Origin of the sequence: Nonomuraea sp. NPDC005650 (genome assembly GCF_040605375.1) — a bacterium.
GTDB lineage: Bacteria > Actinomycetota > Actinomycetes > Streptosporangiales > Streptosporangiaceae > Nonomuraea.
Genome location: NZ_JBEXCR010000052.1, coordinates 1 through 56358 on the forward strand (window position 1 = coordinate 1; position 56358 = coordinate 56358).

Below are 56358 nucleotides of genomic sequence, written 5' to 3' on the forward strand. Positions count from 1 at the left end.
CCGCTTGGGGTTGAAATAGAGGTTCTCCAGCAGGGTCTGCGCCGACTCCTTGGTCGGCGGCTCACCCGGCCGCAGCTTGCGGTAGATGTCCAGCAACGCGTCGTCCTGGCCGGCCGTGTGGTCCTTCTCCAGGGTCGCCCGCATCGACTCGTACTGGCCGAAGCGCTCCAGGATCCGCTCGCTGGTCCAGCCCAGCGCCTTGAGCAGCACCGTGACGGCCTGCTTGCGCTTGCGGTCGATGCGCACGGCCACGCTGTCGCGCTTGTCGATCTCGAACTCCAGCCAGGCGCCCCGCGACGGGATGACCCTGGCGTCGAACAGATCCTTGTCAGAGGTCTTGTCGACATTTCGCGCAAAATACACGCCCGGCGACCGGACCAACTGGGAGGTGACCACCCGCTCGGTGCCGTTGATGACGAACGTGCCCTTCGGCGTCATGAGCGGGAAATCCCCCATGAACACCGTCTGGCTCTTGATCTCACCGGTGGTGTTGTTCATGAACTCCGCCGTCACGAACATCGGGGCGGAGTAGGTCATGTCCTTGTCCTTGCACTCCTCCACGGAGTACTTCGGCAGCTCGAACCGGTGGTCGCGGAACGACAAGGACATGGTCCCCGAGAAGTCCTCGATCGGACTGATCTCTTCGAAGATCTCTTCGAGGCCCGACTGGGCCGGGACGTCCTTGCGCCCGGCCTGGCGAGCCGCCTCCACCCGGGCCTTCCACCTCTCGTTGCCGAGCAGCCAGTCGAACGGCTCGGTCTGGGGGGCGAGCAGGTCGGGAACTTCGAGGGGCTCCTGGATGCGCGAGAATGACACGCGATGGGGACCAGCGGGTACTGCGGAGGCGTTGCGCGAGGCTGCCAACAGATGTCCTTCCGGGAGCTAGCGGCGACTAACGCGCACATGCCAAACGCCCCGGAAGTCACCGGGACATGAGGCGCCAAAAGGCAGCGCGGAATGGCAGCATAGACGAAGAAGGAAACGGATGACAACACTTATTTAGGCTGTCAACCCTCGCTCCCGCTTCAGGATGCCATAGGCCCGTGCGCATCGTCAACTTCCGCGCGCCGCCGCCCGATCCGCCGTCATGACACGACGGGCTCGGGCACGTACGCGACCATCATGACGCCTGCGACCACGTTCACGCACCTCGGACCGTGCCGGCGGCCGGCGGCAGGGTCACAGGCATCGCGCCGGCCTGCGGCAGGAACTCCGCGGAGTTGACGTGGGTCTCGGCCACCTTCACCCTGGCCACGGCGGCGCCGGCGGCCTGCTGCAGGCCGCCGGCAGGCCCTGCGCGGCCCTGGCGAGCATCACCGCCACCGCCTCGACCGTGGGATAGGGCAGGTCCTTGGCGTACGGGTGCTCCCCGCACTGCAGCGGGCCGTCGAGGTAGCAGGTCCAGCTCTTGTCCATCGGCGCGCCCAGGCGCAGGCCGTAGGAGACGACGTCCTCCTTGAGCATGCCGAGGAAGGCGTGGCTGCGCCGGCGGGCACGAGGGTCGGCACGTCCTGCGCCCGGTCGGTGATCAGGGGTGCCGACGGTCCGCGGCGGGCTTCGCGGCGTGCTCGGAGGCTGCCAGGTCGAGCAGGACCATCGCGTCGTACTCGGGCGTGCCGGGTTCGGCGTAGTAGGCGACCAGGCGGTGGCCGGGGGTGCCCTCCAGTTGCATGGACTGGTAACCGAGGGTGAGATCGCCGACGTCCGGGTGGTGGAAGGTCTTGCGACCCTGGGGGTGCGCCCGCACGTCGTAGCGCTCCCACAGCCGGGCGAACTCCGGGCTCTTGGCCAGCAGTTCGTCCACGAGCTCGGCCAGGTCGGGGGCGTCCGGATCGGTGCCGGCCAGGGCGCGCAGGCGGCCGACGCAGGCCCTGATCTGCTCGTCCCAGTCGTCGAACAGGTCCGGGGCGTCGGGGTGCAGGAAGACGTAGCGGACCACGTTCCGCTGCTCGACCGGCCACTTGTCCATCCCGGCGAACAGCCGCAGCCCGCCCGGGTTGCAGGCGAGCACGTCCGTGGTGCGGCTGACCACGTGCGCGGGGTTGGGCCGCAGGCTCTCCAGCAGCAGCCTGATCCCGGGCGGCACCGACCGGCTGGGCGCGGGCGACGGCTCGGGCGCGGGACGGGCGGCGCGCACGGCGAGGTCGCGCAGGTGCTCGTGCTCGCGCTCGTCCAGCAGGAGGGCGCGGGCGAGCGCGTCGACGACGGACGGGGGCTGGGGCGGGTCTCCTTGCCGCGCTCCAGGCGCGTGTAGTAGTCGATGCTGACCCCGGCGAGGGTGGCCAGCTCCTCGCGGCGCAGCCCGGGCGTGCGCCGCAGGCCGGGACCGGCCGTGAGACCGGCCTCGGCGGGGGTCACTCGCGCGCGATGGGCCCGCAGGAAACGCCCCAGCTCACTGCCAGTTTTGGTCCCATATAAGCCAGTCTGGCAGGCCCGCCGCGGCATTTCGGACACCGCCTCAGACCGGCAGGTCCGGCAGGCCCAGGTCGAGGTTGGGCCGGTCGATCCCGCCGTCCACCTCGATCACCTTGCCCGTCACGTACGCGGCGGCCGGGGAGACCAGGAAGAGCACGGCCGCCGCAACGTCCTCCGGCTCGCCGATCCGCCCCAGCGGCGTGGCCTGCTCCATCCGGGTGCGCAGACCCTCGTCGTTCATGACGATGTCGAGCGCGGAGGTGGCGACGGCGCCGACGGCGACCGCGTTGACCCGGACCGCGGGGGCCAGGTCGAGCGCGGCCAGCCGGGTGTAGTGCGCCAGGGCCGCCTTGGCGGTGCCGTAGGCCAGGTAGCCGCGGCCCGCCACGCGGCCCACGGCGGAGGAGACGTTCACGACCGCGCCGCCACCCGCCTTCAGCAGGTGCGGGACGGCGGCCCTGGTCAGCTCGTGCGCCACTCCGACGTTGAACTGGAACGCGTTCTCAAGATGCCTCCGTTTCGTGTCGAGGAAGGCACGGGGCATGGCGCCGCCCACGTTGTTGACGACCACGTCCAGGCGGCCGAAGGCGGCCGCGGCCCGCTCGGCGAGGTCCTCGGCGGCGCCCGGGAGGGTCAGGTCGGCGGACACGGCCAGCACCCGCCCGCCGGCCCGCTCCACCTGCTCGGCGACGGCGAGGAGCTGGTCCTCCGTACGGGCGCAGATCGCGACGTCCGCGCCGGCCTGGGCGAGGGCGACGGCGGTGGCCGCGCCGATGCCCCGGCCCGCGCCGGTGACCACGGCGGCGGCGCCGCCGATCCGGAATCGGTCCAGGATCATGACCCCCACCCTAGAAACAAACTGCAACCTGTTTCAATACCGGCGGGTGGCCCGCGGCCGGGCAGGAGGCGGGCCGTCCCGGGGTCCCGATCAGACCTCCAGCTTCTCCTCGATGCCCCGGAGCTGGTGCCGGGACATGGCCAGGTTGGCGCGCGCACGGTCGAGCGCGAGGTAGAGGAACAGCCCCTTCCCCCCGCGCCCCGTGATCGGCCGGATGATGTGGTACTGGCCGCTCAGCGTGATGAGGATGTCCTCGATGTTCTCCTTGAGACCGAGCGAGTCCATCGTGCGGAGCTTGGCCTTGACCACCTCCGTGTTGCCCGCGGCGGCGACCTGGAGGTCCAGGTCTTTGGAGCCGCCGAGGGTGCCGAGGGCCATGCCGCTGCCGTAGTCGACGATCGCCGCTCCGAGCGCGCCGTCGATCGTCATCATCTCCTTGAGAGAGACGTCCATGCTTGCCATTGCGCCCTTCCTTTCCTTCGAGGACGGTTCAGTGCTTGCGTGCTGCGACGGCGGCCACTCCGGCGGCCGTCTTCCTGCCCTCCAGCCGCAGCAGCCCGACGTTCGCGCCGGGCCTGGCCAGGACTGTGAGGACGATGGTGGGGCCGGCGGCGTAGAAGGCCACGAAGCCGGCGGTGCCCGAGATGAGCGTCTCCTCCAGCGCGCCCTGGCCGGCCATGGTCAGCATCCGCCTGCTCATCGCGAGCAGCGCCGCCGACAGCGCCGCGGTCTGCTCGCCGCGGTCTCCTTCGAGGTCACAGGCGATCTGTATGCCGTCCACGGTGCAGGCGACGCTTCCGCTCACGTCCGGCGTGCGCTCGCGCAGGAGCGTCATCTCCTCCAGAACCTCTCTTCGCAGCTCCACCGGTGGCCTCCTCCTGAGTACGGGGAACCTCACGCCAGCTCCTCGAGCGCCTTCTTCAACCGCATCAGCAGTGCCAGATCGGTCGGATCCCCCGTGGTGGGCGGGCCGATCGGCTGAGCCACCGCCCCGGGGTCGTGGGGCGGGGCCCCGTAGGGGTGCCGCGCCCGCTTCGGCAGCCCGGCGCCCTCCTCGGAGGGTCCGGCGGCCTTCTGCCGCTTGTCCCCCGGGGCGGTACGAGCGGAGCCGGGCAGGGCGGCGCGGGCCGGACCCGGCGAGGTGGCACGGGCCGCCTCCGGCGGGGCGACCGGGACCGGGTCGGGCGGGACGAGCAGGCCCGCGGCGGCCAGCCTCCTGACCGCGAGCAGCACCGCGTACCCCGACCGGCCGAGCTGCCTGGCCAGCTCCAGCGGCGTGGCCTTGTGGTCGGCCCCGACGATCACCTCCCACTGGACCCGGCTCAGCGTCACCGCCTGCCCCGGCAGCCACGCCACCGGACGCACCGGCAGCGTGTCGACGTCCGCGTACGGCCAGATCTCGGCGAGGTGTGCCCGCCGCCGCGCGCACTCCCGCACCAGCCCCGCCACGTCGAAGAACCACTGCCCGCCCAGCCAGTGCCGCTCCCCCGGCCGGAACTTCGGCCGCGCCCCGCTGATCGGCAGCAGGAAGAAGGCCGCGTCCAGGACCACGCCCAGCACCGCGAACTGCAGCTCGCCGGGCGTGAGCGGCCCCTCCTCCAGCAGCCGCGCGCAGCCGCCGTCCGCCTGGAGCCCGCGCAGCGCCGCCTCCGTCATCCGGCCCCGCACCGTGAGCATTCGCTCGACGCCCGGGGTCTGGGCGCACTCCATGTACGTCACGCGCCCGTCATGGAGGAAGATCGTGCCGTTCCTGCCGAGCCGGAGCGCGCCTGTGGAGCGCTCGTGCGCCAGCCCCGCCAGGAGTGCGTCGAGCCTGGTCATGGCTCACGTCGTCAGCTGGCTGGAGACCGACCGCAGGCGGTGGCGGGCGAGGGCCAAATTGGATCGTTCCAGGTCAAGGCGTACGTAGATGACCAGCGGCCCCTCGAAGACCGTCTCAAGTGGCCTGAGCAGATGATGACCTTTGTCCGTGGTGACGAGCATGTCGTCGATGCGTACGACCTCGCCCGGGCAGACGCGGGTGAGGCCGTCGGTCGTGGCCCGCAGCGCCTCCGTCAGGGCGGCGGCCGACCGGTCGGCGTCCACGCCCGAGGCACTGCTGAAGGCCACCGCCATGCCGCTGGTGTGGTCGAGCAGCATGGCGTCCAGCGCCCCCGGTATGGACATGACCTCCGCCAGGCAGGTGTCGATTCCGAGCACGAGATCCCCCTCGCCGTAAGTGGAACGGGGGACAGCGTAGGGGGGTTATGAATCACGTTGAAGTGCCGCAAAATCCTGCGGTTACGCTTTTATGTGGCCAAGGCGCAGAAAACCAATACCCATGCGCACAGTTCTGATCTTTATGAATATTTCTCGCTCCGGTGGCCCCGGGCCGTGACCGACAGCGCGGCGAACCTCGCCCGGCCGGTGCCCGTGCTGGTCTGCAGGCCGACGAAGCTGGAGTCGGGGATCAGGGTGGGATCGACGACGGACAGGACAAGCCGGTCGTCGTCGTACAGGTCCAGTCGCGAGCCCTCAAGGGCGAACCGGAGGCGGTGCGGCTCGCCGGGCTTGATGTCGGCGGCGGACCCGACGCCGGCGAGCTTGGTGTTGGCGCCCTTGACCATCACGCCGATGGCGTACTTCTGCCCCCACGACGCGATGCCGGCGTAGTAGTAGCTGTCGCGGCCGGTGGCGCGGGCGAGCAGGACGTTGTCGCGGTCCGCGACCCGTTCGCTGATCGGCGTGATCGAGGCGGAGACCGCGTAGTCCAGGGCGTCGATCCGCACGTTGCCCTGCAGCGTCTGCGCGTGGCCCTCCGGGGCGTCGCCCCGCGACATCGCGTACCCGTCGCCGGCCTCGAACGACGCCCCGCCGGGCACGAACCAGGCCTGCGTCATGCACCACTTGGCCGGGTCGACGGCCCGTAGGCGCTCGTTCCAGACGGCGAGGTTGATGGTCTCGTTCCAGCCGGGGCGGTTGTTCTTGGCGTTGTAGTAGACGTACTCCCTGCCCTCGTGCTCGACGACGAACTGGCGGTAGATCATCCCGTCCTCGGGGCCTCCGGCGGGGCCGAGGTCGAGCTGCATGGCGTCGCGGCCGAGCCGCCAGGTGACGCCGTCCCGCGAGGTCAGGCGGCCGCCTCTGGACGGATAGTCCGCCTGCCAGCCGACGATGCGCGTCTCGTAGCCGCCGTCGCGGAGCTTGCGGACGTTCGGGCCGCCCACGCCCAGCGACGCCCAGCCGCCGTCGTCCATGGGGCGGATGACGGGGTTTCCCGGGTGCTTGGTCCAGGGGCCGGCCGGGGTGCGCGCGGTCGCGTAGCAGATGTACTCGGGTTCGCCGCCCGCGGAGGCGATCTTCCCGGCCGTGTACCACATCTTCCACAGGCGCGCGGTCCGGTCGTACAGGAGGGAGGAGTTGTAGATCCAGCGGTCCTCCCACGGCATGGTCGAGGTCAGCACGACGCCGTGCTTCTCCCAGGGGCCGGCCGGGTCCTTCGCCGTGGCGTAGTGGATCTGGCCGTTCCCGTCGCCGGACACGCCGAAGTACGTCATGTGCCAGCCGCCGTCCTTGAGGACGACGCTGGGCTGGTTGAGCGCGTTGCTCTCGGACGGAAGGGTCGGCGTCAGCACGGGCTCGTCGGCCTTGGTCCATCGACGGCCGTCCTCGCTGGTCGCGTATCCCACGGCGTGCAGCGAGCCGTACCACATCTTGAACAGCGGCCCGCCGCCCTCGCCGTAGACCAGGCACGGGTCCTGCAGGAGCGTGCTCTCCCACGGCAGCGACCGGCTCATGATCACGCCCAGCCGTTCCCATCCGGCGATCTCCCCGAAGTCGTCACGCAGCACGGCTCTCTCCTTCGGCTCCTGCGCGGGCGGGGGCCCGGCCTCCGGCTCCTGCGCGGGCGGGGACCCGGCCTCCGCTCCGAGCGCGGCGCCCGTGAGGGCTCCGGCGCCGCGGACGAGGAGGGCGCGCCTGTTCAGTCCGGTCATTCCGGCCTCCTGACATCGTCACTGCTCGCCGACGGGGATGACGGCGCCCTGCGCGTCCAGCGAGGCGGCGGCCGCCATGACCACTTCGAGGTCCTTCAGCCCTTCGCGTCCGGGCACGCGGGGCTCGGCGCCGGCGCGGACGGCGTCGAGCCAGTCGTCCACGATCGACCTGTGGCTGTCGTAGTAGTTCTCGCCGGTCTGCCGTCGCGGGCCGTCGGGCGTCCAGGTCACGCATCCGCCGCCGTGCCCCTCGTAGTCGACCACCACGTCGAGCCGGCCGCCCGTGCCGACGACGCTCGCCTCGGCCTGGTCCCAGGGGCCGGGGCTGTGCCAGGTGAGCAGGGACTGCGCGACGACGCCGCTCTCCAGCCGGAGGGTGAGCGTGACGGTGTCGCGGAAGCGGGCGGCGGACACGGCCGCCACCGGGCCCCCGAGCTGCCGGATCAGGCTCGCCTGGTGGGTGCCCTGGTCGAGCAGGATCCCGTCGCTCTCCCGCCAGCCGCGCGCCCACACCCCGTCCAGCCGGTACGCGCGGATGGCGCGGACGGCGAGCGTGCGGCCGATCCGGCCCTCGGCCAGCAGGCGGCGCGCGTCGAGCACGGCGCGCAGGTGGGGGTAGTTCTCCGCGACGGCCAGGACGACGCCCGCCGCCTCGGCCGCGGCCACGATCTCGCGGGCGTCGCCGAGCGAGGTGGCGAGCGGCTTCTCGACCAGCACGTGCCGCCCGTGCCCGACGGCTTCGAGGGCGACCCGGGCGTGCAGGCGGTGGGGCACGCGGATGTCCACGGCGTCGATCCGCTCCCCCGCCAGCGCCTCGGCGAGCGTCCCGTACGCGTGGGCGCCGGTGTGGCGGGCCACGCTCGCGGCGCGGTCGGCGTCGGGGTCGACCACGGCGGCGAGCGTCGCGTCAACGGCCGGGTAGACGTCGCGCGCGACGATCTCCCCCATCGCGCCGCAGCCGATCAACGCGACCCTGATCATGTGCGGGCTCCCGGCCGGTCCCGATGCCGGGCCGTCCGGTGACCAGGACCCCGACCAGGGCGGCTGCTCAGCATGCTCACGATCTCCTCGGTGTCATGTGCCGGGTGTCGTCCACGGGGCATTCCCACCAAAGCCGTTATATGATGTGTTTAATCATACTTTTGAGGGGTTGTCGATGAGTCCCCGAAGGAGTTTCGGATGACGAGCCTCGGAGCACCGGGCGCGCGGCCGGGGGGCCTGCACGCGCAGCTCGTGGACGCGCTCGGGCGCCGGATCGCGCACGGCGACCTCCCCGTGGGCAGCCTCGTCTCCCCCGAACGGGTCGAGTCCGAGTACGAGGTGTCCCGGACGGTCGTGCGCGAGGCGCTGCGCTCGCTGGAGGTGCTCGGCATGGTCCGCCCGCGCCACAAGGTCGGCACCACCGTCCAGCCCCAGGAGAGCTGGGCGCTGCTCAACCCGCAGGTCATCGCCTGGCGGGCGGACGGCCCCGACGCCGACACCCAGCTCGGCGAGCTGCTGACGCTGCGCGAGGCCCTGGAGCCCGCCGCCGCCGGGATCGCGGCGCTGGGCGGCCGGGAGGCCATCGTGGGCACGCTCCGCGAGCACCTGCGGGGCATGCGCGACGCCTACGAACGCCGCAGCCGCTCCGCGTTCGTGTCGGCCGACACCGGCTTCCACCGGACGGTCCTGCGGGGCGCGGGCAACGCGGTCCTGAGCCAGCTCGGGCAGACCCTCATCGCCACCCTGCATGCCCGCTACTCCGACCGCCACCAGTTCTTCACCGCCGACACCGCCGCCTCGCTGGACCGGCACGAGCGGGTCGTCGAGGCCATCGCGGCCATGGACCCGGCGGCGGCGCAGGCCGCGGCCGCCTCGCTCGTCCGCGCCTCACGCGTCGAGGTTCTCGGATCCGCACCAGCACGGGAGGGATGACGTGCCCGTCCAGACCGCTCCAGGCGTTCCGTCGTTCGACCTGACCGGCAGGCTCGCCCTGGTCACCGGCTCGGGTCGCGGCATCGGGCATGCCATCGCGCGGGGCTACGCGCTGTCGGGGGCCCGCGTCGTGCTGAACGGCCGCGACGCGGCACGCCTCGACGCGGCGGCCGCGGCCCTGCGCGAGGAGCTCGCCCCCGGTCGTCCGCCCGGCGACGTCCAGGTCAGCGTGTTCGACGTCGCCGACCCGGCGGAGGTGGAGCGGGCCTGCGAGGCCGTCGTCGCCGCGTACGGCTGTCCGGACATCCTCGTCAACAACGCCGGCGTGCAGCTCCGCGGCCCCCTGACCGAGATCCCGGTCGACGACTGGAAACGCGTGGTCGACGTCAACCTCACCAGCGGCTTCCTCGTCGGCCGCGCCTTCGCGCGCCACATGCTCCCCCGGGGCAGCGGCAAGATCATCAATGTCTGCTCGGTCCAGAACCACCTGGTGCGCGCCACCACCGCTCCCTACGCGGCCGCGAAGAGCGGGCTCGGCGGGCTCACGCGGGCGATGTGCGCCGAGTGGGCGTCCGCCGGCATCCAGGTCAACGGCCTGGCCCCCGGCTACATCGACACCGACCTGAACGCGTCCCTGGTCGCCGACCCCGACTTCAGCGGCTGGATCACGCGGCGCACGCCCGCGGCGCGCTGGGGCCGCGTCGAGGACGTCGTCGGCCCCGCCGTCTGGCTCGCCTCGCCGGCGTCCGACTTCGTCAACGGCCAGGTCATCTACGTCGACGGCGGCATGACGGCGGTGATCTGAATGAAGGTGAAGGCCCTCGTCGTCACCGGCCCCGGGCACCTGACGATCGAAACCCGGACCATCCCGGCGCCGCGACCGCACGAAGCCGTCGTCACGGTCGTCCATGGTGGGATCTGCGGCTCCGACCTCCACTACTACCGGAGCGGCCAGGTGGGCGAGGCCGTCCTCCGCGCCCCCATGGTCCTGGGGCACGAGGTGGTCGGCGTCGTCGCCGAGCCCGCCGCCGACGGCTCGGGGCCGCCGGCGGGCGGCCGCGTCGCCGTGCACCCCGCCCAGGTGTGCGGCCGGTGCGGCTACTGCCTGCGCGGCGAGCAGAACCTCTGCGAGGAGTTGCGCTATCTCGGCAGCGCCGCGCGGGTGCCGCACACGGACGGCGGCTTCGCCGAGCGTCTCGTCGTGCCCGCGAGCCGCCTCGTGCCGATCCCCGACGGGCTCGACCTGCGGACGGCGGCGCTCGCCGAGCCCGCCTCGGTGGCGCTCCACGGCCTGCGTCGGCCGGGCTCCGGAGTCGAGGGCCGCGACGTCCTGGTGATCGGCGCGGGGCCCATCGGCCTGCTCTCCGCCGCCCTGGCCGCCTGCGCGGGCGCGGCCTCGGTCACGGCGACCGACGTCTTCGACGAGCCCCTCCGGCTGGCGCTCCAGGTGGGGGCGACCCGTGTCGTCCGGGTGGGCGGGGGCGAGCCGATCCCCGCCACCGACGTCGCGATCGAGTCCTCCGGCTCCCAGGCCGGGCTCGTCTCGGCCATCGAGGCGCTGCGCCCGGGCGGGACCCTCGTCAACGTGGGCCACCTGCCCCCGGGCGGGGTCACCGCGCCGCTGCACCTCGCCGTCACCCGCGAGCTGACCCTGATGGGGTCGAGCCGCTTCTACCACGAGATGCCGGCCGCGCTGTCGATCATGAGCCGGGACGCCGAGCGGTTCGCGCCCATCGTCACGTCCGTCTTCGGGCTCGACGCGGCGGTGGCGGCGTTCGAGGAGGCGGCCGACGCCGGGCGGTCGAGCAAGGTCCTGCTCGCGTTCACCTGAACCACGGTGCCGCCCCGGCCGTACCTCCTGTCGACTGTCTGGTCGGGATGGGCGGGCGATGGCGTACGGCACCAAGCACGGCGTGGCGGTGGACAGGCGGACCGACGACCCCCGGCGGATCGGCGGCCACCGCGTCCTGCGCCGGCTCGGATCGGGCGGGATGGGCATCGTCTACCTCGCGAAGAGCCGGTCGCGGCAGCTGGTCGCGATCAAGGTCATCCACCGGCACCTCGCCGGCGACCCGGAGTTCCGGCGGCGCTTCCGCCGCGAGGTCGCGACCATGCAGCGGGTCGCCCCCTTCTCGACGGCCTCCGTGCTCACGGCCGACGTGGACGGTGAGACGGCGTACGTCGTCACCGAGTACGTGCCGGGGCCGACGCTGTTCCGCGCGGTCGTGGAGCAGGGCCCGATGTCGGGCTCGGAGCTCGAAGGGCTGGCCATGAGCACGGCGGTGGCACTGTGGGCCATCCACGCGGCCGGCGTCGTCCACCGCGACCTCAAGCCGTCGAACGTGCTGCTGTCCCCCGTGGGCCCGAAGGTCATCGACTTCGGCCTGGCATTCGTGGCCGACTCCACGACCCTGTCCGTCACCAGGATGGGCACGCCGGCGTACATGTCGCCCGAGCAGGTGCGCGGGCAGGCGTCGCCGGCCTCCGACGTCTTCGCCTGGGGCGGCGTCATGGCCTTCGCGGCGAGCGGGCGGGCGCCGTTCGGCTCGGGGGCGGGTCACGACGTGCTCTACCGGGTGGTCCACGACGAGCCCGTGCTCCCCGAGCTGGGCGGCGTGCTCGGCCAGTTGGTGACGCGGGCGCTGAGCAAGAACCCGGCGGCCCGCCCGACGGCGGCCGAACTCGTGGACGCGCTCGCCGGGGGCGCGACGATCCGCCTCCCGCCCGACTTCGCCCCCACGGGTCCCACCGCAGCACCCCCCATTGGGCCCCCGGCGCGCGGCCGGTTCCCGTACGAGCATCGGGCGCCGCGCCTGACCGCCGCCGCCTCGGGCGACGGCCAGGTCCACGCGATCCCCGAGCAAGGCCACGCCGCCCTCCCGCTCCAAGGCCGCCCGGCCCCGAACCAGGGGGGTACCGCGCCGGACCGGAGCCGTGCCGACCGGGGTCGTGCCGCCCCGCTCCAGGGCCGCGCCGCCCCGGCGCGCAGGGGGCGGCGGCGGGTGGCGTCCAGGCGCTGGGCGTGGGGCGCCGCCGCGGTGGCCGCACTCGCCGCGGCGACGGCCGCCGCTTACCTGCTCCCCGGCCTGCCGGCCGTCGATCGTGCCGTGAGCCCTGCCGTCGACCCCGCCGTCACGCAGGAGGCGGGCACGCTGTGGCGGGACCTCCCCGGCCAGAACCCGCTGCGCGCGGACGGCGTGCGCTTCTACGTGCAGCCGGACACCGACGCGGCCCGCCAGGCCCGCACGTGGTCGGTGCAGGGCAGGACGGCCGACGCCGCCCTCATGCGGGCGCTCTCGCAGGTCCCCCAGGCGATCTGGCTCGCCGGCGGCTCCCCCGCCGACGTCTCCCGCACCGTACGCGAGTCGGTCGCCCAGGCCGAACGACGCCGCACCGTCCCGGTGTTCGTCACCAACAACATCCCGGGACGCGACTGCTGGAACGGCGGCGCCCCGGACACCGCGAGCTACCGGGCGTGGATCGACGCCGTGGCCGAGGGCATCGGGAACCGGCCCGCGGTCGTCGCCCTGGAGCCCAGCGGCCTGGCGCGCATACCCGGCAGCCCGGAGTGCCCGCAGGGCGGGGAGGCCGCCTCCGTCCAGCGGTACGGCGATCTCTCGTACGCCGTGGAGACCCTGACCGGCCTGGCCCGCAGCGCCGTGTACCTCGACGGCGGGCTGGCCGGGTGGCCCGGGTTCACGCAGATCGCCGACCGGCTGGTCAACGCTGGGGCGGTCCGCGCCGACGGCTTCTACGTCAACGTCGTCGGCTATCGCCCGACCCAGCGATCGCTCGCGTACGGGGCGAAGCTCTCCAAATGCGTCTACCTGAGAGCGGCGTCGCCGGCCGCCTCGTGCGCCGACGCGGCCCTGGCCGCCGTACCGGACGACACGCCCGGCCTGCCGCACTTCGTCGTCGACACCAGCCGGAACGGGACGGGCGAGTGGCAACCGCCCGCCGGTCGCTTCCCGGCACCCGACGAATGGTGCAATCCCCCCGGCCGGGGCGCGGGTGCCCGGCCTTCCGCCGACACCGGCAAGCCGCTGGCCGACGCGTTCCTCTGGCTCAACAGCCCGGGCTTCTCCAACGGCCAGTGCACCCGGGGCACCTCGGGACCGGCCGACCCGGTGTACGGCATCGTCACCCCGGCCTCCGGCCAGTGGTGGCCCGACCAGGCCCTCGACCGGGCGCGCAACGCCGTCCCCCCGCTCACCCCCTGAGCCCGCGGGACGTTCCCCGGATCAGCGGCCTTCCACCGCGTACTTCACCAGCGTGGTGAGCACCTCCTTGACCGACGCGCGGTCGCGGACGTCGCACAGCACGATCGGGATGCTCTCGTTCAGCGCGAGCGCCCGCCGCACCTTGGCCGGGTCGTGGCGGCGGGCCCCGTCGAAGCAGTTCACGGCGACCACGAACGGGACGCCGCGCTGCTCGAAGTAGTCCACCGCGGGGAAGCAGTCATCGAGGCGGCGCGTGTCCGCGAGCACGACGGCGCCGAGCGCGCCGAGGGCCAGTTCGTCCCACATGAACCAGAAGCGGTCCTGCCCGGGGGTCCCGAACAGGTACAGCCACAGCCCCTCGCGGATGGTGATGCGGCCGAAGTCCAGCGCGACCGTGGTAGTGATCTTGGATTCCACGCCCGAGATGTCGTCCACCCCGATGCCCCGCTCGCTCAGCAGCTCCTCGGTGTGCAGCGGCCGGATCTCGCTGATCGTGCCGACCAGGGTGGTCTTGCCGGCACCGAAGCCGCCCGCGATGAGGATCTTGATGGCCAAGGCCGAGGCGACCGCGGTCGTCCCCGGCTCAGAGGCTGCGTAGTCCATGCAGCACTTCCCTGTAGATGCGTTCGTCGATCGTCTGCGCCGCGGGGCGCGGGCGCTCGATGGTGACCAGGCCCTCGCGCCGCAGATCGCCCAGGATCACCCGGGTGATGTTGATCGGCAGCCTGAGGTGCGCCGCGACGTCCGCCACCGGCGTGGGCTTGCGGCACAGCGACAGCACGGCGCGGTGCTCCGGGAGCAGCTCCGCGGGCTCGTAGGAGCCGGTGACCGTCGTGACGATGGCCACCAGGTCGAACGCCTCGCCCTGCGGGCGCGCCCGGCCTCCGGTCAGACCGAAGAGCCGGAGCAGCGGCCCGGGATCCTCCCCTGTCACGGTCTCGCGCCGTTCCAGGCGGGTGCCGGTGCCGCTCCCCTCGGCTGCGCGGAGAGGTGCTCGCCGACCCGCTTGACCATGAGCGCCATCTCGTACGTGACCATGCCCAGCTCGGCGTCGCCCGTGGCGAGCACGGCCAGCCGGGCGCCCTGGCCGGCCGCGGTGACGAACAGGAAGCCGTCCTCCATCTCGATGATCGTCTGCCGTACGCCGCCCATGCCGAAGTGCCGCCCGGCGCCCATCGCGAGGCTGTGGCTGCCGGCGGAGATGGCGGACAGGTGCTCGGCGTCCTCGCGGGTCAGGTTCCGGGAGCCGCCCATGGCCAGCCCGTCGGCGGACAGCACGATGGCGTGCCGGATGCCGGGGACGCGCTGGGTGAGGTCGTCCAGCAGCCAGCTCAGTTCACTTCTGGGGTCGGGCATCGGGATGGTCGTCCTTTCGGTTCCACACGTCTTGTCCCTGCTCTGCTTGGCGGCGGCCCTGCTGCCAGCCGCGTTGCATGGACGACATGAGTTGTGCGAGCTCCTCCGGCGAGCGCGCCGAGGCGCTGCGCCGGTCCGCGCGTCTGGCGGAGCGGAGCTGGGGAGCCAGGCTGGCCTGCGGTATCCGCATCGGCAGCCCGTCGAGGTCTTCGTCCGCCTCCTCGGCCGGCACCGTGACGCTCCACTCCGCGGGCGGGCCGGGCGGTGCGGCGGGGGCGGGGATCGGCGTCGGAATCCGGATCGGCCCGGTGGCGGGCCCGTCCTCGGCCCCGCTTCCGGACTCACTACCGAACTCGCTTCCTGACTCGCTTCCCGGCCCGTCCGCGAGCCCGTTGGAAGGCGCGTCCGTGGGTGAGGCCCCGTCCATGAGCCCGTCCATGAGCCCGTCCGTGAGCCCGTTCGCGGAGCCGTTCACGGGTCCCCTCGGGGGTGCGGTCGCCGGCCCGGCCTCGAACCAGGTCGCGCGCTCCGGCTCCGGGGCGCGGGCGGGCGCGTCCGGCCCCGCGGGCGGGAAGGATTCCGCGGGCGGGAACGATTCCGCGGGCGGGAACAGCTCCGTGGACGGGAAGGGCTCCGGGGCCACGGCCACCCCTCGGGAGCGGGGCTCGGCGGGCCCGGTGCCGAGGGCGCGCATGGGCCTGCCCACGCGCGTGGCGGTGACGCGGTCCCCGGCGGGCACGACGACGGCCGGCGACTGGGCGTGGACGAGCAGGGAGACCGGCAGCAGCACGATCGCGGTGGTCCCGTCGTACGGCGAGCGCCGCAGCGAGACCTTGATCCCGTGCCGGGCCGCGAGCCTGGACACCACGAACAGGCCGAGCCGGTCGCTGTCGGCCAGGTCGAACTCCGGCGGCTCGGCCAGCCTGGCGTTGATCTCGTCGAGGGTGGAGTGGTTCAGCCCCAGGCCCCGGTCCTCCACCTCCAGCGCGAACCCGTTGGCCGCCGTCATGCTGCGGATGTGCACGGTCGTGTCGGGCGGCGAGAAGACGGTGGCGTTCTCCACCAGCTCGGCGACCAGGTGGATCACGTCGGTGACGGCGGGGCCAACCAGCATCGGGGCGTTCGGCATCGGCACGACGGTGACGCGGGTGTAGTCCTCGACCTCCAGCCCCGCCGCGCGTACGACGTCGAACAGCGGCACGGGGTCGCGCCAGCGGCGCGCGGGGGCGGAGTCGGACAGGATGATCAGGTTCTCGGCGTGCCGCCGCATGCGGGTGGTCAGGTGGTCGAGCTTGAACAGGTCCTCCAGGACCTCCGGCTCCTCGACCCGCCGTTCCATGGTGTCGAGCAGCGTGAGCTGGCGGTGGAGCAGCGCCTGGTTGCGCCGGGCCAGGTTGAGGAAGACCAGGCCGACGCCCTTGCGCAGGGTCGCCTGGCCCACCGCCGCCTCGACCGCCGTGCGCCGTACCGCGGAGAAGGCGTGCACCACCCGGTCGACCTCGGCGGTGTCGGCGCGGCCGAGGCCGGGCGCCTCGGTGCCCGGGTCCACGTCGTCGCCGCGGCGTAGCCGCTCGACCAGGCGGGGCAGCCGCCTCTCGGCCAGTTCGACGGCCGACTCCTGCAGCCGGCTGAGCTCCGTGATCAGCGAGCGGCCGAACCGGTACGACAGCGCCACCGACGCGACCACCGCGATCAGGCCAAGGAGCAGGACCAGGCCGATCCGCCAGTACGCCCCGGACTTCTGGGCCTGGGCCTCCTCCGCGGTGCGAGCCAGCTCCGTCTGCGTGTCGCGGCTGATCGCGCCGAAGATGGCGTCGGCGTCCCGCTTCCACACGGCGGGGTCCACGGGCGGCGCGCCGCCGCTGGTGTCCCAGCCGAACAGCAGGTCCTCCGTGTCCACCAGCCGCTTGTAAGACGCGCTGGCGACCAGCCGGTCGTAGTTCGCCCGCAGCTCGGGGCCGACGTCACGCTCGGCGTTGGCGAAGACGAGCCTGCGGCTGGTCATCGCGGAGACGAACGCGGCCCGGTCCCTGGGGGACATCTTGCGGTTCACGATCGTGGTGGTGAGCACGGCGTGCTCGCGGCCCAGGTACTCGGCCGCGGCGCTGTAGGCCGCCATGCCGCGCACCGCCCGGTAGGCCGAGACGTCGCTCAGCGCGTCACGGTCGCTGAACTGCCCGTTGACGACGCTGATCAGGTTGTTGTACGCCTCGATGATGGTCAGCGGCGGGGCCAGCACGCCGCCGTCGGCGGAATCGCGCAGCGACTGCAGCCCGTCGAGCGCCTGCACCAGCGCCCGCACCTCGACCGGGGTCTCCTCGCCCGTCACGTCCACGGCACCGATGACCTCGCGCAGGCGCTTGGCCTTGCCGTCGGTGACCCGCCGCTGCTCGGCCAGCGGCTCGTACGAGGAGGTGCCGCGGACCGCCTCGGCCGACAGCTGGCGTTCGCGCTGTAACTCGACGATCAGCTGCAGCACCGGCGACCCGATGCCCTCCCAGCGGTCCTGCGCCTGGGAGACGGTGACGATCTCCTCAACGCTGGAATAGGCGATGAACCCCCACAGGGCGACCATGGAGACCAGCGGAAGCAGGAGAATCCTGAGCAGCTTGGTACGGATCGGCGGGGGCGAGCTCATCCATCATGTCCAATTCCGCGCACCGGATATGCGCCGCTGGGCAGTCGCGAACCGGCACTACCCCGAAGATCGTCCGCCACGACTGGCACGCCTGTGGTGCGGTCCACTATGCCCATGGGGCAGATGTACTTCAAGGTACGGATGCGAAGAAACATCACGAATGGCGGGTTGACTCTTTGTCAGCACACGGTTCGTGATCGTAACCGGCCACTGCCTCACGCAGAGTGACGATCTTGGGACACGTGGAGTACCCACCCCGATCCCAGCCATGCCCGCAAGAATGTAAATAAGTCCACAAATAGCCTTCCTAGGCTTTTGTCGAGGCGGCGCTACAATTAACCACGAAAAGGAAGGGGGAGGCTCATGGGAAATGTCGTGGACTATATCGTGGCCGAGTCGCTGGATCGCGAGAGCCAGCACCTGACCCAGGCCGAACTCGACCGGCTCGGCGAACTGCTGTCCGCCGCGACCGGCGATGGCAGCCGGTAGGCCGCGTCGATTTCCGAAATCCCCGCGACGGGCGGGGCGGCCGTGCTGCGCGGCGGAACGCGCGGTGCCGGTGGACGAGGCCGGGAGGCGGGCGTCCGCGGCGCTGACCGCGCTCGGCCTGCGGGCGGAGCTCGTGGACACGGGTGACGGCCGCGACCCGACCGCCTGGTGGTGCCGCCTGCTCGGCGGCGCGGCGGACGGCTCGCCGGTCGCGTCCGGGATGGGCAAAGGACATCCGGACGAGGCCCGCGTGGGCGCGCTGTTCGAGGCCGTCGAGCACTATCTCACCGGCCCGGCCGGGTTCGACCCCGCCGCCGTAAGGCCCGCCGCGCCCGCCGCCCTCGCCACGGGGCCGCTGCGCGGGGACGCCTGCGCCCTGCTGCTGACCGGCACGCCCGGACGGCGGATGGCCTGCCTGCGCTACCGCCCCCTCGGCGGGCCCGCTCTCGCCCATGGCCGCGCCGACGCTCTGGTGCCGCTGTTCCTGTCCGCCCCCTGGTACGCCGAGACCGGCGCCGCGCCGCTGCGCGAGCTGGCCGGGGACGACTGCGACTACGCCCACCTGGTGCGCTACAGCTGCAACAGCGGCTCGGCCGTCGGCGTCACCGCCGCCGAGGCGCTGCTGCACGCCCTCAACGAGGCGATCGAGCGGGACGCCCTGTCCCTGCTCCTCGTACGTGTCTTCCTGGGCGGGGACGGCTTCCGGCCCAGGCTGATCGACCCGCGCACGCTGCCCCGCGACCTCGCACGGGCGTACGCGGCGGCGGAGGAGCTGACCGGGTCGCCGGTGCACCTGCTGGACATCACCAGTGACGTCGGCGTGCCGACGATGCTGGCGTACACGGCTCCGACCGCCCGCCATCCGCACCGGCGCGGCGGCGGGACCTCGCTGGACCCGGCCCACGCCGCCTGGCGCGCCCTCACGGAGCTCGTCCAGAGCGCGCTCGGCGAGGGCCCCGCCGGAGAGGGCTCAGACGGCGAGAGCTCAGGCGGCGAGGGCTCGGGCGGCGCCGTACGCGGCGACCTGACCGGGCTGGCGGCGCATCCCGCGCTGCACGCCTGCGGGCGGTTCGATCTCACCGGCCCCCTGCGCGAGGCGCGGGTGGTCCCCTTCCCGCGGGCCGCCGCCGCGGCCGGGCCGCCCGGCGGCCAGCTGCGGAAGGTGGCCGCGGCGCTGGCCGCGCGGGGCCACCCGGCCTACCACCGCATGGTGCGCGTCCTGCCCTGCGGGGTCACCGCCGTGCACGTGATCGTGCCGGACCTGGAGCGGTTCATGCTGGTCACCGACGGCAACCTCGTCCTGCCCGGCCGCAGGGGGCTGGCCGCGGCGGCCGGAAGGGTTTCCGAATCGATGCCGCCCGATTGGCAGCCCCATCAATGAGATGAGCGGTTTTTCCGCTTTATCGACCTTGCATGGAGAATTATCAGCCTCTTTATGCTATCAAATCCGCACATACTGGTTATATGTCCGCACGATATTGGCAGAATCGCCAGGCCAAGATGTCGGTGGTGCTGGGCGTTCTGCTTCTTGCCCTGGCCACCGTGATCCTGACCGTGGCCAGCCAATTGCCGAAGAGCTGGGGGATAACGGCCGGGTCCGCTCAGCTCATAGCGGCGGTGACCGGCGCGATCGGGCTGGGCAACGGCCTGGTGCAGTTCCTGACCTGGTGGCGCAAGCGGGGAGCGGCCGCCGCCGCGCCCACGTCCGCCGACGTCACCACCGCGAAGGACGTCCTGTCCGGGCTGGTGACCCAGCAGTGGCGTGACGAAACGGTCCTGCGCTCCCTGTGCGATCCCGAGCCCATGCCGCTGCCCTGGCACTCGACCGAGCGCCGCGAGCTCGCCGACCGGCCCGAGATCATCGCCAAGGGCACGGTGGCCTTCCCCGGCCTGGACGTGCACATCGCGGACATGGCCCGCAACTTCCGCGCCCTGCGCTGCCGCCGCCTGGTCATCCTGGGCGGTCCGGGCACCGGGAAGACCACCCTGGCCGTGCAACTCGTCCTCGAACTGCTGCGCACGCGGGAGCCCGAGGAGCCCGTACCGGTGCTGCTGTCGGCCGCGCGCTGGGACGACAGCGTCCACGGGCGGCTCCAGGACTGGCTGGCCGACAGCCTGGCGATGGACTATCCGGCGCTGCGCGCCGAGGGCCTCGGCACGGACATGCCGGAGACGCTCGTGGCCCGCGGCGAGGTGCTGCCCGTCATCGACGGGCTGGACGAGCTGCCCGACACCGCCCGCGCCGACATGCTCACCGCGCTGAACCGGTCGCTGTACGAGACCGACCAGCTCATCATCACCTGCCGCACGGAGCAGTTCGCCGAGTCCGTCGAGGAGATCGGCGACGCCCTCACGGCGGCGGCGGTCATCGAGCCGCAGCGCATGTCCCCCGACGCGGCGGCCGGCTACCTGGAGGCCTGCCTGCCACCCGTGCCTCACCCCGTCTGGCCCCGGGTCCTGGAGGAGCTGCGCAAGGGCACCGCTCCGGCCCTGTCCGAGGTCACCTCGACGTCCATGGGGCTCTGGCTGGTCCGCGCCACGTACATCGCGCCGCGGGTGGACCCGACGCCGCTGCTGGAGCTCGGGCACGGCAGCGCGGCCGAGCTGCACGACCACCTGTGCGACCAGCTCATCCCCGCCCTGGTGAGCACGCGCACGCCCGCCGCCGGGCCGCCCCAGCCGTTCCGCCCGCAGCACGCGTGGAGCCCGGAGCAGGTCGACCGCTGGCTCACGTACCTGTCCCGCCAGCTCGCGCGTAACGAGGAGGACCCGCGCGACGTGGCGTGGTGGCACCTGGCCCGCTACACCTCCAGCCGCACGGTCCGGTTCGGGGCCGCCGTCGCGATCGGAGTCGTGGTCTGGCTGGCCTTCTGGGCGCTGACCCGGGCGCCTTTCGTCAGCGCGATGGCCGGGCTGTTCTCCGCGCTCGTGGCCGAGACCCTGATCGGTTCCTGGTTCACCGAGTCGCCGGGCCACGCCGACTTCCACCTCCGCGGCCGGGTCGCCGAGCTCCTGCCCGCCCTCCGCGACGGGCTGATCGTCGGAGCCCTGGGGGCGATCGTCGGCTGGCTCATGGCCTACGCGGCCGGGAGCCCGCCGTCCGCCCTCAGATCCTCGGTGCAGATCGGCCTGCTGTCCTTCGTCGGGTTCGTCGCCCTGCTCAGCCTGATCCGCTGGGTCGAGAGCCCCACCGCCGACCTGACGGCGAGATCCCCGCGCTCGACCTGGCAGGCCGACAGGAACCTGACCGTCATCCGGATCCTCGGCGGGCTCGTGGTCGGGATCGCGGCCGCGGGCGTCCTGCTGTTCTCCGGGCTTCCCTCGACCCTGGCGGTCGTGGTCGGCCTGGTGCTGGGGCTGCTGTTCGGGCTCGTCCTGGGCCGCCACCACGCCTGGCTGGCCTACAAGCTGACGGTCCCCCGCCTGGCCAGCAAGGGGCGGCTGCCGCTGCGGGCGATGGACTTCCTGGACGACGCCCACCGCCTGGGCCTGCTGCGCACGGAGGGGCCGTACTACCAGTTCCGGCACATCGAGCTGCAGCGGCATCTCGCGGACGGGCGGCACACGGCGCCCGTGACGCCGCAGGTCAGGGTGCCTCCGCATAGGGGCGGCCCGGGCGGGCAGGACGGACGCATGTAGTCGTATCGGGGGCGTCATGGTCGGTTCAGGAAGCGTCTTCAGGCGCAAACCGGTGGAGCTCATCGCCACCGAGCACGAGGGGGAGCTGACCAGGTCGCTCGGGCTGTGGCAGCTCACCGCCATCGGCGTGGGCGGCATCATCGGCGCGGGCATCTTCGCCCTGGCCGGCGCGGTCGCCAACCAGACCGCGGGGCCGGCCGTGCTCGTCTCGTTCCTCATCGCGGGGATCGCCAGCGCCGCCGCCGCGTTCTCGTACGCCGAGTTCGCCGGCCTGATCCCGAAGGCCGGCTCCGCCTACACCTATGGCTACGCGGTCCTCGGGGAGATCGTCGGCTGGTGCATCGGCTGGGACCTGCTGCTGGAGTACACCGCCATCGTCGCGGTCGTGGCCATCGGCATCTCCGGCTACTTCGGCTTCCTCGTGGAGCAGCTCGGCTTCGGGCTGCCCGCGTGGATGCTCGGCGCGCCGGGCACCGGCCCGGGGCACGTGGTGGACCTGTTCGCGATGGTGCTGTGCCTGTTCATCGCCTTCCTGCTGAACCTCGGGATCCGCGCCGCGGCCAGGTTCGAGACGTCCGTGGTGGCCATCAAGGTCGCCGTCGTGCTGCTGGTGATCGTGGTCGGGTTCTTCTACATCAACCCGGTCAACTACCTCCCGTTCTTCCCGTTCGGGGTCAGCGGGGCGATCACCGGGGCCGCCACCGTGTTCTTCGCGGTGTTCGGCTACGACGCCATGAGCACCGCGGCCGAGGAGTCGCGGGACGCGCAGCGGCACATGCCGAAGGCGATCATCTACTCCCTGGCCATCTCCATGGTCCTGTACGTGCTGGCCACGCTCGTGCTCACCGGCATGCAGAACTACCGGGAGATCGACCCCGAGAGCGGCTTCTCCTCGGCGTTCGCCGCCGTCGGGCTGCCCGGGCTCGCCTCCTTGATCGCGGCCGGGGCCGTGATCGGCATCCTCACGGTCATGTTCACGTTCATGCTCGGCGTCACCCGGGTCTGGTTCTCGATGAGCCGCGACGGGCTGCTGCCGCAGTGGTTCGCCAAGCTCCACCCGGTGCGCCGGGTGCCCACGCGGGTCACCTGGATCGTGGGCGCCGCGTCGGCGGCGATCGCCGGGTTCCTGCCCATCCGGGAGGCGGCCGAGCTGACGAACATCGGGATCCTGCTGGCGTTCGTGGTCGTGTGCGTGGCGGTGATCGTGCTCCGCTACCGGCAGCCCGACCTGCCGCGCACGTTCCGCACGCCGTGGATGCCGGTGGTGCCGGGTGTCGGGGCGCTGTTCTCGATCTGGCTGATCACGTTCCTGAGCCCGGTGACGTGGCTGCGCTTCGCCGTCTGGTTCCTGCTCGGGCTGCTCGTCTACTTCGCCTACAGCCGCCGCCACTCGGCGCTGGCGTAGACCGGGCACGGCGGCGTGGCGCCGCCGCACCCGGTCAGGCCGTCAGAACGGGCAGGTGTCCGTCCACTGGGTCACCAGCGAGGTGTTGTTCCGGTCGGCGTCACGCTGGCTGCCGCACAGGAACGGGGTGAAGCGGGCGTCGTCGCGCAGCCAGCGGCTGAAGAACGACACGATCCACTTGCCCTGCTTGGCCTTGTTGCCGTAGCCGGTCATCGGGCAGAGGTGGTCGCCGGGAACCTCGATGTACAGCTTCTCGGCCTGCGTCATGCTGTTGTACCAGGGCCTGGCGTACGTGCTGCCGGGCGCGGCGACATCACTCGCGCAGGTCAGGAAGAAGGTCGGCTTGGCGACGCCGGCGAAACTCCCGCTCGGGTGGTAGGGGGCCAGGGGCACGCCCGCCCTGAACCGGGTGTCGTCGCGCAGTGCCACCATCGTGCCGCCGCCGCCCATGGAGTGGCCCGCCGCGCCGAGCACGCCGTTCACCTTGCCCGAGACGGGGTTGCCGGTGGCGTTGCTCAGGTTGAGCAGCTGGGTGCCGGCTGCCCTGATCTGCGTGCCCCGCTGGTCGGGGCTGTCGGACAGCGTGTTGGTGTCGACGTTGAGGACCACGAAGCCCCAGGACGCCAGGCGCGGGCCGAGCCAGCTCAGGTTCTGCTGCGTGCCCTGGTAGCCCGGCATCAGCACGATGCCCGGGTACGCGCCGGCGGCCGTCGGGTACGTGATCGTGCCGGCCCGGTAGCCGCTGGGGCTGGGGACGGTGTAGGCCGCGGTGGCCAGCGGGCCGGCGGCCGCCTCCAATGACTGGACGGTCGGGTCGGGGATGGTGCCCCCCGGAGGCGGCGTGGTGCCGCCCGTGGTGCCGTAGACCTGGAACTCCCAGAGCGAGTAGCCGTAGGCCGTGCCGCGGGCGGTGCCGTACATCCGTACGTACCGCCCGGTTCCGGTCACGGCGAGGGTCTGCGTCCCGCCGGTGCCGGTGGTGGTCGCGTAGACGGTGGTCCAGGTAAGGCCGTCGGCGGAGGTCTGGATCTGGAACGCCCTGCCGTACGCGGACTCCCAGCCGAGCACCACCTGGCTGACGGCGGCGGTGGCGCCGAGGTCGACCCGCAGCCATTGCGGGTCGCTGAAGGCGCTCGACCAGCGGGTGGCGGCGTTGCCGTCCACGGCCGCCGAGGCCGGCGTGCCGGCGTTCTCGACGGACGACGCGGTGACGGGCTTGCCCTGGGAGAGCAGGGGGTCGGCGACCGCCTGGGCGGTGCCCACGCCGCCGGACAGCGTGGCGGCCGCGAGGACCAGCGCGACGATAACGAGAGAAGGTCTCATGCACTACCTCTGTGGAACGGGCATGGCTTTCGCCAGCACGCGGGCAGAAAGGCCGCGGCTCGGAACCGAGCCGGTCGAGAGCGCTCTCCAACGCCACATCCGTGAAGGGATGTCGCGCGTCCTGAACCATATGCGGCGGTCAACGGCGTTGAAAGCGCGGCAACCGCTGAGCGGAAGATGAATGCGGGAAGTTCCGGCGTGCGCGCCGTGTTGGTGCCGAGCATGGGAGACCGCTTCGCCGACGGCGACGTCATCAAGCGCCTGCTCCATGGGGCGCGGCACTGGGCCTTCGTGGGCCTGAGCGACAATCCGGAGCGCACGGCCTATGACCAGGCCCGGCTGCTCCAGGCACGCGGCAAACGGGTGATTCCCGTGCATCCGGCCGCCGAGACCGTGCTGGGCGAGCCCGGGTACGCGTCGCTGGCCGAGGTGCCGGACCCGCTGGACGTCGTCGCCGTTTATCGGCGGGCCGAGCTGGCAGGGGAGTCGGTGGACGAGGCGATCGCGGCGGGGGCCAAGGCCATCTGGCTGCCGCTCGGCGTGATCGACGAGGCCGCCGCCGAGCGCGCCCAGAACGCCGGCCTCGACGTCGTCATGGACCGCTGTCCGGGCGTCGAATGGGCACTGCGCCGGGATGCCTGAACGGGCACCGCCCAGAGAGACCTGACTCCGGAGGATGCGTGCCTAGCCGGCCGCCCGGGTCCGGTCGCGGGTGGTGCCGAGGGCGCGGTAGCGCCGGAGCCGTTCGGCGAGCAGCTCGGGGCGGTGGCGGGGCAGCATCGCGGCGAGCTCCCGCTCCAGCTCGCGCCCGACGCGGCGGCAGAACGCCTCCGGTTCGTCGGCCGCGTCCGGGTGCTCGGCCACGATCCGGTCGGCGATGCCGTCGGCGACCAGGTCGGCGGAGCGTACGCCCTGCGCCGCCGCCAGCTCGGGCGCGTGGTCGACGTCGCGGTGCACGATGGCGCTGGCGCCCTCCGGCGGCAGCGGCGACAGCCAGCCGTGCTGGGCGACGAGCACCCGATCGCACGGGACCAGCGCGAGCGCGCCCCCGCCGCAGCCCTGGCCGAGCAGGATCGACAGCGTGGGAGCCTCAAGGGTGACGAGCTCGGACAGGCACCGGGCGATCTCTCCGGCCAGCCCGCCCTCCTCCGCCTCCGGGCTGAGCGCCGCCCCTGGCGTGTCGATGACGGTGACGAGCGGCAGGTTCAGCTCGTGCGCGAGCCGGAAGCCGCGCCGGGCCGCGCGCAGGGCCGCCGGGCCCATCGGCCCCACGTCGGTCTGGCTGCGGCGGTCCTGGCCGAGCAGCACGCACGAGACGCCGCCGAAGCGGGCCAGCGCCAGGTACAGGCCCGGGTCCTGCTCGCCCGCGCCGGTCCCGTTCAGCGGCAGGACGTCCGAGGCGGCGTAGCGGAGCAGTTGCCTGACGCCGGGCCGGTCGGCGCGCCTGGAGCGGGTGATCGACTCCCACGCGGGCACGTCCGGCAGCGGCTCGCGGGATGGCCCCTCGTCCCGGGGCGGCTCCCCCGGCGGCGCCAGCAGGATGCGCAGCGCCCGGTCGGCGATCCCGGCCAGCGCCTGCGGCGGCAGCACGGCGTCGACCAGGCCGTGCCGGTACAGGTTCTCGGCGACCTGGACGCCCTCCGGGAACGCCTCGCCGTACAGGGACCGGTAGACGCGCGGGCCGAGGAAGCCGATCATCGCGCCGGGCTCGGCGGCCGTGACGTGACCGAGCGAGCCCCACGAGGCCAGCACGCCGCCGAGGGTGGGGTCGCGCAGGTAGACCAGGTACGGCAGGCCCGCGGCCTTGTGCCGGGTGACCGCGGCCGAGATCTTCACCATCTGCAGGAACGCCACCGTGCCCTCCTGCATCCGCGTGCCGCCCGAGGCGGGCGCGGCGAGCAGCGGCAGCCGCTCGGCGGTCGCCCGTTCCACGGCCGACACCAGGCGTTCGGCGGCGGCGACCCCGATGGATCCGGCGAGGAAGCCGAACTCGCAGGCGACGACGGCCACCCGGCGGCCGTGCAGCAGCCCCTCCCCCGTGATCACCGCCTCGTCCAGGCCCGTACGCTCCCTGGCGGCGGCCACGTCGGCGTCCGCCACCGGGCCGAGCGGCCGGTCCCAGCCGCGGAAGGAGCCGTCGTCGAGCGCGAGCTCGACGAGTTCGAGCGCGGTCATCCGGCCAGCCACGAGCGGATCTCCTCCTCGTCGGCGTTCAGCACGGGGGGCGCGGCGTGGTCGGTCCTGGTGGTCTCGACCTCGCCGTCCGGCCCGGCCGGGTCGAAGAAGCGCAGCGGCGGTCCGGGCAGCGTGATCTCGCCGATGCCCGCGTGCTCGACGTCGATGAGCAGGCCCTGCGACCTGGTCTGCGGCCAGTCGTACACCTCGTCCAGGTTGCGCACCCGGCCGGCGGGCACGCCGGCGGCGGCCAGCCGCCGCAGCAGCTCGTCCGCCCCGAAGGGGGCGAAGGCGGCTTCGACCAGCTCGACCAGCCGCCCGCCCGCGGCCACGCGCTCCGCGTTCGTCGCCAGGCCCGGCTCGCGCGGGTCGAGGCCGAACTCCGCGCAGAACCGCTGCCACAGCCCCTCGCTGCCCACCGCGATCTGCACGTGGCCGTCCCCGCACCGGAACAGCCCGTACGGGGCGATGGACGGGTGGTGGTTGCCCTGGGCGCGCCCGACCTCGCCGGCCACGGTCCAGCGGGTGCCCTGGAAGGCGTGCACCCCGACGATCCCGGCCAGCAGCGAGGTGCGCACGACCTGGCCGCGCCCGGTCCGCTCGCGTTCGAGCAGCGCCGACACCACGCCGTACGCGCCGTACATGCCGGCCAGCAGGTCGCCGATCGGCACGCCCACCCGCTGCGGGTCGTCGGGTCCCGAGCCGGTGAGCGACATCAGCCCGGCCTCGCCCTGCGCGATCTGGTCGTAGCCGGCCCGCCCGGCCTCCGGGCCGTCGTGGCCGAACCCGGTGATGGACAGCACGACCAGCCGCGGGTTGAGTTCGAGCAGGCGCGCGGTGGTGAAGCCGAGCCGGTCGAGCACTCCGGCGCGGAAGTTCTCCAGCAGCACGTCCGCCCTGCGGATCAGGGCCTCCAGCGTGGCCCGGCCGTCCTCGTCCTTCAGGTCCAGGGCGATCGACTGCTTGTTGCGGTTGCACGACAGGAAGTACGTGGACTCCGGCCCGGCGAACGGCGGGCCCCAGCCCCGGGTGTCGTCGCCGCTCCCCGGCTGCTCCACCTTGATCACCCGCGCGCCCAGGTCGCCGAGCATCATCGCCGCGTGCGGCCCGGCCAGCGCCCTGGTCAGGTCGACGACGACGTAGCCCGCGAGCGGCCCGCTCATCACAGGCTCCCCGGCACGACGAGGATCACCCAGCACAGCACCGGCGCGACCACCATGATGGTCATGCCCCAGGTCATCAGCCGCTTGAACACGTTGTCGCGGTCGGCCACGTCCGCGTTCGCGACGACCAGGGCCCCGTTGGTCGAGAACGGGCTGCAGTCGACCACCGAGGACGAGATCGCCAGCGCCGTGACCAGGCCGATGGCTCCGACCTGACCGGTCTGCAGGAACGGCACGGCGAGCGGGATGAGCGCCCCGAGGATGCCGGTCGTGGAGGCGAAGGCGGAGACCACGGCGCCGATGAGGCAGATCAGGAACGCGGCCACGAGCGGGGCGCCGACGTGGGCGACCCCGTCGCCGAGCCACTTCACCGTGCCCTGGTCCTCCAGCAGGGAGACGTAGGTGACGATGCCGCCGACGAGGAGCACCGTACCCCAGCTGATCTTGTCGACGGTGCCGCGGGCCGCGGAGGGGAAGATCAGCGTGAGCGCGACCGCCACCGCCAGCGCGAGGAAGCCGATGTCGAGGTCGAAGACGAGCGCGCCCACGGCGAGCACGAGCAGGCCGACCAGCGTGAGGGACCGCTGCGCGTCGAGGCGGGGCAGGGCGTCGTCGGCGGGCTCACGGGCGGGCTCATGGGCGGGCTCATGGGCGGGCTCACCCGCGGATCCGCCCGCGGCACCCGTCCGGGCGAGGGCCGCGACCTGCTCCTTCGGCGACTCGCGGTCGCGCTGCAGGAGCTTCGTGCCGCCCAGGGCGAGGAAGCCGACCAGGCTGATCAGCGCGCAGGCGCCCATCGCGCTGAAGAACAGCACGGCCGGGCTGCCCGGAAGGTGGCTCTTGTCCACGACGCCGTTGGTGATCGCGCCGAAGATGCCGATCGGCGAGAAGCTGCCGCCGGTGGCGCCCTGCACCACCATCAGGCCCATCATGACCGGGTTGATCCGGTAGCGGGCGGCGAAGCCCATGGCCACCGGGGCCACGATGGCCACCGCGGCGGGGCTGGCCGCGCCGATGGCCGTGATCGCGGCGCACACCACGAACATCACCCACGGCATCAGGGCCACGCGCCCGCGCACCGCGACCACGGCCCGGTGCACGATCCAGTCCACGGTGCCGTTGGTCCTGGCCAGCGCGAACAGATAGGTGACGCCGACCAGGATGACGAACAGGTTCGCCGGGAAGCCGCCGAGGACGTCGGACACCTCCACGCCGAAGACGGCGGTGCCCACGACGAACGCGGCCACGAGCGCCAGCGCGCCCATGTTGATGGATCGGACGGTGGCTATCAGGAACACCAGCACCAGCACAACCAACGCAACGACTTCCGCCGACATCGGCGACTCCTCGGGTCAGGTGACTCTCCGGTTACGTGCGTATTTCCGGATTGGCCTAGCCTCTGCGCCACTGCGCCGGATGTCAATAGACTGTCCCCCGTGACCAAGAAGCGCCCGCAGACCTCCGCGGTTCCCGAGCGGATGGAGCGTCCCCGCCTCTACGTGCAGCTGGCCGACCACATCGCGCGCTTCATCGAGGCCCAGGGGCTCTCCCCCGGCGACCGCCTGCCGCCCGAGCGTCGCCTGGCCGCGGAGCTCGGCGTCAGCCGGGCGACCCTGAGCCGCGCCCTGGTGGCGCTAGAGGTCCAGGGCATGGTCGAGGTCCAGCACGGCAACGGCGCCGTGGTGCTCGCGCCGATGCTCCAGGAGACGCGGCCGGATCCCGCGTTATCGCTGGCCGAGCGCGACCCGGTGGAGATCGCGCGGGCCCGCGAGGCGGTCATGGCGGGGCTGGCGCGCAGCGCGGCGGCGCACCCCGACAGCAGCCTCCGGCTCGCCCTGCTCGACGCCGACGGCCGCCCGATCCGCTTCTCCGACACCTGGCCCTGCGTGCGCCGGCTCGCGGGGGCCAGCCTGCTGGCCGACCTCGACGACCTGCTCTCGGAGGCCGCGCCGCTGGAGGACGCCCGGGTCTCGGCCGAGCGCCTGGCGGCTCTCGCCCGAGCCGTCGTCGTCGGTGACGCCGACGCGGCGGCGGCCGCCTGCGCCCACCTGGTCCGGGTCTGACTCACCACGTGATCAGGCGCCACCGCGCGGCGCCTGATCACGTCAGCGCGCGTTCATGTGCGCTTCGGCGGCCGGACATCGAACCTCTGTAGGTTCCACCCCGAATCAGCACATTTGCCGCAAGGGACCCCAGGGGAAGCTCCATGTCTCGTCACCTCGTCGCCGCACTCGCCATCGGCACGGCGCTGGCCGGCACGCTCGCCGCGCCGGCCGCCGCCTCCCCCGTGAAGGAGCCGCGGATCCTGTCCGACGTGACGCTGCCCGCGCCCGACCTGGCCGCGTTCGAGCCCGGCCTCGTACGGGACTCCCGGGGCGTCAAGCTGGGCGGCGTCGGCAGCGGCCTGTACCCCGCCGGGCCCGCGGGCGAGTACTGGATGGTGACCGACCGCGGCCCGAACGGCGAGCCGAAGGTCAACGGCGAGAAGCGGCGCACGTTCCCGGTGCCGGAGTTCGCGCCCGCGATCGTGCGCGTGGCCGTCCGGCACGGCACGGCGCGCATCGTGCGGAGCATCCCGCTGAAGAAGTCCGACGGCACGCCGATCACCGGCCTGTCCAACCAGTCCGGCCACGACGAGGCCCCCTACACCTGGGACGGCCTGACCTCGCTCCCGTACGACCCGAACGGGCTGGACACCGAGGACATCGTCACGGACGGCCGCGGCGGCTTCTGGCTGGTGGACGAGTACTCCCCCTCGCTCGTGCACGTGGCCGGCGACGGACGGGTGCTGACCCGCTACGTCCCCAAGGGGCTCGGCCTGACCGGAGCCGGCTACCCCGTACGCGAGACCCTGCCCGCCATCTTCGCCACCCGCCAGCAGAACCGCGGCATCGAGGCGCTCGGCGTCTCCCCCTCCGAGCGCGCCCTGTACCTGGCCGTGCAGAGCCCGCTGGCCAACCCCGACAAGGCGACCGGCAAGGCCTCCGGCATCGCCCGCATCCTGCGGGTGGACCTGCGGACCGGGCGGCCCACCGGCGAGTGGGCCTACAAGATGGAGGACGTCGCCGCCTTCGACCCGGACGCCGCGCAGGGCGACATGAAGATCTCCGCCCTCAACGTGCTCAAGCCCGGCCGCCTGCTGCTCCAGGAGCGCACGGACGCCGTGGCCCGCCTCTACACCGTCGACCTCCGCAAGGCGACCGACCTCCTCGGCGGCCGTCACGACGACCCGGCGACCACGCCGTCGCTGGAGGCGTCCCTGCCCGCGGACGTCACCGTGGCGGCCAAGTCGCTGACGGTGGACCTGGCGGCGATGTCCGGGCTGCCCGGCAAGATCGAGGGTGTCGCGCTGCTCGACCCGAGGACGATCGCGATCGCCAACGACAACGACTTCGGCATGGGCACCTTCGACGCGAACGGCCGTCTGGTGGACACCGGGATCCCCAGCCGCATCCTGACGATCCGCCTGCCCCGCCCCATCAACTAGTCAGACGCCGCCCAGCACGTCCTCGTACAGCGCCAGCTGGCGCCGCATGACCCGGCGCGTCAGCGCGCCGATCCGGTCCGCGTGGTCCTGGGTGACGGAGGAGATGAGGTGGACCAGCGCGACGTGGCCGTCGCGGGGCACGATGGCCAGGTCCGGCCAGAGCTCGCGACCGCCGATCGACGCCTCGGCGACGGTCTCGGCCAGCGCCCGGTCCACCTCCGGCGGGCCCGCCTCCCATCCCGACGGGATGACCAGGCCGGCCAGGTCGGCGTACCAGGCCCGCAGGTCCTGTTCCAGGGCCTCCCGGGCGGCGCGCACGCGGCGGGTGTCCTTGAGCGCGCGGTAGGCGGCGCGGGCCGCGCGCCCGTCGGGGAACCTGGCCACCTCCCAGCCGTGCCGGGCGGCCAGCGAGCCCTGGCGGGTGGCCGGGTCGACGAGTTCGATGACCGTGGGGTCGGCCGCGGTGCGGCAGCGCACGCCCGCGTCGGCCAGGCGGAGCCACAGGTCCCAGTCCTCCAGCCCGCTCTCGGACCTGCGCCAGCCGCCGGCCTGCTCGGCCAGGCCCGCGACGTGGGCGACCTGCGAGGGCTGGAAGATCGCGTTCATCAGCTGGAGCTCGGGGTGCCAGCAGAGCGCGAGCGGGGGCGTCACGTGCAGGACCGTCCCGGCCGCGTCGACCCGCGTCGCGCCGGTGGCCGCGAACCGCTCGCCGCCCTCCAGCGCCCGCGCCAGGACCGCGAGGTGCTCCGGCGCCCACCGGTCGTCGTGGTCGAGGTAGGCGACGAACTCCCCGCGGGCCTCGGCGAGCCCGAGGTTGCGCGGCTGCGCGGGATGCCCGTGGCGGTGGGTGCGGATCAGCCGTACGCGGCGGTCGGCGCGGGCGCTCTCGGCCACCACCCGGTCGGTGTCGTCGTCGCTGCCGTCGGAGACGACCAGCAGCTCCCAGTCGCGCAGCGACTGCGCCACGACGGAGTCGACAGTGGCCTTGATCGCCGGCCCGCGGTTGTAGGTGGGGCAGACGACCGAGAACCTCACGCGGCCACCCGCTCCGGCCGCGGCGTCAGCACCAGCGACCTGATGTCGACGATGACGTGGACCACGATGGGCGCGATGAGGCTGCCGGTACGCAGGTAGATCCCGGTGAACGCGATCCCGCCGAGGATCGACAGCAGGAAGCCCCACCGGCCCTGGTAGACGTGCCCGAGGGCGAACACCGCCACCGCCGCGGCCGCCGCGAGCAGCGGGCTGAGGCCGAGGGCCAGGCCGAGGCCCATGAGCAGGCCCCGGTAGACCAGCTCCTCGCAGAGGCCCGCCGAGACCGCCACCCCGCCGGCCAGCCACCGCTCGCCGCGCGTGCGCGGCATCAGGGCGGAGTAGGCGTCGGCCCCGGGGGCCTTCCCGCCGTTCTTGACCAGCCAGCGCACGAAGAACACGATCGGCACCATCGCGACGGGCAGCGCCACCGCGATGCCGTAGGTCACGGCCGGGTCGGTGGGGGGTTTGACGCCCACGTCGGCCAGGGTGAGCGTCGGCGACAGCGCCACCACGAGGAGGGCCGCCGCGGCCAGCGCCCACAGCTCGACGATGACCAGGCCGAGGCGCCGCGGCAGCGGGGTGTCGTCCTGCGGCCGGTTACGGGCGCGGAGGCCGACCACCGGTGCGACGATCGCGAGATAGAAGGCCAGGCCGCCGGCGAGGATCCACGACAGGAGCTGGGATGACATGTCGGCGCCGCGACCTCCTTCGGGAGGTACGGCTGGCGCCGGACGATGCAGGAGCCGGGCACCAGCCGTACATCGAACATGCTAGATGTCTGTAGGTCCAGTGTGAGACCGGCGCCGGGCGGCCCGTAGTCGTCGCCGTCACCGGTCCCGTATGACATCTGTCATGCGGCCGCTCCGGTGCGTGACCGCCGCTTCCCCGCCCGCACGCCCCTCTAGCTGCGGAAAACGCCTTCCCGAGTCCGCCGGGGAAGCGTCGGGGAACAGGGGCGGGCGTAGGAAGGTACCGACGCTACGAATCACCTCATTGCGGGGACGTGGAGTGATAAATGGCCAAGTACTCAGTGATGATCCCGTTTGTTCCGCGGCGGGCGGAACAGATCCTTCCCTACGCGGGCCTGGTGCAGTGGACCGCGGCACACGCGTTGTGGCAGGGACAGGCGACCCTCATCGAACCGCACCAGGGATTCGTGTACGCCGCCGGCGCCGGCTTCCGGGTGCCGACCGGGCTCGGGGTGACGCTCATGCCGCTGCGCCACCCGTACGAGGCGGCGCTGCAGGTGCGGTCGCTGGCGATGGCGACCGGCGAGCCCGTGGTGGCCGGCTTCGGGCCGGGGCCGATCTCGTTCCAGGAGAGCCTGCTGGGCGAGCGCTACCCCAGCCAGCTCGGCGCGATCCGTGAGTACGTCACCGCGGTCCGGGCGCTGCTGGCCGGCGGGGTGGTGGACCTGCGCGGCGAGTACGTCACGTGCCACGGCATGCTGCCGCCGGCCGTGTCCCCCCGGATCGAGATCGGGCTCGGAGTGCTCAGGCGGGGCATGGCCCGGCTCGCCGGTCAGGTGGCCGACGTGGCGATCACCTGGCTGACCCCGGCCGGCTACCTCGCGGAGACGATCGTCCCGGCGCTGCGCGAGGGCGCGGAGGCGGAGGGCCGCGCGGGGCCCAGGGTGGCCGCGATGGTGCCGCTGGCCCTGAGCAGGCCCGACCGCACGCCGGTCGAGCAGGCGATGGCGAGCAACGCGCTGCACCTGCAGGCCCCCCACTACCAGGACATGCTGCGCAAGGCCGGGATGAACGTGACAGGCCGGGACCCCGCCGCCGACGCCAGGGCCGCGGTGGACGGGGGCGCGTTCCTCAGCGGCGATCTCGACCAGCTCGTGGCCCGGCTGAAGGAGTACGAGCAGGCCGGGGCCGACGAGATCATCCTCAACCTGACCGGGGTGTTCAACCTGCAGGGCCAGAAGGAGACCATGAACGAGCTGAAGTCCCTGCTGGGGGCGCTGGTCGGCGGGACGTTCGACTGATGGGCGACACGAAGCGGCGGCTGATGCAGTGGGCGACGGGGCAGGCCGCCGGCGCCCTGCCCGACCGGGTCGCGACGATCGTGCTGGAGAACCCCGGGCACCTCGCGGCGGTCGTCGAGTCCGGCCTGGCCGGCCCCGAGACCGTGATCTTCGTTCCCGGCGCCGCCGGGGACGCCGGCGGCCCGACGGTCGTGGGCTACGACGGCTCGCTGAGCGAGGCGGGCGCCGAGATGTCCATCTCCGAGGCGTTCTTCCTGCAGACGCAGGACTACGGCACCAGCGAGTACATGTCCGTGATCGGCCCCACCGCCGTCCGGATCTTCGGTGAGGAGGACTTCGAGCTGTACCTGTCCGACGCCGACCGGGCGGCGGACGAGGGCGTCTTCGCCGCCTTCCTGACCCACCCCACCGTGCGGATCGCCGACCTGCCCGCCCTCGGCGCCGGTCCCGGGCCGGACGGCCCGCGGCTGCGCCTGCACGCCAGGGCGGACGGCGCGCTGTCCACCTCGCCGACCGGGCTGCCCCTCGGCAAGGTCGGCGACGACCTGCCGCGCCTGCGCGCCGAGTGGGACCGGATCAACGCGGCCGGCGAGCACCCGTGCGCCGTCTGCCTCGGCGAGGCCGTCCCCGAGGAGCGGCGGGCCGCCGGGCTGGCCGCCCGGCCGTGGCTGGGGCGCTACCTGACGGCGCTCGCCGGGCTCCAGGACCTGCACGCCCGGGGCGCCGCCGACGTGCGCGTCTCCGGCTTCGGCGGCCGGCTGGTCCCCGGTCTGGAGGGCGTCGCCGGCCCGGCGGACTTGGCCGACCCGGACCTGCCGCTGCTGCTGTGGACCGAGCACGCGGCCTACGTCCACCATCCGCGTCCTGCTCGGACGTTCGAGGTGGAGCGCCGGGCCGGGCAACTGACCGAGGCGCTGCTGGTGTGCGGATCGGTCGAGGCCGCCGCCGAGCACGACGACCCGGCGGGGCTGACCACGGTGGCCGGCTTCTTCTCCAAGGCGGGGGTACGGCTCACATGACCCACCTGACGGACCTGCCGAGCCAGGCCAGGCGGCTGCTCGACCGGCTGGGCGACCGGGCGGTCGTGTGCGACCTGTACGACCGGACGGGATCGCCCGTCTACCACGACCTGGCCGGCACGGACACCCAGGAGGTGCGCGAGCTCGTCGCCCTCGTGCGCCGGGTCCCCGGCCCCGTGCTCGACCTCGCCGCCGGCTCGGGCCGCCTGACGCTGCCGCTGCTCGCGCTGGGCCGGGAGGTGACCGCGGTCGACCTCTCGGAGGGCATGCTGAGCCTGCTGGCCGCGCGGCTGGAGGGGGCGCCGGCCCGCCTGCGCGAGCGGTGCACGCTGGTCCGGGCGGACATGCGTACCTTCTCCTCTCCCGTGCGCTTCGCCGCGATCGTGCTCGGCACCTCGTCGATCTCGCTGCTCGACGCGCCCGGCAGGACCGCCCTGTACGGCATGGTCCGCGCGCACCTGGCGCCCGGAGGGCGGTTCGTCCTGTCGACCATCGAGCTGAACGGCCTCGACGGCGCCGAGGAGGTCGAGGTCGCCTTCGCCGGGGCCAGCGGCCGCTCGTACCGCTTCTTCGAACGCTGGGACCCGGACGCCGGCCACCGCGTGGTGGCCGTCTGCCCCGCCGAGCTGCCCGAGGGCCCGGTCACCGTCTGCACGAGCACCATCGGCGTGGTCCCTGCCGACCTGCTGGAGGCCGAGCTGACCCGGGCGGGCTTCGCCGTCCGCTCCCGCCACGCCCTGACCGCCCCCGGCGCCAGGCACCGGGACATCCTGCTGGAAGCCGAGGTGGCCACGTGACCGAGCGGAGCGAGGGAACGATTAGACACAGCATTTCGGTCACGGGGCCGACGAAGGAGGCCCCGTGATCTCGCCGCTGTGGCCCGCCCTGCTGCCTCCGGACCAGCAGGGCCTGGACGAGCTCTGCGCCGTCTCGGCCGAGGGGGTCAGGGTCCGCTTCGCCGACGGCCGCGAGCTGCTCTGCGGCACCAGCGGGCTGTGGAACACCAACCTCGGCTACGGCAACCCCGCCGTCACCGCCGCCGCCGCACAGGCCCTGGCCCGGGCGTCGTACCTGAACGTCTTCAGGTACGAGAACGACTACGCGCGCCGGGCCGCCGCCGCGCTGATCGACCTGTGCGGCCCCGGCCACTACGCCAGGGTCGTCTTCTCGACCTCGGGCGGCGCGGCCAACGACCTGGTGATGAAACTCGCCAGGCACTACCACGCCCTGCGCGGCGCCGACCGCCGCAAGCTCGTCGTCGGGCTCAAGGGCGGCTACCACGGCATGACCTTCGGCGGCTTCGCACTGAGCGGCGAGGACTTCGGCCAGCGCCTCTACGGCGTGGACCAGCGGCTGATCCGGCACGTCACCCCCAACGCCGCCGACGAGCTGTCGCGGCTGATGGAGCGGCAGGGCGCGCAGGTGGCGGCGGTGGTCGTCGAGCCGGTGCTGGGCAACGGGGCCGTCCCGCTGACCGGGGAGTACGTGGCCGAGCTGCTGCGGTTGCGCCGCGAGCACGGATTCCTGCTCGTGGCCGACGAGGTCGCCACCGGGTTCGGCCGTACCGGGAGCTTCTTCGCCTCCCAGGACTGGCCCGAGCCGCCGGACCTGCTGATCGCCTCCAAGGGGCTCACCAACGGGACCGGCGCCGCCGCCGTGGTGGTGGCCTCGGGCGAGGTGGCCTCCGCGTTCGCCGCCGCCGGGGCGGTGCTGGCGCACGCCGAGACGCAGGCGGGCACGCCGGTGACCTGCGCCGCGATCCTGGCCACCATCGCCGAGGCGCGCCGCCTGGACGCGGTGGCCCTGGGCAGGCGGCTGTCGGACCTGCTGGACGAGGAGCTGGCGAGGCTGGCGGCCGAGCATCCGATGGTGGCCGGGACCTCGGGGGCGGGCTGCTTCCGCGCGATCCGCCTGCGCGCGCCGGGCGGCGCCGAGCTGCCGCAGGCCGAGGTGCCCGCCGTGGTGGCGGCGGTCCGCCGGGCCGGGGCGATCGTGCATCCGGGCGTCAACGGCGTCCAGCTCGTGCCGGCCCTCACCTACACCGCCGCTGACCTGCGCGAGTTGCTCGCCTGCCTGCGGGCGGGCCTGGCGGCCTACTCCGCCAGGGAGGTGCCGGCGTGACCCAGAGCACCCAGTGCCTGACCCGGACGCTCTTCGAGTGCGACGGCCTGGCCCCCTGGCTGGCCAGGAGTTCGCGCAGGCGCGTGACCCTCCTGATCGACCCCGGCGTGCTGGAGTCGGAGATCGTCGCCCGCGTCCGCCGCCAGGTGGCCAAGGCGGGACGCGGCGAGCAGCTGGTCGTGCTGGCCGGCCCCGGCACCCTGTCCGGCGTGCTGGACCTCGCCGAGCGCCTGTCCGGCGTCGAGCTGGTGCTGGGCGTGGGGGGCGGCTCCCTGCTCGACCAGGCCAAGCTGCTGGCCCTGCTGCACGGGAGCCCGAGCGCGCGGGCCCGCCTGACGGTCCCGCAGCGCAGCGGCATGGTGGTGCTGCCGCCCGGCACCGAGCGCTCCTTGGGGCTCGTCGCCGTCCCGACCACGCTGGGCACCGGCGCCGAGATCAGCACGGCGGCCTGCCTGGAGTATCCCCAGGGCAAGCGGCTGATCTCCGGCGAGTGCCTGCGGCCCGACATCGCCGTGCTCGACCCGGTCGCCACCGACACGCTGGCGCCCGAGCTGGTCTCCGAGGCCGTTCTGGAGGCGCTGTTCCGCCTGGTGAGCATGTACGCCGGCGACCACGCCGACCTGCCCACCGAGGACGCGCTGACCGAGGCGCTGGCCGTACGCCTGGTCACGGTGGGGCACGCGGTGCGGCGGGCGCGACAGGTGGGCACGCCGGTGGACCGACCGCTGCGCGCCGAGATCGCCAAGCTCAGCGGGCTCACCCACCAGGAGTGGGTCCACCTGGGCCGCACCGCCTGGGGCAACAAGGGCTGGCTGATCGCCAACGAGGTGTCGGTGGCGCTCGGCGTGCGCAAGATGCGCGCGATCGCCGCCGTGCTGCCGCCCCTGTGGCGGGCCATCGCCGGCGGCGACGAGCGGCTCGGGTCCGCCAGGAGGCTCGCGCGGCTGTGGTCGTCGATCCGCGCCGTCGACCCCGCCGGGCTGCCCGGCGACCCGGCCGGCGGAGTAGCCGCGCTGATCGACTCCTGGCGGGTGGAGCGGCGGCTGACCGCCGACGACGGCGCGCTCGACGCCATCGCCGGGCGCATCGTGCGCGCGTGGGGCGCCGGGCTGCCCATGCTCGGCGGCCTGACCAAGAACGAGGTACGGGAGCTGCTGACCGCGGTCCTCCGCACGCCGGAGGAGACCAGGTGCTGAGCGCCGTACCGATCGAGAACTCCCGCGGGGGACGGGACCGCGGGCGAGCAGGAGGAGAGGAGGTGTGGCGATGGAAATGACGGCGACCCCGAGCCTGGCTCCCGCATTGGAGCTGGGCATGCAGGAACTCGAGGCGATGGACGCCCCCGGGTTCTGGTCCGGCTTCAAGCAGGGCGTTGCGATCACTTTGGGAACGCTCGTCTTCGCCAGCGCGGTGGCCAGTGCCGCTTCGCTGACCTGATGCGAGCGGGCCCGTCCGGGATCTCGATTGCCAGGAGAGGAGGAAAGGCACATGAACGAATTCGCGAACGCCCCGCTTGAGCTCGGCATGCAGGAGCTCGAGGCCATGGAGGCCCCCGGCTGGGGGACCTTCTGGGGGGTCGTGACCGGGGTCACCGTGGTGAGCGCCGTCGGCACGGCGGTCTCCTACGGCGTCACCGCCATCATGAGCAGCATCAGCGTCATCACCTGACGGCTGCCGCAGCCGGATGCCGGCGTGGCGCTCTCGTCTCGAGCTTCAGATGCAGGAGCCCGAGGCAGGTCCGCGCCGGGACTCCCATGAGGCACAGCGCGGTGGCGGCGGTCACCCCGTCGCCACCGCCTGGCCGGATCGCACGTGCGCGCTCGGAAGGTGAGGAAGTGAAGAACGTGTCCACAGTGTGGCTGATCATCGTTGCCGGGATCCTCGTCCTGGCGTTCGTCCTGGTCATGAACAGCAGCCTGTCAGGGGTGGCCCAGGTGGTGCTGCTGGCCGTGCTCGGCATCGCCGCGGTGGCCTGCTTCGCCCTCCTGGTCGTGAACGCGATCGGGCGGCCCCATGGCTAGACGCGCGACGGGAGCCCGCCCATGAAGCTCGGCAACGTGAAGCTCGGCAGGAAGGAACGCGAGGAGCTGGACCCGGCCGTTCCCGCCCGTCCCCGGCTCGCCGACGACGTGCAGGTCCACGCGCCCACCCATGAGGGCGCGCCGTGGATCATCCAGCGCGGCCCGGGCCGCTACATCCGGGTGGGCGCGGACATGGCCCGGCTGGGCCGGGCGCTCGACGGGGACCGGGACCACGCCGAGCTGATGGCCGACCTCGGCCCGAAATGGACCCCGCAGGCGCTCGGCTACGCGCTGGGCGAGCTCAAGCGGATGCAACTGCTCGACGACGGCCGGCGCACCCGCGGGAACGCGCCCTGGGTGAAGTACGTCCCCCCGCTGACGCTGCAGGTCACCGTGGTGCGCCCGGCCCGGTTCCTGGCCTGGTGCGAACCGCTGGTGTCCGCGCTGGCCACGCGGTTCTGGGGCGCGGTGGCGGCCGTGCTCGCGCTGGGCGGGCTGGTGAGCCTGGCCGTCCAGGGCGGGGACCTGGCGCGGACGCTGGGGTCGCCGCTGCCGCTGGGCGTCTACGCGGGCGTCGCCGCCGGCACCTACCTGGTCATGGTGCTGCACGAGCTGGGCCACGGGGCGGTGCTCAGCCACTACGGCGGGCGGCCGAGCCGGATGGGCTTCATGCTGCTCTACCTGCTGCCGGCCTTCTTCTGCGACGTCTCCGACGGCTGGCGGCTGGCCCGCAAGGAGCAGCGAGTACGGGTGGCGCTGGCCGGGGTGGCGACCCAGGTCACGGCGGCGGGCGCGGCGGCCGTCACGGCGCTGCCCTTCGGCGGCTCGGCCGCCGGTCAGGGGCTGCTGGTCTTCTCCGTCGTCACCTACCTGGGCGGCCTGCTCAACCTGCTGCCGTTCGTCAAGCTCGACGGCTACCTGGCGCTGATGAGCCACCTCGACATCTCGGACCTGCGCAAGCGCGCGATGGCCGACGCCCGGCGGTTCGTCTCGAAGGTGCTGTTCGGCGGCACGTATCCGGTGGAGCTGCCCGGCCTGCGCTGGGCGGTGCCGTACGGGCTCGCCTGCCTGGTCTTCCCCATCTACCTGGTCGGCGGGCTGGCCCTGTCGCTCTGGGGCGACCTGCTGCGCGGCCTCGGTGTCATCGGCTCGCTGGCCGTCATGGCGGTCGTCCTGCTGCTGCTGGCCCGCCTGGCGTACGGGTTCCTGATGCGCGTCCACGAGGCGCGTACGGCCGGTGCCTCCGTCCTGCGGATGGGGGCCGTGACCGCGGCGCTGGCCGCGGGGGTGACGGCGCTGCTGACAACGGTGCATGTGCCGTACGAGATCTCGGGCGGCTACCACTACCGGGAGGGCCGGATCGAGCTGGTGGTGCCGGGCGGCCACGAGGAGATCAGGCAGGGGGCCAGGGTCCGGCTGCTGCGCAACGGCGTGGTCTTCCGCGAGCAGGTGGGATCGGCCGCGGTCGCCTCCGGCGCGGCGTCCAGCGCCTCCGTCCCGGTCTCGGTGCTGCTCCCGATCCGCACCGAGCGCGACCTGCCGGCGACCGTCTCGGCCTACCCGCTGACCGTACGCGAGGCGCCGGCGGAGCCCAGCGGCGCGGCCAGGGTCGAGGCGGGCAGTCCGCCGCTCGGCGAGTGGCTCGTCGCGACGTACCTATCGGGCGCCTGGTGACCACGGGGAGAAGGAGCGATGGAGTTCATCCAGTACTTGCAGCACTGTCCACAGGGGATGCCCTTCTACGACGTCGTCGGCACGGACGCGGCGGCGGGGTTCTCCCGCGCCGGGGCGCCCGCGCCGCCCGGCTGGCGACGTACCGAGAACAGCGACTGGATCATCCTCAACGCGCCCGTCGACCGGATCCAGCGGCAGGGCTGGAAGATCCACGCCTCGGCGACCCCGGAGAACGCCGAGACGATCCTCGGCGAGGTCTGGGACTACTGCGTCGCGCACCGGGTGAGCTTCAAGTTCCTGCGCTCGGACTCGGTGCTCAGGCGGCGCAACGGCAAATACGGCGACCGCGGCAGCGCGGGCAAGTTCGTCACCGTCTACCCCGGCGACGACCAGCAACTCGAGAAGATCCTCAACGAACTCGGCGACCTGCTCGACGGTGAGCGCGGCCCGCACATCCTCAGCGACCTGCGCTGGCGCTCGGGCCCGCTGTACGTCCGCTACGGCGGATTCGTCGAGCGGACGATCCAGAACGAGTTCGGCGAGACCGTCCACTGCATCGAGGACCCCCAGGGACGGCTCGTGCCCGACGTCCGCGGACCCGCCTTCCGTCCTCCCCCTTGGGTGGAGCTCCCGGACTGCCTGGCCGAGCCGCTGGCCGCGCGGAACCGGGGAACGCTCGACGACTTCCCCTTCCGCGCGACCAAAGCCTTCCACTTCTCCAACGGCGGCGGCGTCTACTACGCCACCGACACCCGCTCCGGCGAGGTGGTGGTGCTGAAGGAGGCCAGGCCGCTGGCCGGGCTCGACCAGGACGGGCGTGACGCGGTCGCCCGGCTGGAACGCGAGCACTGGGCCCTCGACCGGCTCGCCGGGCTGCCCTGGTTCCCCCGCCTGATCGACTACCGGATCGGCCACGAGCACTACTTCCTGGCCCGCGAGTACGTCGAGGGCGAGCCGCTGGGCCGGGAGATCGCCCGGCGCAACCCGCTGCTGCGGGCCGACCGGTCGCCGGCGGACTTCGCCGCGTACACCGAGTGGGCGCTGCGCATCCTGGAGCAGGTCGAGGAGGCCGTCGCGGCGATGCACGGGCGGGGCGTGGTCTTCGGCGACCTGCATCCCGCCAACATCCTGGTCAGGGCCGACGACACGATCGCCTTCATCGACCTGGAGGCCGCCACGGAGGCCGACGCGAACCTGGTCCAGGCGATGGCCGCGCCCGGGTTCGTGGCGCCGCCCGCCTACACCGGCGTCGAGGTGGACCGCTACGGCCTGGGCTGCATCCGGCTGGCCGTCTTCTGCCCGATGACGAGCCTGCTGCCGTGGGGCCCCGACAAGTTCGCGCAGCTCCTCGACATGATCACCACGTACTTCCCGGTGCCGTCCGGCTACGCCGAGCAGATCCGCCGCGACCTGGGCCCGGCCCCGCACTGGACCGACCTGGTCGGCCAGCCCGCCGACCGCCCGCCGCTGGCCTGGCCCGAGCCCGGCCCGGCGGCCTGGCCGGAGCTGCGCGCCGCGATCGCGGGCGGCATCGCCGCGAGCGCCACCCCCGGCCGCGCCGACCGGCTCTTCCCCGGGGACGTCGCGCAGTTCCTCACTCCGGGCGGCGGGGTGGCCTTCGCCCACGGCGCCGCGGGCGTGCTCTGGGCGCTCGGCCGGGCCGGGGCGCAGGTCCCGGACGAGCACGTGGACTGGCTGGTGACGCGCACGCGCGAGCTGGCCGAGGCGCGGCCGGGGTTCTACGACGGCCTGTACGGCATCGCGTACGCCCTGGATCGGCTCGGCCGGGCCGACGAGGCGCTGGAGGTCCTCGACCGGGCGGCCGAGATCCCGCTGGACCGGGTGCCGGGCATCGGGCTGTTCTCCGGGCTGGCGGGGGCCGGGCTGGCATTGCACCACTTCGGGCGGGACTGCGGCGCCGTGACCGAGCGGCTCGTCGAGCGCCTGTCGGCCCAGCCGCAGGGGCCGTCCGCGCCGGGGCTGATGCACGGGGCGAGCGGGGCGGCATTGCTGCTGGTCCGCCTCTTCGAACGCACCCGTGACCCGGCCCTGCTCGCGCACGCCGAGGCCGCGCTCCGCCGCGACCTGGCGGTGATGGGGGTGGGCTCGGACGCCCCGGCCCCGATCGGCGCGCCGTGGCGGGAGCCGGTCCTGGCGATGGGCGGCGCGGGCGTGGCCATGGTGCTGCGCAAGCTGACCGGCCACTATCCGGACCCGGACCTGATCGAGGCGCTGGACGATCTCCGCCGCGCCACCGGCGACCACGTCGTGACCGGCGCCGGGCTGTTCACCGGCCGGGCCGGGGCGATGCTGGCGCTGGCCGGGCTGGGCGAGCCACCGTACTCGCCCCGGCTGGCGCGGCACCTGGGGCACCTGGCCTGGCACGCCGTACCGCACGACGGGCACGTCGCCTTCATCGGGGAGCAGGCGCTGCGGCTGTCCGCGGACCTCGCCACCGGCGCGGCTGGGGTGCTCCTGGCGCTGCACGCGGCCCTGAACGGCGGCCCCGGGCTCCCCTTCCTCGACGACACCTGCACATCAACACAACGGGAGGACACATGAAGCCGATGTTGAGGGCGGAGGGCCTGACGAAACGGTACGGGCCCGTACTGGCGGTCAGCAACGCCAGCTTCGCCGTACGGTCGGGCGCGATCACGGGGTTCCTGGGCCCGAACGGGGCGGGCAAGTCGACGACGATGCGGCTCTTCCTCGGCCTCGACCGGGCGACCAGCGGTTCGGCCCTCATCGACGGGAAGCGCATCGACGAGTGGCCGGTGCCGGCCCGCAAGATCGGCGCGGTGCTGGACACGCAGTGCGCCCACCCCAGCCGCCGGGCCATCGACAGCGTCCGCTGGGCGGCCAGGCTCGCCGGGGTGGCCGAGAACCAGGCCGAGCTGCTGCTGGAGCGGGTGGGCCTGGCCGCGGTGGCCGGTCAGCGGGCCGGCCGGTTCTCGCTGGGCATGCGCCAGCGCCTGGCCTTGGCCATCGCCCTGGTGGGCAACCCCGAAGTGATCATGCTGGACGAGCCCATGAACGGGCTCGACCCCGAGGGCATCACCTGGATCAAGGGGCTGCTGCGGCAGTTCAAGGACCAGGGCCGTACGGTCTTCGTCTCCAGCCACCTGCTGGCCGAGATGGAGGACCTGGTCGACGACCTGGTCGTCATCGCGCAGAGCAAGATCGTCGGAGCGGGCGCGGCGCAGGCGTTCATCCAGCGCTTCCAGACGCAGACGGTCAGCGTGCAGTGCGACAACCCGCGCGTGCTCAGCGCCGCCATCACCAACGCCGGCGGCCGGCTCGTCAGCCTGGCCGACGCCCAGCGACTGCAGGTCACCGGGCTGGAGGCGGGCCTGGTGGGCCAGCTCGCGAAGGACAGCGGGGTGGCGATCTTCGAGCTCCGTGAGGAACGGAGCCTGCTCAAGGCATTCACCCAGGCGACGGCCGCGAAGGCCGGGATCAAGGGAGAGGTGGGCTAGCCATGGGTTTCGCCAGTCTGTGGTCCGCTGAGATCATCAAGTTCCGCACCCTGCGCAGCTATCTGATCACCGCCGTCGCGGCCATCGTGGTGGCCGGGATCGGCGGCGCGATCATGGGCGGCGCGCTCGACGCCCAGGGCAACGTGCCGGGTCTGGGCACGTCCGTCCAGGTCATCACGCTGCCCATGGAGGTCGTGATCTACGCCATGGTGGTGCTGGGCGTGCTGGTGGCGACCGGCGACCTGCGCAGCGGCACCTTCCGCATCACCTCGATCATGGCGCCGTGGCGCAACCAGGTGCTGGCGGCCAAGTTCTCGGCGGTGGCCGCGGTCGCGCTGGCCGTCACGATCCTCGCGCTGGCCGCCGCCTGGGTGGGCGGCCTGATCACCGGGGGCGGCAACTTCTCCCCCATGGCCGGTGACGGCACGATGCTCATCCTGACGCACCTGGTGGCGGTGCCGCTGGCGACCGTGCTCGGCGCGGCGGTCGGCATGCTGCTCAGGAACACGGCGGGGGCCATCTCCGCGCTGCTGATCTGGGCGCTGGCCGTGGAGGCGGTGCTGGTCTACACGATCCCGGCGGAGGTCGTGGCGTTCCTGCCGTTCAAGACGATCGGCGCGGCGGCCGCCAACCTCACCCTGGGCGCGGTGCCCGGCCTGGGGATGTTCACGCTGTACGTGGCGATCGCCGTGGGTCTGGCGGTGTACGTTCACCAGCGTCGTGATCTGGGCTAGCCGTAGCGGGGCCGCGGCACCGGAGCTCGCGGCCCCGAGGCTGGTGACCAGCTTGCTGTGCCCGGTCTGAACAGCGACAATGCCCTTTCCTCAGTGGTCCCCGTATTGACACCTTGTTGAGCCGGTGTTTACATGTGCCCCAGGCTGATCTACGCAATTGCGCCACCCCGGGGAATTGCGGGCAATTCACATCGGTATAGCGCGCCCCGAAACCTCAGCTGGCAGCGGAACTGGGGGCTGGCTGAGTATGGGGGCGATGCTGCGGGCGGAGAGCCTCACCAAACGATTCGGCGCAATCGCCGCCGTGAGCAATGTGAGCTTCTCCGTCAGGGCCGGGGCCATCACCGGATTCCTCGGGCCCAATGGCGCCGGAAAAACCACGACACTCCGCCTTTTCCTCGGACTCGTTCATCCCACCTCGGGCTCCGCTCTCATCGACGGCAGGCCCCTCGGTCAGTGGCCGGTCCCCGCCCGCAAGGTCGGCGCGGTGCTGGACGCCCACTGCGCGCACCCCTCCCGCCGCGCCGTCGACAGCGTCCGCTGGGCCGCCCGGCTGGCCGGCGCCGGGGCCGACCCCGAGGAGCTCCTCGACCGCGTCGGCCTCGCCGATGTGGCCGGTCGACGGACCGGCTCCTTCTCCCTCGGCATGCTGCAACGCCTGGCGCTGGCCATCGCGCTGGCCGGCGATCCGGAGATCGTGATCCTGGACGAGCCCATGAACGGCCTCGACCCCGAGGGCATCGCCTGGATCAAGAACGTCCTGCGCCGCTTCCGCGACCAGGGGCGCACCGTGTTCATCGCCAGCCACCTGCTGGCCGAGCTGGAAGACCTGGTCGACGACCTGGTGGTGATCGCGCAGAGCAGGGTCGTGGGCAGCGGCTCGGCCGCGGCCTTCGTCGACCGCTTCCAGCCGCAGACCGTGAGCGTCCTGTCCGACCAGCCGCAGGCGCTCGGCGCGGCGGTCACCCGGGCGGGCGGCCAGGTCCTCGACACCAACGGGCAGCGGGTCCTGATCAGCGGGCTGACCTCCACGCGCCTGGGCGAGATCGCGCGGGCGGCGGGCATCGCGCTGTTCGGCGTCACCGAGGAACGCGCCCTCCGCGCCCCCTTCACCCCCGCCATCGCCGACGGCCTCACCGGCGAGGCCTGCTAGCCCCCTCCCCTCGCCCGGCTCCCGTCACATCGCGCACGACTCGCCCCCTCACGCACATCCCACCACCGCGCGCAGGACTCGCCGCCGGTCTCCGGGTGGGGTGTCCCGGGTCAGGCACTCCCGGCGGCGATGCTCTTCTGGGTGGCCAGGCCGTTGACGCTGATGAACGCGCGAGCCAGCTTCGCCCGCGACGCCGTCCGCGCCATCCCCGACACCCGGGCGATCTCCTCGGCCGTCGCCAGGTCGTCGTAGGCGGCCTTCGGGTCGCCCAGCAGGATCCGCGTGGTCCCGAGGTCGAGCAGGATGTCCGACTGCACCACCCGGTCGCCGATGTGGATGGCGATCTCCAGTGCCTCCATCAGCTCGGGGCAGGCCTTCTCCGGGGTGCCCGCCCGGGCCGCGTGCATGGCCACCGCGCGCCGGATGCGGGCCTCGCTGCGCAGGCTGCCCGCCTCACGGCACAGGCCGAGCGCCCGGTCCAGGCAGTCCTGGGAGGCGGCCCCCTCGCCGGTGCTGTGCAGCACCATGGCCAGCCCGACCAGGGCGTCGGCCTCGGCGATCGCGTCCCCGCTGCGGTTCAGCGCCGCGGCGGCCTCCACGTAGACCTTCCGCGCCGTGGTCGGGGCCTGGTTGATCCGGTCGAGGTCGCCGACCAGGCGCAGGGTCAGCCCGCGCCCGTACTCGTCGCCCAGGCGCTGGAAGATCGCCAGCGCCTCCTCCAGGTGGTACGCCGCGCCGATGTAGTCGCCCACCAGCAGCGAGCGGTAGCCCAGGGAGTACATCAGAACGGCCTGGCCGCGCAGGTTGCCCGCGTTCCTGACGCTGGCCAGGGCGATCTGATGGGACTCCAGCCAGACGTCGAAGTGGGCGCCGGCCTCGAAGAGCGCGAGTGGCGCGATGGCCAGCTCCCAGCAGGTCTCGGATGCCGCGGCGGCCCGGCGTACCAGGGCGAGGTGGGTGCGCAGGTGCTCCTCGAACCAGGCCGAGCCCGGGCCCGTCCAGTCCCGGGCCCCGGCGGGCCGGTATCGGGGCGCGGTGCCGCGCGGGATGGAGTTGTCCTTGCCGCGCATCGAGGCGTGGGCGGCGTCCGTCAGGGTCAGCCAGCCGCCGAGGGCACGTTCCACGGCCGCGGCCAGGTCCTGCTCGCCGTCCTCCAGGCGGGCGCGGGCGGCGCCGAAGCCGAGCAGCAGCTCGTGGCAGTGGTAGCGGCGGCCGTCGGATAAGGGGGTGACGAAATGGGTTTCGGCCAGCTCCTCCAGCAGCTCCTCCGCCGTGTCCACCGGGACGTCGGCGAGGGCGGCGGCGGTCTCGGCGCTGACCCCGGAGACGCCGTGGAACCCGATCCTGCGGATGAGCGAGCGCGGCCCGGCGGGCAGCGTCTGGTACGCGTTCAGCAGCGCCGGGGCGATGCTCCTGCCCCCGTGCCGGAGCTCGCCGAGGATCCGCGCCGGGTCGGACAGGCGCTCGGCCAGGCGTTCCAAGCTCAGGTGCGGCCTGGCGGCCAGCTTGGCGGCCACGATCTCCAGGGCCACCGGCAGCCCGGCGCACAGCTCGACGATCCGGTTGGCCGCCGCGGGCTCGGCCTGCATCCGCCGCCGTCCCGCCCCGGTGGCCAGCAGGGTCCTGGCGGCGGGGCCGTCAAGCGCCGGGACGGTCACCGTGGCGGCGTCGCGCGGCAGGGCCAGCGGGGAGACGCTGGTCACGAGCACGGCGCAGCCGGCGTGCCCGGGCAGGAACGGCAGCACCTGCCCCGGGCCGGTCACGCCGTCCAGCACGATCAGCACCCGCCGCACGGCCAGCACGCTGCGCAGCAGCGCGGCGCGTGCCCCCGCGCCCTCGGGGATCTCCTCGGCCGCCACCCCGAGCGCGCCGAGGAAGCCCGCCAGCACCTCGCCGGGGTCGTCGAGGTCGTCGGCGAACAGCTGCCCGTCGGGGAAGTGCCCCGCCACGCGGTGCGCCGCCTCCAGACTCACGGCGGTCTTGCCGGCGCCGCCCGAGCCGGTGACCACCACCAGCGGGGACGTCGCCCGCTCGGCCAGCTCCGCGACGATCTCGCGCAGCTCGCCGTCCCGTCCGGCGAGCATGCCGGGACGGGCGGGCAACTGCCGCGGCACGTCCGCGGCCAGGTGTGTCTGCTCCAGCGCGAAGTCCTGGCGGAGGATCCGCAGCCGCAGGTCGCGCAGCGCGGGGCTGGGATCGGTGCCGAGCTCCTCCCGCAGCCGCTCCTCCAGGTCGGTGAAGGCCCGCAGGGCCTCGCTGCCCCGCTGGGAACGGTAGAGGGCGATCATGAGCTGGGCGCAGAAGCGTTCCTTCAGCGGGTGCTGGTCGGCCAGCTGCTGCAGCTCGGCGATCACCTCGCGGTGCCGTCCGAGCGCCAGGTCGGCGTCGACCCGGGCCTCGACGGCGGCCAGCCGCCGTTCGTTCCAGACGGCGGCCTCGGCGACGAAGGACTCGCTGTCCAGACCGGACAGGGCCGAGCCCCGCCACAGTTTGAGCGCGGCGTCGAGGGTCTTGGCCGCCTGAGCGTGGTCGCGGTCGCCGGCCAGCAGGCAGGCCTGGTCGTACAGGCGCATGAAGACGAAGGCGTCGATGCTGTCTTCGGTGGCTTCGAGGCGGTAGACGTTGTCGTGCACGTCGATCGTGACGCCGCTGCGCCTGAGCTCGCCGACCCCTCGGTGCACCTGGTTCCTGGCGCTCTTGGTGGGGGTGTCCCCGTAGATCGCGTCAATGAGGCTGTCGACCGAGGCCGAGCGGGTCGGGCTCAGTAACAGATGCGCCAGCACCGCACGCGATCTGCGGGTGGCCAGCCTGATCTCGTTTCCTTGTTGCCATATTGCCGGTTGCCCCAGAATTCCAAAGTGCATCACCAGCACATGCCCCCTCTGTCGCATCTCGATCATCTCTTACGCGGACAGCTCTGTCATCGCTCGTGGGCATACTCACGTTGGCCGTAACAGTGTGGCGGGCCCGACTTGCAGCCGACTTTCGGAATGCCATAACGTTAGGGATCTTGGCAAGCACTTAAGGCGATTTATTGCCTAATGAGCGAAAAATCCACTTTTGTCGCTTTATTTGCATGATAGATGTCACACGGGCCCGATGACATAGGCGCCTACCGGGGAAAACATCCCGGAGTCAGACTCCTGGTATGTCCACAGCGTCGCCGATCCGAGTCTTACTCGCCGCCGACGAACCGCAGACCCGGGCGGTGCTGGCCGCCCTGCTCAATCTGGAGGAGGGCATCGATGTCGTCGCCGAGACCGGGCTTGGAGACCGGATCGTGGAAGCGGTCCGGCGGCACCGCCCCGACGTGGCCGTACTCGACGCCGAGCCGCCCGGCCGCGACGGGCTGACCACCGCCGCGCGGATCGGCGGCCGGTGCGCGATCGTCGCCCTGACCAGCTTCGGCCGGCCGGGATACCTGCGCCGGGCGCTGGCCTCCGGCGTCGCCGGCTTCCTCGGCAGGGACGCCTCGGCCGACGAGCTGACCGCGGCCATCCGCAAGGTCGCCGCCGGCGGCCGCTACCTCGACACCGAGCTCGCCGTCGCCTCGATGACGACCGGGGACAGCCCGCTCACCGACCACGAACGCGACGCCCTGCGCCTGGCCGGCGGCGGGGCCACGATCACCAGAATCGCCGTCGAGCTCCATGTGTCCGAGGCGACCGCACACGGGCTCATCTCCAGCGCGACGGCCAAACTCAACGCGGAGGGCCATCACGAAGCCGTCCACACCGCGCGGCGGCAGGGCTGGCTGTGACGCAATCCGACGACCACACGCAGATACGCGAACGGGTGGATCATGCACGGCGAGCGCGATGAACGGCCTCTGCTCAACACCGACGACGAGGTCACGATGGAAGTGAACGGGGAAGATCCGGACCGCACGCGTACGATGCGCTTCCCGCCGCCGAAGCTCCGCAAAGACGTGGACCAGCCGCCTCCCCCCGCGCCGGAGCCGCCCCTGTGGTGGCAGGCCGACTCGAAGGACGATCCCGCGCCACGGCTCGGCCATTTCGGCACGACCGCCCCTCCGGGGGAGCCCAGGAAAGGCCCTCCGGCGGTCGGACCGCCGCCCGGCCCCATCGAGCTCGGCGCCCTGAACGCGTTCCAGCCGCCGAACCCGCCGGCCTGGGACCCGCCCGCGGCGGGCACCCCCGACGTGCCGGTCTTCCCGCAGCCCGGCCCCGCGGCCTTCCCCCCTCCCCAAGCGACCGGCCCCTCCGCCCTCGCCACACCCGGGCAGGCCGATCCCCATGGCTTCGCCGTGGCCGAGGAGGCGGACCCCGCCGGCTTCTCCCCCACCGAGCCCTCGGCGGCCGGCACGTCCTCGGAGAGCCTGCGCCCGGACCGGCTGCTGCGCACCCGCCGCCGCCCGCCCGCCGGCGGCTGGCGCAAGGCCGTCTTCACGCTCAGCGGCGGCCTGATCCGCCCCAAGGACTCCAAGGCGGAACGCCACCGCCAGGAGCTGATCGAGCGCATCAGGCAGCCGGTCTCCTCCGGCCACTTCAGGGTCGCGGTGATGAGCCTCAAGGGCGGCGTGGGCAAGACCACCACGACCATCGGCCTGGGCTCCACGCTGGCCCACCACCGGGGGGACCGGGTCATCGCGGTCGACGCCAACCCCGACCGGGGCACGCTGTCGGAGAAGCTGCGGATGGAGTCGCCGGCCACCGTACGGGACCTGCTCAACGACCGCGCCGGCATCTGGCGCTACGCGGACGTGCGTTCCTACACCTCGCAGGCGCCCTCGCGGCTGGAGGTGCTGGCCTCCGACCGGGACCCGGCCATCTCCGAGGCGTTCAACGCCGACGACTACCGCGCGGTCGCGCAGATCCTGGAGCAGTTCTACTCGATCGCCATCACCGACTGCGGCACCGGCATGCTCCACTCGGCGATGAGCGCGATCCTGGACATGTCCGACCAGATCGTCCTGGTCAGCCCCGTCACCGTGGACGGCGCCAGGTCGGCCTCGGCCACCCTCGACTGGCTGCAGGCCCACGGTCACCAGGACCTGGCGGGCAGCGCCGTGGTGGTGCTGTCGGCGGTGAAGAACCCGCGCAGGAACGCCGTCAACGTGGCCGAGCTGCAGGAGCACTTCACCAAGCGCTGCCGGGCGGTGATCGGCGTGCCGTTCGACCCGCACCTGGAGCAGGGCTCCGAGGTCGACCTCGACCTGCTGCGCACCGCCACCCGCGACACCTACCTGGAGGTGGGCGCCTCGATCGCCGATCGCTTCGGCCTCGGAGCGCCGCTATGACACCCCTGCTCAGCGTCACCGAACTGTCGAGGTCGCCCGCCCTGGAGGAGGTGTCGTTCACCGTCGAGCGCGGCGAGGTCGTCTGCGTCGTCGGCCCGCCGGACAGCGGCGCAGGCACGCTGCTCGACTGCCTGGTCGGCGCGGAGGAGCCGGACGCGGGCCACATCGAGATGCTCGGCGTGACGGTCGGCCACGGCGACCGCAGACCTCCCGGGATGGCCGCCGCGCTGCGCGGCGAGAGCCTCCCGGCCCGGATGAAGGTCGCCGAGGCCGTACGGCTGCTCTCGCGCCTGCACGGCACGCGCGGCCTGCCGGGACGCCTCGTGGACCTGCTCGACCTGGAGCCGCTGCTGCCCATGCGCTTCGGTCGCCTCACCGACGGCCAGCGCCGGCGCGCCATGATCGGCCTGGCCCTGGTGGGCAACCCCGAGCTGGTCCTGCTCGACGCGCCGACCGCCGGGCTCAGGGAGGGCAGCGGGCACCGCGTCGAGCGGGCCGTCGACGAGTTGCGCGCCGGGTACGGCGGGGTCTGCGTCGTGCTCGACGACCTGGCCCAGGCCGAGCGGCTGGCCGACCGGGTGGTCCTGCTGCGCGCGGGCCGAGTGCTGGCCGAGGGCACGCCGGCCAGGCTGGTCCAGCTGCTCGGCTCGACGTTCGTCATGGGCGTGCCCCCGCACCTGCGCGTGGACGGGCTCCGCGACGTGCGCGTGCTGCCCTGCGCCGCAGCCACCTACCTGTACGGCTCGCGGCCCGCGCTGGAAGCGGCGATCCAGGAGCTGTCGCCGATGAGCGGCGACCGGGTGTGGTCGATCCGCCCGCCCACGCTCCGGGACGCCTACCTCACGTTGTCGGCCGTCCCCGAGCCGGCCGCTTTGGAGGCGTGAGGATGGCCGCTACCGTGTGGACCCTGGTACGCGCCCAGGTGGCGCTGCTGCTCCGGACGCCGGTGGTGCTGCTGGGCGTGCTGGCCCTGCCGTTCGCGGTGCTGCTCGCGCTGATGCTGGTCATCGGCTTCTCCTTCCCGACGATCGAGTTCGGCGCCATGCCGGGGGTCCGGGTCATCGACCGGCTGCTGCCCGAGATGGCGGGGACCGTCGCCGCCGCGGCCGGGATCCTGGTGCTCACCCTGCACCTGTCGGAGGTGCGGGCCACGGGGCTGCTCAGGCGGCTGCGGCGCAGCCCCATGCGGGACGGGTCGTACCTCGCGGCCCAGGCGATCGTGGCCGGCGCGCTGGTGGCGGCGTCCACCGTGCTGTTCATGGCCGTCACGTTCGTCGTCTACGGCCCGCCCCGCTCCGGGCACCCGCTCAACCTGGCGGCGGCGCTGCTGGCCGTGACCTACTGCTCGGTCAGCGCCGGGCTGCTGCTCGGGGGCCTGCGCATGCCGCCCGCCGGCGCCAGGATCGCCGCGCCGCTCTGCTTCGCGCTGCTGTTCCTCGGCAGCGGGCTGGGCGTGCCGCGCGAGGGCTGGGAGGGTGTCGCGCCGTGGTTCTACCAGGTCACCACGGTCAACCCGCTGGCCCAGCTCAACGACTTCGTCTTCGACGCGTACCTGGGGCGGCTGTCGGACACCTGGCCGGCCGTGGCCGGGCTGCTCGTGACCGCCGTCGTCGTGAACGTCGTGACCAGGCGCGTCTTCGACTGGGAGGGCGTGTCATGAGGGCGGCCCTGACGGCGCTGGCCGCGTTCGCGCTACTGGCCGCCGGGTGCGCCCAGCGGGACGAGCAGAACCCCATCGCGATCGCCATCGCCGGCACCCCGCCGGCCGCCGGGGCCCGGCAGGTGGCGCCCAAGGCGGCGCCTACGTCGAGCGTCGACCCCGACGACGTGCTGCTCAAGGTCGCCCAGTGCCTGCGCCAGAACGGCATCGACGTGCCCGACCCCGGCTCCCCCGAGGACAAGACGTGGAAGTACACCGGGGACCAGGCGACGCTGCAGAAGGCGCTGAAGGCGTGCGAGAAGTACACCTCGCAGATCCCCAACCCCTTCAACGACCCGAAGGCCCGCGACCAGATCATCCAGTACGCCCGGTGCATGCGGGAGCAGGGCATCGACATGCCCGACCCGCCGCAGGTCAACCCCAAGCTCGACCCCAACGACCCGAAGCTGCAGAAGGCGGCGGAGTCCTGCGCCAAGCTGCTGCCCGGACAGGGGGGAGCCTGATGAACGGCCGGCTCAAGGGGGTCGTCGCGGCCCTGGGCACGGCGGCCGTGGGCAGCGCGGTCACCGCGGGCGGCGTGTTCGCCTCGGCGGCGCTCTTCGACGCGGGCCCGCAGGCCAGGCCCGACCCCACGCCGAGCGCGCGCCCGGTGGCCGCCGCCACCAAGGAGATCACCCGCGGCGACCTGGTGGACAAGGAGAGCGTGGACGGCAAGCTCACGTACGCCGGCAGCCGTACCGTCAAGGCCACCTCGGCCGGGACGATCACCAGCCTGCCCGACGAGGGCCAGGTCATCCGGCGCGGCAAGAGCCTCTACGGCGTGGACCGCCGCCCCCGCGTCCTCATGTACGGCGAGCTCCCCGCGTACCGGACCCTGAAGGACGGCGTCAAGAAGGGCCCGGACGTCAAGCAGCTCGAACGCAACCTGCGCGACCTCGGGTTCGGCCGCGGCGTGACGGTCGACAACCGCTTCACCGACGCGACGGCCCGCGCCGTGCGGCGCTGGCAGAAGAAGAACGGCATGGAGCGGACCGGGAAGGTGACCCCGGCGGACGTCCTCTTCCTGCCCGATCCGGTCCGGGTCAGCAAGATCGACGTGGAGGTGGGCGACCAGATCGGGTCCCTGCGGCCGGTCCTGGACATCACCGACACCGACCGGCTGGTCCGCATCGACCTGGACGCCGACAAGCAGGACATCGCCAAGAAGGGCAAGAAGGTCACCGTCAAACTCGCCGACGGCAAGAGCGTCACCGGCCGGATCACCCGGGTGGCGAAGGTGGCCAAGGCGGCCAAGCGCTCCGGCAACCAGGAGAGCGGCGCCACCGTCGAGGTGGAGATCAAGGTCGCCGCCAAGGCGCTCGGGTCGCTGGACGAGGCGCCGGTGACCGTCGAGCTGGCCAGGCAGCGGGCCGAGAACGTGCTCACCGTGCCCGTGGAGGCCCTGCTGGCGCTGCCCGAGGGCGGCTACGGCATCGAGATCGTGGATCAGGGGCAGGCGCGGCGGGTGCCGGTGCGGACGGGGGCGTTCGGCAACGGCAGGGTCGAGGTGAGCGGCCCGGGGCTGGCCGAGGGCATGAAGGTCACGGTGTCGGGCCGATGAACGTCCTGGAGATCCGCGGGGTCAGCAAGAGCTACGGCCGGGTGCACGCCCTGCGCAACGTGGACCTGACCGTCCGCAAGGGCGAGATGGTCTCCATCGTCGGCCCGTCCGGCTCGGGCAAGTCCACGTTGCTGCAGATCGCGGGCACCCTCGACCGGCCGACCTCGGGCACCGTACGGGTGGCCGGCTACGACGTGAGCACGCTGTCCGACAGCCAGCTCTCGGCGCTGCGCGCCCGCTACATCGGCTTCGTCTTCCAGCAGTTCCATCTCTCCCCCGGCCTGTCCGCGCTGGACAACGTGGCCGACGGCCTGCTCTACACCGGCCTGGCCCGGCGGCAGCGGCGCGAGCGCGCCGAGGCGGCGCTCGACCTGGTCGGGCTGAGCCACCGCCTGGGGCACCGGCCGAACCAGCTGTCCGGCGGCCAGATGCAGCGGGTGGCGGTCGCCCGCGCGGTGGCCGGGCGGCCGCCGCTGCTGCTCGCCGACGAGCCGACCGGGAACCTGGACTCCGAGGCGGGCGCGGAGGTGCTGTCGCTGTTCCGGACGCTGAACGCGCGGGGCATCACCATCGCGATCATCACGCACGACCCCGAGGTGGCCATGGCCTGCCCGCGCCGCATCCGCGTCCGCGACGGCCTGGTCAGATCCGAGATCTCGTGAGCACGGGTTTGGGGGCTCTGTGAGCACGGCGTTGCGCCCGGCGCGGCTGCGGCCGACGGACCTGGCCAGGCTCGGCACCTCGGGCCTGCGGTCGAGACCGGCCCGGGCCGTCCTGGCCGCGCTCGGCATCGCGATCGGCATCGCCACCATGGTCACGGTCGTCGGCATCTCCGCCTCCAGCCAGGCGAAGCTCCTGCGCCAGCTCGACGAGCTCGGCACCAACCTGCTCAGGGTCTCCCCCGGCGACAGCCTCTTCGGCGACAAGGTCAAGCTCCCCAAGAACGCGGCCGACATGGTCAAGCGCATCGACGGCGTCACCGGCGCCGCCCAGACCGCCGAGACCGGCACCACCGTGCGCCGCAACGACCTCATCCCCAGCGGCATCTCCCTGGGCATCACCGTCCAGGCCACCAGCCTCGACCTGCTCACCACCCTGGACGGCCGGGTCCGCCAGGGCACCTGGCTCAACGCCGCCACCGAACGCCAGCCGGTGGTGGTCCTGGGCGCGGTGGCCGCCGAACGTCTCGGCCTGCTCACCCCGAACGCCCAGGTCTGGATCGGCGACAGGTGGTTCACCGTCATCGGCGTGCTGGACCGGATGCCGCTGGCCGAGGAGGTCGAGCGGTCCGCGCTCGTCGGCTTCCCCGCGGCCAAGGAGTACCTCGACCACGACGGCCACCCCACCACCGTCTACGAGCGTTCGGCCGACGAGGCGGTGGAGGGCGTACGGGCGATGCTGGCCCGCACGGTCAGCCCGGAGAGCCCGAACGAGGCCAAGGTGAGCCGGCCGTCGGACGCGTTGAAGGCCAAGGCCGCCGCGGCGGGCGCGTTCACCGGGCTCATGCTCGGGCTGGGGGCGGTCGCCCTGTTCGTCGGCGGGGTGGGGGTGGCCAACACGATGGTGGTCGCCGTGCTGG

General features: G+C 73.0%; 52 protein-coding genes and 2 pseudogenes (1 of these 54 only partly in view). 32 read left to right on the top strand and 22 right to left on the bottom strand.

Annotated elements, in window-relative coordinates:
• From ABZS69_RS55380 to ABZS69_RS55430, 11 genes and pseudogenes are all read right to left on the bottom strand, one after another.
• Positions 1 to 864 (bottom strand): annotated as a pseudogene (locus ABZS69_RS55380) (DNA-directed RNA polymerase subunit beta); the annotation flags it as partial.
• A gap of 378 nt (positions 865 to 1242) precedes the next feature.
• The gene (locus ABZS69_RS55385) at positions 1243 to 1464 is read right to left on the bottom strand and encodes a hypothetical protein (RefSeq protein WP_355389610.1); all 222 of its coding nucleotides are present in this window, start codon (positions 1462 to 1464) and stop codon (positions 1243 to 1245) included.
• Positions 1465 to 1528: 64 nt separating this feature from the next.
• A complete protein-coding gene (locus tag ABZS69_RS55390) occupies positions 1529 to 2137 on the bottom strand; it encodes a transcriptional regulator (protein ID WP_355389435.1) in 609 nt (202 codons plus the stop codon).
• A gap of 131 nt (positions 2138 to 2268) precedes the next feature.
• Positions 2269 to 2445: pseudogene (locus ABZS69_RS55395) on the bottom strand (hypothetical protein); the annotation flags it as partial.
• A gap of 13 nt (positions 2446 to 2458) precedes the next feature.
• Complete coding sequence (locus tag ABZS69_RS55400; protein ID WP_355389437.1) at positions 2459 to 3253, bottom strand: SDR family oxidoreductase; 795 nt, start codon at positions 3251 to 3253, stop codon at positions 2459 to 2461.
• Positions 3254 to 3343: 90 nt separating this feature from the next.
• Positions 3344 to 3715 carry a hypothetical protein gene (locus ABZS69_RS55405; RefSeq protein WP_355389439.1) on the bottom strand — a complete coding sequence of 124 codons (372 nt, stop codon included), beginning with the start codon at positions 3713 to 3715 and terminating at the stop codon, positions 3344 to 3346.
• 28 nt (positions 3716 to 3743) lie between these two features.
• Positions 3744 to 4118 (bottom strand): roadblock/LC7 domain-containing protein, encoded by a 375-nt coding sequence (locus ABZS69_RS55410; RefSeq protein WP_355389441.1) that lies wholly within the window; start codon positions 4116 to 4118, stop codon positions 3744 to 3746.
• A gap of 29 nt (positions 4119 to 4147) precedes the next feature.
• Positions 4148 to 5074 carry a hypothetical protein gene (locus ABZS69_RS55415; protein ID WP_355389443.1) on the bottom strand — a complete coding sequence of 309 codons (927 nt, stop codon included), beginning with the start codon at positions 5072 to 5074 and terminating at the stop codon, positions 4148 to 4150.
• Between the two features lie 3 nt (positions 5075 to 5077).
• The gene (locus tag ABZS69_RS55420; RefSeq protein ID WP_355389445.1) at positions 5078 to 5452 is read right to left on the bottom strand and encodes a roadblock/LC7 domain-containing protein; all 375 of its coding nucleotides are present in this window, start codon (positions 5450 to 5452) and stop codon (positions 5078 to 5080) included.
• 140 nt (positions 5453 to 5592) lie between these two features.
• Positions 5593 to 7227, bottom strand: coding sequence for a hypothetical protein (locus ABZS69_RS55425; RefSeq protein WP_355389447.1), 1635 nt, complete (start codon positions 7225 to 7227; stop codon positions 5593 to 5595).
• Positions 7228 to 7245: 18 nt separating this feature from the next.
• Positions 7246 to 8208 carry a Gfo/Idh/MocA family oxidoreductase gene (locus tag ABZS69_RS55430; protein WP_355389449.1) on the bottom strand — a complete coding sequence of 321 codons (963 nt, stop codon included), beginning with the start codon at positions 8206 to 8208 and terminating at the stop codon, positions 7246 to 7248.
• Positions 8209 to 8406: 198 nt separating this feature from the next.
• On the opposite strand from ABZS69_RS55430, the gene ABZS69_RS55435 reads away from it, so the two are divergent.
• The 4 genes from ABZS69_RS55435 to ABZS69_RS55450 are packed head-to-tail and all read left to right on the top strand — an operon-like array spanning position 8407 to position 13361.
• The gene (locus ABZS69_RS55435) at positions 8407 to 9141 is read left to right on the top strand and encodes an FCD domain-containing protein (RefSeq protein WP_355389451.1); all 735 of its coding nucleotides are present in this window, start codon (positions 8407 to 8409) and stop codon (positions 9139 to 9141) included.
• A gap of 1 nt (position 9142) precedes the next feature.
• On the top strand, positions 9143 to 9946 hold the full coding sequence (locus tag ABZS69_RS55440) for an SDR family oxidoreductase (protein WP_355389453.1): 804 nt from the start codon (positions 9143 to 9145) through the stop codon (positions 9944 to 9946).
• The gene (locus ABZS69_RS55445; protein ID WP_355389455.1) at positions 9947 to 10972 is read left to right on the top strand and encodes an alcohol dehydrogenase catalytic domain-containing protein; all 1026 of its coding nucleotides are present in this window, start codon (positions 9947 to 9949) and stop codon (positions 10970 to 10972) included.
• 58 nt (positions 10973 to 11030) lie between these two features.
• Positions 11031 to 13361: a glycoside hydrolase family 6 protein gene (locus ABZS69_RS55450; protein ID WP_355389457.1), complete on the top strand. Its 2331-nt coding sequence runs from the start codon at positions 11031 to 11033 to the stop codon at positions 13359 to 13361.
• Between the two features lie 21 nt (positions 13362 to 13382).
• Here the strand turns inward: ABZS69_RS55450 and ABZS69_RS55455 are convergent, their stop codons facing one another.
• The 4 genes from ABZS69_RS55455 to ABZS69_RS55470 are packed head-to-tail and all read right to left on the bottom strand — an operon-like array spanning position 13383 to position 17355.
• Positions 13383 to 13964: an ATP/GTP-binding protein gene (locus ABZS69_RS55455; RefSeq protein ID WP_355389459.1), complete on the bottom strand. Its 582-nt coding sequence runs from the start codon at positions 13962 to 13964 to the stop codon at positions 13383 to 13385.
• A complete protein-coding gene (locus ABZS69_RS55460; RefSeq protein WP_355389460.1) occupies positions 13945 to 14295 on the bottom strand; it encodes a DUF742 domain-containing protein in 351 nt (116 codons plus the stop codon). Before ABZS69_RS55460 ends, ABZS69_RS55455 begins: the two co-directional genes overlap by 20 nt.
• Entirely contained in the window at positions 14292 to 14717 is a 426-nt protein-coding gene (locus tag ABZS69_RS55465; protein WP_355389461.1) for a roadblock/LC7 domain-containing protein, read from the bottom strand. The genes ABZS69_RS55460 and ABZS69_RS55465 overlap by 4 nt, the downstream gene beginning before the upstream one ends.
• Entirely contained in the window at positions 14698 to 17355 is a 2658-nt protein-coding gene (locus ABZS69_RS55470) for a nitrate- and nitrite sensing domain-containing protein (protein WP_355389463.1), read from the bottom strand. Before ABZS69_RS55470 ends, ABZS69_RS55465 begins: the two co-directional genes overlap by 20 nt.
• A 363-nt stretch (positions 17356 to 17718) precedes the next feature.
• Here ABZS69_RS55470 and ABZS69_RS55475 point away from each other — a divergent pair, with 363 nt between their 5' ends.
• From ABZS69_RS55475 to ABZS69_RS55490, 4 genes are all read left to right on the top strand, one after another.
• The gene (locus ABZS69_RS55475; RefSeq protein WP_355389465.1) at positions 17719 to 17844 is read left to right on the top strand and encodes a hypothetical protein; all 126 of its coding nucleotides are present in this window, start codon (positions 17719 to 17721) and stop codon (positions 17842 to 17844) included.
• A gap of 64 nt (positions 17845 to 17908) precedes the next feature.
• Positions 17909 to 19225: a YcaO-like family protein gene (locus ABZS69_RS55480; RefSeq protein ID WP_355389467.1), complete on the top strand. Its 1317-nt coding sequence runs from the start codon at positions 17909 to 17911 to the stop codon at positions 19223 to 19225.
• Between the two features lie 83 nt (positions 19226 to 19308).
• Positions 19309 to 21483, top strand: a complete 2175-nt coding sequence (locus ABZS69_RS55485) for an NACHT domain-containing protein (RefSeq protein ID WP_355389469.1) — start codon at positions 19309 to 19311, stop codon at positions 21481 to 21483.
• 16 nt (positions 21484 to 21499) lie between these two features.
• Positions 21500 to 22888, top strand: coding sequence for an amino acid permease (locus ABZS69_RS55490; RefSeq protein WP_355389471.1), 1389 nt, complete (start codon positions 21500 to 21502; stop codon positions 22886 to 22888).
• A 42-nt stretch (positions 22889 to 22930) separates the two neighbouring features.
• Here the strand turns inward: ABZS69_RS55490 and ABZS69_RS55495 are convergent, their stop codons facing one another.
• Positions 22931 to 24211, bottom strand: a complete 1281-nt coding sequence (locus tag ABZS69_RS55495; RefSeq protein ID WP_355389473.1) for a discoidin domain-containing protein — start codon at positions 24209 to 24211, stop codon at positions 22931 to 22933.
• 198 nt (positions 24212 to 24409) lie between these two features.
• On the opposite strand from ABZS69_RS55495, the gene ABZS69_RS55500 reads away from it, so the two are divergent.
• Positions 24410 to 24853, top strand: coding sequence for a CoA-binding protein (locus tag ABZS69_RS55500; protein ID WP_355389475.1), 444 nt, complete (start codon positions 24410 to 24412; stop codon positions 24851 to 24853).
• Between the two features lie 42 nt (positions 24854 to 24895).
• Here ABZS69_RS55500 and ABZS69_RS55505 read toward each other — a convergent pair whose 3' ends face one another.
• From ABZS69_RS55505 to ABZS69_RS55515, 3 genes are read right to left on the bottom strand one after another with little or no spacing between them, the layout of a single operon-like run.
• Positions 24896 to 26398 carry a carboxyl transferase domain-containing protein gene (locus tag ABZS69_RS55505; protein WP_355389477.1) on the bottom strand — a complete coding sequence of 501 codons (1503 nt, stop codon included), beginning with the start codon at positions 26396 to 26398 and terminating at the stop codon, positions 24896 to 24898.
• Complete coding sequence (locus ABZS69_RS55510) at positions 26383 to 27549, bottom strand: CoA transferase (RefSeq protein ID WP_355389479.1); 1167 nt, start codon at positions 27547 to 27549, stop codon at positions 26383 to 26385. The genes ABZS69_RS55505 and ABZS69_RS55510 overlap by 16 nt, the downstream gene beginning before the upstream one ends.
• A complete protein-coding gene (locus tag ABZS69_RS55515) occupies positions 27549 to 28886 on the bottom strand; it encodes an SLC13 family permease (RefSeq protein WP_355389481.1) in 1338 nt (445 codons plus the stop codon). Before ABZS69_RS55515 ends, ABZS69_RS55510 begins: the two co-directional genes overlap by 1 nt.
• Positions 28887 to 28985: 99 nt before the next feature.
• Between ABZS69_RS55515 and ABZS69_RS55520 the strand changes: the two genes are divergently transcribed.
• Together ABZS69_RS55520 and ABZS69_RS55525 are read left to right on the top strand one after the other, a co-directional pair.
• Positions 28986 to 29612 carry a GntR family transcriptional regulator gene (locus ABZS69_RS55520; RefSeq protein WP_355389483.1) on the top strand — a complete coding sequence of 209 codons (627 nt, stop codon included), beginning with the start codon at positions 28986 to 28988 and terminating at the stop codon, positions 29610 to 29612.
• A 143-nt stretch (positions 29613 to 29755) separates the two neighbouring features.
• Positions 29756 to 31036 carry an esterase-like activity of phytase family protein gene (locus ABZS69_RS55525; protein ID WP_355389485.1) on the top strand — a complete coding sequence of 427 codons (1281 nt, stop codon included), beginning with the start codon at positions 29756 to 29758 and terminating at the stop codon, positions 31034 to 31036.
• On the opposite strand, the gene ABZS69_RS55530 is transcribed toward ABZS69_RS55525, so the two are convergent.
• Together ABZS69_RS55530 and ABZS69_RS55535 are read right to left on the bottom strand one after the other, a co-directional pair.
• Positions 31037 to 32071, bottom strand: a complete 1035-nt coding sequence (locus tag ABZS69_RS55530) for a glycosyltransferase family A protein (protein ID WP_355389487.1) — start codon at positions 32069 to 32071, stop codon at positions 31037 to 31039.
• Positions 32068 to 32760: a CPBP family intramembrane glutamic endopeptidase gene (locus ABZS69_RS55535; RefSeq protein WP_355389489.1), complete on the bottom strand. Its 693-nt coding sequence runs from the start codon at positions 32758 to 32760 to the stop codon at positions 32068 to 32070. Before ABZS69_RS55535 ends, ABZS69_RS55530 begins: the two co-directional genes overlap by 4 nt.
• 326 nt (positions 32761 to 33086) lie before the next feature.
• Between ABZS69_RS55535 and ABZS69_RS55540 the strand changes: the two genes are divergently transcribed.
• The 13 genes from ABZS69_RS55540 to ABZS69_RS55600 all read left to right on the top strand — a co-directional run bounded on the left by ABZS69_RS55540 (position 33087) and on the right by ABZS69_RS55600 (position 46259).
• The gene (locus ABZS69_RS55540) at positions 33087 to 34061 is read left to right on the top strand and encodes an LLM class flavin-dependent oxidoreductase (protein WP_355389491.1); all 975 of its coding nucleotides are present in this window, start codon (positions 33087 to 33089) and stop codon (positions 34059 to 34061) included.
• Positions 34061 to 35080: a daptide biosynthesis RiPP recognition protein gene (mpaB, locus tag ABZS69_RS55545; protein WP_355389493.1), complete on the top strand. Its 1020-nt coding sequence runs from the start codon at positions 34061 to 34063 to the stop codon at positions 35078 to 35080. Before ABZS69_RS55540 ends, mpaB begins: the two co-directional genes overlap by 1 nt.
• Entirely contained in the window at positions 35077 to 35877 is an 801-nt protein-coding gene (gene mpaM, locus ABZS69_RS55550; RefSeq protein WP_355389495.1) for a daptide-type RiPP biosynthesis methyltransferase, read from the top strand. The genes mpaB and mpaM overlap by 4 nt, the downstream gene beginning before the upstream one ends.
• 64 nt (positions 35878 to 35941) lie before the next feature.
• Positions 35942 to 37201 (top strand): daptide-type RiPP biosynthesis aminotransferase, encoded by a 1260-nt coding sequence (gene mpaD / locus ABZS69_RS55555; protein WP_355389497.1) that lies wholly within the window; start codon positions 35942 to 35944, stop codon positions 37199 to 37201.
• Positions 37198 to 38397 carry a daptide-type RiPP biosynthesis dehydogenase gene (gene mpaC, locus ABZS69_RS55560; protein ID WP_355389499.1) on the top strand — a complete coding sequence of 400 codons (1200 nt, stop codon included), beginning with the start codon at positions 37198 to 37200 and terminating at the stop codon, positions 38395 to 38397. The genes mpaD and mpaC overlap by 4 nt, the downstream gene beginning before the upstream one ends.
• A gap of 70 nt (positions 38398 to 38467) precedes the next feature.
• Positions 38468 to 38638: a daptide-type RiPP gene (locus ABZS69_RS55565; protein ID WP_355389606.1), complete on the top strand. Its 171-nt coding sequence runs from the start codon at positions 38468 to 38470 to the stop codon at positions 38636 to 38638.
• 51 nt (positions 38639 to 38689) lie between these two features.
• Positions 38690 to 38869, top strand: a complete 180-nt coding sequence (locus ABZS69_RS55570; protein WP_355389501.1) for a daptide-type RiPP — start codon at positions 38690 to 38692, stop codon at positions 38867 to 38869.
• A 167-nt stretch (positions 38870 to 39036) separates the two neighbouring features.
• Positions 39037 to 39222: a hypothetical protein gene (locus ABZS69_RS55575; RefSeq protein ID WP_355389503.1), complete on the top strand. Its 186-nt coding sequence runs from the start codon at positions 39037 to 39039 to the stop codon at positions 39220 to 39222.
• 21 nt (positions 39223 to 39243) lie between these two features.
• Entirely contained in the window at positions 39244 to 40896 is a 1653-nt protein-coding gene (gene mpaP / locus ABZS69_RS55580) for a daptide biosynthesis intramembrane metalloprotease (RefSeq protein WP_355389505.1), read from the top strand.
• An 18-nt stretch (positions 40897 to 40914) separates the two neighbouring features.
• Positions 40915 to 43458: a class III lanthionine synthetase LanKC gene (lanKC, locus tag ABZS69_RS55585; protein ID WP_355389507.1), complete on the top strand. Its 2544-nt coding sequence runs from the start codon at positions 40915 to 40917 to the stop codon at positions 43456 to 43458.
• Positions 43455 to 44372 carry an ATP-binding cassette domain-containing protein gene (locus ABZS69_RS55590; protein WP_355389509.1) on the top strand — a complete coding sequence of 306 codons (918 nt, stop codon included), beginning with the start codon at positions 43455 to 43457 and terminating at the stop codon, positions 44370 to 44372. Before lanKC ends, ABZS69_RS55590 begins: the two co-directional genes overlap by 4 nt.
• 2 nt (positions 44373 to 44374) lie before the next feature.
• The gene (locus tag ABZS69_RS55595; RefSeq protein WP_355389511.1) at positions 44375 to 45106 is read left to right on the top strand and encodes a hypothetical protein; all 732 of its coding nucleotides are present in this window, start codon (positions 44375 to 44377) and stop codon (positions 45104 to 45106) included.
• 304 nt (positions 45107 to 45410) lie between these two features.
• The gene (locus ABZS69_RS55600; RefSeq protein WP_355389513.1) at positions 45411 to 46259 is read left to right on the top strand and encodes an ATP-binding cassette domain-containing protein; all 849 of its coding nucleotides are present in this window, start codon (positions 45411 to 45413) and stop codon (positions 46257 to 46259) included.
• A gap of 110 nt (positions 46260 to 46369) precedes the next feature.
• Here ABZS69_RS55600 and ABZS69_RS55605 read toward each other — a convergent pair whose 3' ends face one another.
• Complete coding sequence (locus ABZS69_RS55605; RefSeq protein WP_355389515.1) at positions 46370 to 49042, bottom strand: BTAD domain-containing putative transcriptional regulator; 2673 nt, start codon at positions 49040 to 49042, stop codon at positions 46370 to 46372.
• A 365-nt stretch (positions 49043 to 49407) separates the two neighbouring features.
• Here ABZS69_RS55605 and ABZS69_RS55610 point away from each other — a divergent pair, with 365 nt between their 5' ends.
• The 8 genes in view from ABZS69_RS55610 to ABZS69_RS55645 are tightly spaced (at most 42 nt apart) and all read left to right on the top strand, a layout consistent with a single transcriptional unit that may run on beyond the window.
• The gene (locus ABZS69_RS55610; RefSeq protein ID WP_355389517.1) at positions 49408 to 50019 is read left to right on the top strand and encodes a response regulator transcription factor; all 612 of its coding nucleotides are present in this window, start codon (positions 49408 to 49410) and stop codon (positions 50017 to 50019) included.
• Between the two features lie 42 nt (positions 50020 to 50061).
• Positions 50062 to 51519 carry a MinD/ParA family protein gene (locus ABZS69_RS55615; RefSeq protein ID WP_355389519.1) on the top strand — a complete coding sequence of 486 codons (1458 nt, stop codon included), beginning with the start codon at positions 50062 to 50064 and terminating at the stop codon, positions 51517 to 51519.
• Positions 51516 to 52403 carry an ATP-binding cassette domain-containing protein gene (locus ABZS69_RS55620; protein WP_355389521.1) on the top strand — a complete coding sequence of 296 codons (888 nt, stop codon included), beginning with the start codon at positions 51516 to 51518 and terminating at the stop codon, positions 52401 to 52403. Before ABZS69_RS55615 ends, ABZS69_RS55620 begins: the two co-directional genes overlap by 4 nt.
• Positions 52404 to 52405: 2 nt before the next feature.
• Positions 52406 to 53179, top strand: coding sequence for an ABC transporter permease (locus tag ABZS69_RS55625; RefSeq protein ID WP_355389523.1), 774 nt, complete (start codon positions 52406 to 52408; stop codon positions 53177 to 53179).
• Entirely contained in the window at positions 53176 to 53682 is a 507-nt protein-coding gene (locus tag ABZS69_RS55630) for a hypothetical protein (protein WP_355389525.1), read from the top strand. The genes ABZS69_RS55625 and ABZS69_RS55630 overlap by 4 nt, the downstream gene beginning before the upstream one ends.
• Positions 53682 to 54779, top strand: coding sequence for a peptidoglycan-binding protein (locus ABZS69_RS55635; RefSeq protein ID WP_355389527.1), 1098 nt, complete (start codon positions 53682 to 53684; stop codon positions 54777 to 54779). Before ABZS69_RS55630 ends, ABZS69_RS55635 begins: the two co-directional genes overlap by 1 nt.
• Positions 54776 to 55441, top strand: coding sequence for an ABC transporter ATP-binding protein (locus ABZS69_RS55640; RefSeq protein ID WP_355389529.1), 666 nt, complete (start codon positions 54776 to 54778; stop codon positions 55439 to 55441). The genes ABZS69_RS55635 and ABZS69_RS55640 overlap by 4 nt, the downstream gene beginning before the upstream one ends.
• Positions 55442 to 55460: 19 nt before the next feature.
• Positions 55461 to 56358, top strand: partial view of an ABC transporter permease gene (locus ABZS69_RS55645; RefSeq protein ID WP_355389531.1) — the 5' portion only. The gene runs 293 nt beyond the window's last position; the window shows 898 of its 1191 coding nt (coding positions 1-898); the start codon lies at positions 55461 to 55463; its stop codon lies beyond the right edge, outside the window.

Coding starts and splice junctions, on each gene's coding strand:
- ABZS69_RS55385 (WP_355389610.1), bottom strand. CDS start 1,464: ATGCTCAAGGAGGACGTCGTCTCCTACGGCCTGCGCCTGGGCGCGCCG.
- ABZS69_RS55400 (WP_355389437.1), bottom strand. CDS start 3,253: ATGATCCTGGACCGATTCCGGATCGGCGGCGCCGCCGCCGTGGTCACC.
- ABZS69_RS55405 (WP_355389439.1), bottom strand. CDS start 3,715: ATGGCAAGCATGGACGTCTCTCTCAAGGAGATGATGACGATCGACGGC.
- ABZS69_RS55415 (WP_355389443.1), bottom strand. CDS start 5,074: ATGACCAGGCTCGACGCACTCCTGGCGGGGCTGGCGCACGAGCGCTCC.
- ABZS69_RS55425 (WP_355389447.1), bottom strand. CDS start 7,227: ATGACCGGACTGAACAGGCGCGCCCTCCTCGTCCGCGGCGCCGGAGCC.
- ABZS69_RS55430 (WP_355389449.1), bottom strand. CDS start 8,208: ATGATCAGGGTCGCGTTGATCGGCTGCGGCGCGATGGGGGAGATCGTC.
- ABZS69_RS55435 (WP_355389451.1), top strand. CDS start 8,407: ATGACGAGCCTCGGAGCACCGGGCGCGCGGCCGGGGGGCCTGCACGCG.
- ABZS69_RS55445 (WP_355389455.1), top strand. CDS start 9,947: ATGAAGGTGAAGGCCCTCGTCGTCACCGGCCCCGGGCACCTGACGATC.
- ABZS69_RS55450 (WP_355389457.1), top strand. CDS start 11,031: ATGGCGTACGGCACCAAGCACGGCGTGGCGGTGGACAGGCGGACCGAC.
- ABZS69_RS55455 (WP_355389459.1), bottom strand. CDS start 13,964: ATGGACTACGCAGCCTCTGAGCCGGGGACGACCGCGGTCGCCTCGGCC.
- ABZS69_RS55465 (WP_355389461.1), bottom strand. CDS start 14,717: ATGCCCGACCCCAGAAGTGAACTGAGCTGGCTGCTGGACGACCTCACC.
- ABZS69_RS55470 (WP_355389463.1), bottom strand. CDS start 17,355: ATGAGCTCGCCCCCGCCGATCCGTACCAAGCTGCTCAGGATTCTCCTG.
- ABZS69_RS55475 (WP_355389465.1), top strand. CDS start 17,719: ATGGGAAATGTCGTGGACTATATCGTGGCCGAGTCGCTGGATCGCGAG.
- ABZS69_RS55485 (WP_355389469.1), top strand. CDS start 19,309: ATGTCCGCACGATATTGGCAGAATCGCCAGGCCAAGATGTCGGTGGTG.
- ABZS69_RS55490 (WP_355389471.1), top strand. CDS start 21,500: ATGGTCGGTTCAGGAAGCGTCTTCAGGCGCAAACCGGTGGAGCTCATC.
- ABZS69_RS55495 (WP_355389473.1), bottom strand. CDS start 24,211: ATGAGACCTTCTCTCGTTATCGTCGCGCTGGTCCTCGCGGCCGCCACG.
- ABZS69_RS55510 (WP_355389479.1), bottom strand. CDS start 27,549: ATGAGCGGGCCGCTCGCGGGCTACGTCGTCGTCGACCTGACCAGGGCG.
- ABZS69_RS55515 (WP_355389481.1), bottom strand. CDS start 28,886: ATGTCGGCGGAAGTCGTTGCGTTGGTTGTGCTGGTGCTGGTGTTCCTG.
- ABZS69_RS55525 (WP_355389485.1), top strand. CDS start 29,756: ATGTCTCGTCACCTCGTCGCCGCACTCGCCATCGGCACGGCGCTGGCC.
- ABZS69_RS55535 (WP_355389489.1), bottom strand. CDS start 32,760: ATGTCATCCCAGCTCCTGTCGTGGATCCTCGCCGGCGGCCTGGCCTTC.
- ABZS69_RS55540 (WP_355389491.1), top strand. CDS start 33,087: ATGGCCAAGTACTCAGTGATGATCCCGTTTGTTCCGCGGCGGGCGGAA.
- mpaB (WP_355389493.1), top strand. CDS start 34,061: ATGGGCGACACGAAGCGGCGGCTGATGCAGTGGGCGACGGGGCAGGCC.
- mpaM (WP_355389495.1), top strand. CDS start 35,077: ATGACCCACCTGACGGACCTGCCGAGCCAGGCCAGGCGGCTGCTCGAC.
- ABZS69_RS55565 (WP_355389606.1), top strand. CDS start 38,468: ATGGAAATGACGGCGACCCCGAGCCTGGCTCCCGCATTGGAGCTGGGC.
- ABZS69_RS55570 (WP_355389501.1), top strand. CDS start 38,690: ATGAACGAATTCGCGAACGCCCCGCTTGAGCTCGGCATGCAGGAGCTC.
- mpaP (WP_355389505.1), top strand. CDS start 39,244: ATGAAGCTCGGCAACGTGAAGCTCGGCAGGAAGGAACGCGAGGAGCTG.
- lanKC (WP_355389507.1), top strand. CDS start 40,915: ATGGAGTTCATCCAGTACTTGCAGCACTGTCCACAGGGGATGCCCTTC.
- ABZS69_RS55590 (WP_355389509.1), top strand. CDS start 43,455: ATGAAGCCGATGTTGAGGGCGGAGGGCCTGACGAAACGGTACGGGCCC.
- ABZS69_RS55595 (WP_355389511.1), top strand. CDS start 44,375: ATGGGTTTCGCCAGTCTGTGGTCCGCTGAGATCATCAAGTTCCGCACC.
- ABZS69_RS55610 (WP_355389517.1), top strand. CDS start 49,408: ATGTCCACAGCGTCGCCGATCCGAGTCTTACTCGCCGCCGACGAACCG.
- ABZS69_RS55615 (WP_355389519.1), top strand. CDS start 50,062: ATGCACGGCGAGCGCGATGAACGGCCTCTGCTCAACACCGACGACGAG.
- ABZS69_RS55620 (WP_355389521.1), top strand. CDS start 51,516: ATGACACCCCTGCTCAGCGTCACCGAACTGTCGAGGTCGCCCGCCCTG.
- ABZS69_RS55625 (WP_355389523.1), top strand. CDS start 52,406: ATGGCCGCTACCGTGTGGACCCTGGTACGCGCCCAGGTGGCGCTGCTG.
- ABZS69_RS55630 (WP_355389525.1), top strand. CDS start 53,176: ATGAGGGCGGCCCTGACGGCGCTGGCCGCGTTCGCGCTACTGGCCGCC.
- ABZS69_RS55635 (WP_355389527.1), top strand. CDS start 53,682: ATGAACGGCCGGCTCAAGGGGGTCGTCGCGGCCCTGGGCACGGCGGCC.
- ABZS69_RS55640 (WP_355389529.1), top strand. CDS start 54,776: ATGAACGTCCTGGAGATCCGCGGGGTCAGCAAGAGCTACGGCCGGGTG.